This is a genomic window from gamma proteobacterium SS-5 (assembly GCA_009497875.2).
Classification (GTDB): Bacteria; Pseudomonadota; Gammaproteobacteria; order Chromatiales; family Chromatiaceae; genus Magnetovirga; species Magnetovirga frankeli.
Window position 1 is genome coordinate 3,583,233 of record CP032508.2, and the last position, 55,995, is coordinate 3,639,227.

The following is a 55,995-nucleotide window of genomic DNA, read 5'->3' on the forward strand; positions in this document are numbered from 1 at the left end:
CCGGGTCCTGTTCCAGGGTGTTGTTGCCGAGATAGTCGTCGTTGTCGCCGTAGAGAGTCAGCTCCGGCAAAAGCTCGAACAGCACCTTGGGCGTGATGTCCTTCTGCCAGCCGCCGGAAAGTACCAGGCGCCAGCGGTTCTCGGCGTAGTTGAGCAACTGCCCGCTGTTGAAGCTTCCGGTCGGGGCAATCACCATGGCGCTCAGGCCCAGGTAGTTGGCGTTTCGGCGATCCTTGATCGGCCAGACGGTCAAACCCAAACGCAGGTCACCGAAGCCGGTGGTGTTGCGACCAATGGCATTGGCAAGCGTTACGGGCTTGGCCGACAGGTCGGCCCAGGTCAGCGCCACCACCGAGGTGGCCGTCATGCCGGCCAGCTCGAAGGTGTTGACGCCGCGCAACGCGGCGATCTGGCCGGTCAGCTTGCCGTTGGCCTGCTTGCTGCCCTTGGCATAGGGGCCAGCCGAGGTGCGATCGTAGGCATAGAAGCTGACGATGCGGTCCCCCGGTTCGCTGGGGTAGTAGTCACCGGGGTAGATGTCGTTGGTGGCGCTTGCGGCGCTTCCAGCAAACAGACTGCCGACAAGGGCAAACAATGGAATCGCCCAACGGTGCATGGCTCTCCTCGTCAATCGACCCGATTCAGCCCAGAGACTCTACCACAAAGCCCACCAGGTTGCGCTGCTCCCGGCTGAACTCGATACCGATCAGGTGGATGGGCTGGTTCAGGGCGCGGTACTTTTCGGCATAGTTCTTCGCCTTGAGCTGCTCCAGCGCCCTACCCTCCGGCACCAGTTCCACGACCTTGAACTCGAACAGGTAGATTTGCTGATTGAACAGCACCGCCATGTCCAGCCGGCCTTGGTTGGTGGTGTCTTCCAGGCGGATGTCCAGGCCTAGGGCGGCGAAGTGGCTGTAGAAGACGCTGGCCCAGTAGCCTTCATACTGGGTGATGGGGTTGTTACGGTACCAGTCGTGGGGGATGCTGGCGTAGAGGCTGACAAAGTGCTGGCGCAGCTGCTCGAAATCGCCGCTCATCAAGGTATCGAAGAGGCGGCTCATGCCCCGGCTGGCCTGGCTGGGATCACCCATCAGGGCCTTGGTCAGGCTGTTGTTCAGGGCGCTGCGCACCTCCAGATTGGGATAGCCGAGCTGGTAGTCGATACGGGCACCCGTGTGGCGCTGACCCTGGATGGTCAGGTAGCCGGTCTGCCAGAGCAGGGCCTCGGTGCTGATGTGATCGATATCGAACGAGCCCAGCAGATCCTCGTCACCGCTCAGGGATTCCAGGTTTGGGCTGAAGACACCCCGGCCAGTCAGGACATCGATCAAAAAGGTCGGCGTGCCCGTCTCGAACCAATAAGAGCGGAATTGCCGGTTACGCAGCAGCAGCAAGAGGTCATAGGGGTTATACACCGCCTCGCCGGTCCAGTTGTAGCCATTGTACCAGTCGCGAATTTGCTGCCGGTCCAGGCCTTCCAGCTCCGGGGCGAATACCTCATCCAGATCATCCTCGGTATAGCCACAGATGGCCGAGTAACGCCGGTCGATGGTGATGTCTTCCAGGTTGTTCAGGCCAGAGAAGATGCTCACCTTGCTGAACTTGGACACGCCGGTGATGAAGGCGAATTTGATCTGGGCGTCGTTGTCCTTGATCACGGAATAGAGGTTACGCAGGCCATCGCGCATCTCGCGGGCCAGGTCAGGCTGGGTCAGGTTATCCACTATGGGCTTGTCGTATTCATCCACCAAGATGACCACACGCTGGCCGTATTTTGCTTCTGCCGCCTGGATTAACTCGGCAAAGCAGGCGGGGATGTCCATATCCGGCGTACAGGGAATACCCAGCGAACGCTGGTTGATGCGCAGCAGGTCCTGCATCTTGTTCTCCAGCTGCGCCCGATCGCGCATCAGGCCACCACCAAAGCTCAGCCGAATGACAGGGTATTGGATCGACCAATCCCAGTGCTCATGGGCATAGAGCCCGCGAAACAGCGGCTCATTGGCCTGGAAAAGCTCTGCCAGAGTGTCCAAGAACAACGACTTGCCAAAGCGGCGCGGGCGGGAGAGGAAGTAGTATTTACCCTCATCGACCAGCCTCATGGCATAGGCGGTCTTATCGACATAGTAATGACCCTCCTCGCGCATCTCGCGGAGGTTGGAAATACCGGCAGGGAGTTTTTTGCGTTCCATGGAACCATAATAGCACTGGCATGGCCCTGTGGGGGCAGGCCAGGAGCCTGTCGGGTTTAGGAGCCCGTAACGAGCAAGGTGGGAGAGCGAGAACAAATTTTCACGATTTTGAGGCGCATAGTTGGCCTAGGCAACGAAAAATCGGGGCCAATGTTTAAAACAATTTTGGGCCGTTCTTCCCACCGGCGCAGTAGGAGCATCCTAAATCCGACAGGCTCCCAGGCCTCGATGATTCCATTTCGCCCATCCCAGCCAGCGGCCATGGGGCTGATGTCCGACCGGCAAGGGCCACCCCTCAGGTCTTGTCGGCCGCTGCGCCGTATTCGAAGGAGTCGGAGTAAAGCCTTGCCAGGTCCAGGCCGGCGGCCTCAAAGCCTTGCTTGGCGGCCTGGATCATCGGTGGTGGGCCGGCCATATAGACGTCGAAGCCGCTCAGATCGGGGTTATCCGCCAGCACCGCCTGGTGCACCCAGCCGCTGCGGCCGGCCCAGTCCGGGTCCGGTTCAGACAGCACCGGGATGAATCGCATCTGGCTGTGCTCCTGTTGCCATTGCTCCGCCAGTGGACGCAGATAGAGGTCCCGCTCGGCGTGCGCCCCCCAATACAGCTGCAGCGGCCTGGGGTCGCCGATGTGTATGATGTGCTCGATGATGCCCTTGATCGGGGCAAAGCCGGTGCCGCCGGCGACGAAGATCATCGGTCGCTCAGAAGACTCGCGCAGGGTAAAGCCGCCCAGCGGGGCCTCGATGCGCAGCAGGGCCTTGGGCTGCATCTGGGCGAAGACGTAGTCGGTGAACTGACCGCCTTCGACATGACGCACATGCAGTTCGATGAAGGCATCGTCGTGCGGGGCGTTGGCCAGGGAGAAGGCGCGCTTGCGGCCATCGGCCAGGATAACGTTGAGATACTGACCGGCCTGGAACTGCAAGCGATCACCCTCGGGCAGCTTCAGCTGCAGGCGCACCACATCATGGGCGATACGTTCCAGGCTGTGCACCTTGCAGGGCAGGGTCTTGACCTCGAAGTCCTGCGCCTGCAACAGCTCAGGCACCTGGATCAGCAGATCGGAGCGGGGCACGGCCTGACAGCTGAGCAGGGCATTGGTCGGCTTGTCCCTGAGGGTCTCGCTGGGACCATCGGGGTAGTCCACCTGACCCGATTCCAGGCTGCACAGGCAACTGCCACAGAGGCCGCTGCGGCAGCCATAGGGCAGGCCTATGCTCTGGCGCAAGGCGGCATCCAGCAGGGTTTCTCCCTCATTGACCTGCATGACTTGACCCGTGGGCTGGATGGTTACGCTGAAATTCATGGGAATCTGCCTTGTTTTTCGCCAAAATGGCTGCCGATTGTACGGATTTACCGGGATATTGAAACCTTATGAATGACCTGATCATTGCCGGCTGTGGCTACCTGGGCCAGCGCCTGGCGCAAAGCCATCACGCCGATGGCGATGGGGTACTGGCCCTGGTGCGCAGCCCTGAATCACTACAGGCCCTGCAGCGGCAGGGGGTCAACGGCCAGTGCCTGGACCTGGATTGGGATAGGGAGCGGCTGGCCCAGGCCGCCGCCCCGGATGTCGAGCGGGCCCGTCTCTATTGGCTGATCCCGCCCCAGCCCAGCGGCGAGGAGGACAGCCGCAGCGCCGCCTTTTTGCGCCTGATCCAGGGCCAGCGACCGGGCCGGGTGGTGCTGATCAGCACCACCGGGGTCTATGGCGATTGCCAGGGTGCCTGGGTGGATGAAACCCGGCCGGTCAAGCCCAAGGCACCCCGCGCCCTGCGCCGCTGGTCGGCGGAGCAACAATGGCGGGACTGGGCCGATGGGCAGGGGGTTGAGCTGGTGATCTTGCGCCTGCCCGGCATCTACGGTCCCGGTCGCCTGCCCCTGGCGCGGCTGCAAAAGGGCCTGCCCATGCTCTGCGAGGCCGAGGCCCCCTGGTCCAACCGCATCCACATCGACGACCTGACCCAGGTCTGCCGCGCCGCCATGGACCGTGCACCAAATGGCAGCCTGTACCATGTCAGCGACGGCCAGCCCTCCACCATGCTGGATTATTTCAACCGGGTGGCCGATCTGGCCGGCCTGCCCCGGCCCGAGCAGATCAGCCGCCAGCAGGCCGAGGCCAGCCTGTCAACAGAGATGCTGAGTTACCTGAACGAATCGCGCCGTATCGATAACCGCAAGATGCTGAAAGAGCTGGCCATAGAGCTGCGCTATCCGGGCCTGGATCAGGGCCTGGCCGCCTGTTGGCCGACGCAACCCGGTTGACCTTTTGGGCCTGAATTGCTATAAGTCCCCGCATTTTCACCTGTTCAGCCTTGCTGCTTCGGGTTTTACTTTTCACGTCTATATTAGAATTACAGCAGGTATCGATATGAAGAAACAGCTCACCCCCCTCGTAGCCGCGCTGCTGGTCAGCGCCCCGCTGCTGTCCGGCACGGCCCAGGCCGCTGGCGATATCGAGGCCGGCCAGACCAAGTCCGCCACCTGCGCCGCCTGCCATGGCCCCGACGGCAACAGCCCCAACCCCATCTGGCCCAAGCTGGCCGGTCAGTCGGTCGGCTACATCCTGGATCAGCTGGGCAAGTTCAAGGCCGGTGAACGCAATGACCCCCTGATGACCCCCATGGCCGCCCCCCTGAGCGAGGAAGACATGGCCGACCTGGCCGCCTACTTCTCCAGCCAGAAGCGTCAGCTGGGCAGTGCCGAGGCCGACAAGGTCGCCCTGGGCGAACAGCTCTACCGCGCCGGTGATGCAAAAAAGGGGCTGGCCGCCTGCTCCTCCTGCCACGGCCCCAGTGGCGCGGGCATCCCGGCGGCCAACTTCCCCGGCCTCAGCGGTCAGCACGCCGCCTATGTGGAAAAGGCGCTGAAGGACTTCCGTGACGGCAACCGAAGCACCGACCTGAACAAGATGATGCGCGACCTGGCCGGCAAGATGAGCGATACAGAGATTGCCGCCGTATCCCAATACGTGCAAGGGCTGCGCTGAGCAGAGGACAGAGGACGGAAGACAGGGGACAGGTTTTCGTATCGCTTCGCGATACTTGATTGCATAGGGGTGCGCAGCACACCTCAATCCCCTGCCCTCAATCCTCTGTCTTCTGTCTTCTGAACCCTGTCCTCTGTCTTCTGATTGAAGTCGCTATGCGACATTTGGTGTTAATGTCGCGAAGCGACACAACATCCCGTCTTCCGTCTTCTGTCTTCTGAACCCGAGGAAACCCAGATGCTGAAAAAACTCCTGCTTGCCCTGCTGCTAACGGGGCTACCCCTGCTGGCCCTGGCCGCTGGCCCCTTCAAGGAGAACCAGAACTACTTCGAGATCTTCCCCAGCTATCCGGGGACCGAGCCCGGCAAGATCGAAGTGGTCGAATTCTTCATGTACACCTGCCCGCACTGCTACGACTTCGAGCCGCATCTGCTGGACTGGCTGAAGACCAAGCCAGAGGATGTCGATTTCATCAAGGTGCCGGCCATCTTCAACCCCCAGGCCCGCTTCTTCGCCGAGACCTACTACAGCCTGGAAATCCTTGGCGTGGACCACTCCGTGCATGAAAAGATCTTTGCCGCCATCCATGACCAGCGCCGGGACCTAGGCAATGTCGATGCCATGGCCCGCTTTCTGGGCGAGACCGGCATTGATGCCGACAGCTACCGCAAGCAGCTTAAGTCCTTTGCCGTGCAGGCACGGGTCAATCGTGCCGACGAACTGGTCAAGCGCTTTTCCATCCGCGCCGTGCCCAGCATGGTGATCAATGGTGCCTGGCGCACCGGCCAGGTCGCAAGCTTCGAGCAGATGCTGCAACTGGTCGATCACCTGATCGACAAAAGCCGCAGCGAGGCACAGGCCGAGCAGCCCTGAACCCGGCCAGATGGATGCCCCGCAGCCGCCACGCTCCCTGCGCCTGCTCAGCTACAATATCCAGACCGGGGCAGACAGCCACCGCTACCGCCACTATCTGACCCGTGGCTGGCGCAACTGGCTGCCGCACCCGGCGCAGATGCCCAACCTGGATCGGGTTGCCGAGCTGGTGCGCGATTACGATCTGGTCGGCCTGCAAGAGGTGGACTCAGGCAGTCTGCGGAGCAACTTTGTCGATCAAACCCAATACCTCGGCCAACGCGCCGGCTTTGGCTGCTGGTACAGCCAGGTCAACCGCAACCTGGGTGCCCTGGGCCAGCACAGCAACGGCCTGCTCAGCCGCTACCTGCCCAACCGGATAGAAGAACACAAGCTGCCGGGCAACCTGCCCGGCCGGGGTGCCTTGCTGGCGGTGCTCGGGCCGCCGGAACAGGAGCTTGCGGTGTGCGTGGTTCACCTGGCCCTCGGCCAGGGCGGACGCAGCCGCCAGCTGGGCTACATCGGCGAACTGGTCCGCCCCTTCCCCCACGCCATCGTCATGGGCGACATGAACTGCGCCTACGAGGCCCCCGAACTGCAACGCCTGCTGCAACGCAGCGGGCTGCGGCCGCCGCCCTGCAGCGCACCCAGTTTCCCCAGCTGGCGGCCTTGGCGTAGAATCGACCACATCCTGGTCTCGGACAGCCTGGAGGTGCGCCATGCCCAGGTGGTGGACTTCCCCCTCTCCGATCACCTGCCGGTGTGCGTCGAGGTATGCCTGCCGGAGAATTTTCCCCTGCGCCGGGCCGGTCCCGAGGTGGCTCTACACAAAACCCAAACCGAGGTAGTGAACGGATGAGCGGTGACTGGAAGGACAAATACTTCAAGCTCAGCGAACAGCACGAGAGCGAGCTTGAACAGTGCGCCGAGAGCGAGCGCCTGCTGTGCCGGGCCATAGTACGTCTGACCATCGCCGTGCGCGGCCTGGACCCCAACCTGGACCCGCACCTGATCAGCCTGCAGAAGACCGCCAAGGGCGGCAGCGCAACCCCGGCCTTTCAGCACCGCCTGAGTGAACTCAGCGATGCCCTGGTCAAGGCCCGCGAGACCGCCCCGGAGCCCGGCGAGGACCTGCTTGGCCGCCTGATCCGCAACGCCAACCTGCAAGGCAAGGCGCGCAAACAACTGACCGAACTGTATCAGCGCCTGGCAGCGCGGCCCGATCAGGCCAGCCCGGAAGAGCTGGACCAGCTGGCGCAGCTGCTCGCCCCGCCCACCGCCGAGGCCGAGTCAGGCCGCAAGGGCGGCCTGTTCAACCGCCTGCTGGGCGGTAGCCAGACCGATGACGCGGTCAGCGGCCCGGCTGCCAACCAGCAGCTGCGTACCCTGCTGCAACGCCTGGAATGGCCAGCCCGGCTGCGTCAGGACATGGCCCAGATCCAGGGTCGGCTGGAGACCGGCAGCCAGGATCACGACCAGTGGCTGAAGACGGTGGAGGAGATGGTTGGCCTGCTCAGCGGCAACCTCAGCCAGGCGGAACAGGACCTGGCCGAAACCGAACGCTTTCTCGGTGCCCTCAACGGCCGTCTGCAGGAGCTGGACAGCGTACTGCAATACCTGGACAGCGCCCGTGATCAGAATGCCGAAAGCGGCCGCGCCCTGCGCGAGGCCATGCGTCAGGAGGTGGACGGCGTCAATCAGGATGTGGCCCAGGCCAAGGACCTGGGCAGCTTCAAACAACAACTGAGCAAACGTCTGGATACCATCAAGAGCCAGGTGGTCAGCCACCTGGTACAGGAGCAGGAGCGCTTTCAGGCCGCGGCCCAGGAAACCGCGCAGATGCGCACGCGTATGCGCGCCCTGGAGCAGGAGGGCGACCGCCTGCGCCAGACCCTGGCCGAGGCGCAAAGCCAGGCCCAAACCGACGCCCTCACCGGGCTGCCCAACCGCGCCGCGCTGGAGGCGCGTATCAGCGAGGAAGTGGCCCGCTGGCAGCGCTTTGGCGAGCCCCTGTGCCTGATCGTCTGGGACATAGACCATTTCAAGCAGATCAACGATAACTTCGGCCATCAGACCGGCGACAAGACCCTCAGGGTGGTGGGTCAGTTACTGGCCAGCAAGATCCGCAAGACCGACTTTGTCGCCCGTTACGGTGGCGAGGAATTCGTCATGCTCATGCCCGGTGCCGACCTGGAACACGCCGCCGAGGTGGCCAACCAGATCCGCGAGGCCATCGCCAAGCAGAAATTCCGCGCCGGCGACAAGCTGATCCCCATCACCATCTCCTGCGGTTATACCGAATTTCGCCCTAAAGAAACCGCCGAAGGTGTATTCAAACGGGCCGACGACGCCCTCTACCGGGCCAAACAAAACGGCCGCAACCGCTGCGAGCAGGGCTGAATTCAGTCCTCCGTCCTCTGTCCCAGCATGGCGCGGATGCCGGCCAGGTGGGCGCTGCCTTGGGCCTTGCGCTCTTCCTCTGAGGGCTTTTCCCCCAGCCGGTGCCAGCGCAGGTGCTCCTCCGGCAGTTCGGCGAGGAAGCGGCTGGGTTCGCAGCTGATGTTCTCGCCGTAGCGGCGGCGGCGCTTGGCCAGGCTGATGTTGAGCTGGCGGCGGGCGCGGGTGATGCCGACGTAGGCCAGGCGGCGCTCCTCCTCGATGTTGTCCTCCTCGATGCTGCTGCGGTGCGGCAGCAACTCCTCTTCCATGCCGATCAGATAGACTCGGTCGAACTCCAGGCCCTTGGCCGCGTGCAGGGTCATCAGGTGGACCCGGTCGTCGCCGCCTTCCTCGTCCTGGCGGTCGAGCAGGTCGAGCAGGGCCAGCTTGTTGACCAGGTCGATCAGCCCCTGCTCTGGCTGCTTGTCGTGCAGCCGCTGCAGCCACTGGGTCAGGTCGGTGACGTTCTGCAGGCGGCGCTCGGCCTGGGCGTCGCTGGAGCTGGTCTCCTTGAGCCAGGCAGGGTAGTCGATCTGCTCCAGCAGGCGGCGCACGCTGTTCACCGGCGGCTCCTGATCCAGCTGCCGGGCCAGCCCGCCCAGCCATTGGGCAAATTCCTGCAGGCGCTCGCGGGCGCGGGGCTTGAGCTGCTCGGCCAGGCCCAGTTCATCACAGGCGGCGAGCAGGGGGATCTCCCGCTGGCGGGCGTAGCCGGCCAGCTTTTCCAGGCTGGAGGGGCCGATCTGGCGGCGCGGGCAGTTGATCACGCGCAAAAAGGCGGCGTCGTCCTCGGGGTTGGCCAGCAGGCGCAGATAGGCCATGCAGTCCTTGATCTCGCTGCGGGCGAAGAAGGATTGGCCACCGCTGAGAAAATAGGGGATCTGCTGCTCGCGCAGGGCCTTTTCCACCGGTCGCGCTTGATGGTTGCCGCGAAACAGCACGGCGAAGCTACCGTAGCCTAGCCCCTGCAGCAGGTGCGCCTGGAGGATCTCGGCGACCACCCGCTGGGCCTCGGCCTCATCGTCGCGGCATTCGATGACGCGGATCGGGTCACCGGGGCCGTGCTCGCTCCACAGGCGCTTTTCAAACACATGGGGATTGAAGGAAATCAGCCGGTTGGCGCTGCTGAGGATGCGATTGGAGGAGCGGTAGTTCTGCTCCAGCTTGATCAGCCGCAGGTTGGGGTAATCCTGTTGCAGTTGGGCCAGGTTTTCCGGTCGGGCGCCGCGCCAGGCGTAGATGGACTGGTCATCATCGCCCACCACGGTGAGGCTGCCGCGCTCGCCCACCAACAGCCTGACCAGCTCATATTGGCTTTGGTTGGTGTCCTGGTATTCGTCCACCAGCAGGTAGCGAATGCGCTGGCGCCAGTGGTTGAGGGCCCGCTCGCTGGTTTGCAGCAGGCGCGTGGGCAGGCCGATGAGGTCATCAAAATCCACCGCGTTGTAGGCATGCAGATGGCGCTGATACTCGGCATAGAGGCGGGCGTGCAGGGCCTCCAGCTCGTTGTCCGCCAGGCTCAGTACCTGCTCGGGGGTGCGCAGGGCGGACTTCCAGGCGGAGATACGCCACAGCGCGGTGCTGGCCGCCTCGCTCTGTTCGCGCTGGTGCTGGCGCAGCAGCTCGCGGATCAGGGCCTCGCTGTCCTGGGCGTCAAACAGCGAGAAGCCGGGCTTGTAGCCCAGCTCGCGGCAGTCGCGGCGCAGCATGTTCAGGCCCAGGTTGTGAAAGGTGGAGATGCGCAGGCCCCGGCTGGGGCGGTCCTTGAGCAGCAGGCCGACGCGCTCCTTCATCTCCCGCGCCGCCTTGTTGGTGAAGGTGACCGCCGCGATCTGATGCGGGGCATAGCCGCAGTGCTCGATCAGGTAGGCGATCTTGTGCGTGATCACCCCGGTCTTGCCCGAGCCGGCCCCGGCCAGCACCAGAAGTGGCGTGCCGATGTGGCGCACGGCGGCCTGTTGTTGTGGGTTGAGTTGCTGCATGGGGGCGGATTATTCGTGGATCATTGGCCGTTGACGTACTAAGATGGCCGCCATTGTTGGCCCCATGCCCCTACAAGGCAACCTTTACCTCTGGAATAGATCCATGAAACACGCACTGCCCCTGCTTGCCCTCTTGCCCGCCCTGTTCCTGGCCGCCCCCCTGGCCGCCTATGACGGTGCCCCACCGCCACCCCAGCTGCCTGAGCCGGTACACAGCGGTGAGGAGCTGGAGCCCGAGGTGACCATTGTCGATCATCCCGAAGGCCGTGCCTATGAGTACCGCGCCAACGGCCATCTGTACATGGTCAAGATCCAGCCCAGGGTGGGCAAGCCCTATTACGAGATCGACATGGACGGTGATGGCGAGCTGGATACCCGGCTGGACGACCTGCGCAACAGCGCGGTGCCGCAGTGGGTGCTGATGCGGTTTTAGCCGTCGGCCAGACCGGGTTGCGTGGCTGCGCGGCCCGCTCAACCCTGATAGCGCGATTTACTGATCTTGCCCTGACGGCGTGTCGTGCTGATCATGGGCACGAACTCCAGGCCCAGCTGATCGGTCACCCGGACCTCGATGGCGCTCATGTCGCGGCCGATGCGCTCCACCCGGTCGAGCAGGCGGATCTCCACCCCGGCGTGCAGGGTCTGCCGCGCTACCACGCGTACCTCGCCCAGCAGGCGCTGAAACTCGGCCTCGGACTCCTTCAGCTGTTTGAATAACTCGGCAACCCGCTCGTGGTCGGCCGTGTGCGCCTCGCGCAGGCGCTGCATCTTTTCGTGGCTGTTGCTCACCCCACGTTTGAGCAGGCTGTTGATCATGGCGGCCAGCTTGACCTCCTGTTCATTCACCTGGTTCATCTCGGTACGCAGCCGGTCGATGCTCTCCTGTTCCTGCCTGAGCCGAGCGGACAGATCGATGCTCCCCAGTACGCCCGAGGGCATACCGATGATGCCCGCCTGGACCGAAGTGCCTGCGTTGATCTCGCCACCGATCAGCTTGCCGTTGAGCACCTCGCCCTTGCCCACCCAAACCAGCTCGCGGGCGTTGACCCGTGAGTGGTAGAGCAGATTATCTACGTAGATGGAGCCGCCGCTGGTCAGATCGCCGGTCTGTACGAAGGGGGTGCGTATATCCCCCTCGGCCTTGACCACCAGGGCGTATTTGAGCGCCTCGATGGGCTTGCCCTTGACCGGCTTGGGCTGCTGCAACTGGCGGCCGATCATGCCCTTGGCCACCAGGACACTGCCGCCGGCCTGCAGGTAGGAGGCCTCCACCAGACCGCCAACGCAGATATCACCGCTGGCGATGACGCGCATGTCCTCGGCCACATCCCGCTCCACCATCACGGTGCCCTCGAACTCGACATGACCGCTGGCCAGATTGACCGCCTTGAGGCTGAGGGATTGCTCCACCGCCATGCCCTGGGCGAAGCCGTGACCCAGCCGACGGGGGATGCCGGAGCGGGTGGCGATGAGTAATTCGGGGTCATCCGGCGAGATCTCCGTCCCGGTCCCAGGTGTCATCCGGCCCACCTTCACCGCCTTGCAGGGGATCGCCTTGCCCAGCACCGACAGCCCCGGCTGCCCCGGCTTGGCCGGGTGGCGACGCATCAGCTGCTGCCCCTCCTGTACCGAGAGAAACTTGCCGTAGTCCTTCATGTCAACGCTGCCGTCTTCCCGCTCCTTGGGCTGGGTGGCGCGGTCCTCCAGGGTGGGGATGAGCTGTTCAAAGCGCACATCACTGCCCTCCACCGGCTCGCGGCCCTCGGCGATCACCTCACGACTGACCGTGCCTGGGGCCGCCTCTGCGGCCTTTGCCACCAGTTGGCCAACGGCCTTGGTGTCCAGCCCCTGGACCACGCCGGCCTTGCGCGCGGCCACTACCACGTCCATGTTGCGGATCTTCTTGCCGCCATGGCCCTGGGTGATTTCGGCGCTGGCGCGGAATTTGTTGCGGGAGAGGACGATGCGTAGCTCGGCATCGGTGCGCTGGGCCACCTCGGTGGCCGGGGTGGGTTCTCCGGGCGGGGTATCCAGCAGCTTGCCCAGGGCCTGCTGAAAGCCCTTTTCCAAGGGCAGGTGGTTAGCAAAGGGGGATTCCAGAAAGTGCTGTTTCAGCTCATCGTAGCTGATCTTGTCTTCCTCACTGGCACGCTCAAGCACCACCTCTACTCGGGCTTGATCTTTGGTCAGATTGAATTGGACCTGGGGCATGGGACAGTAAACCTTCGCATAAATCCAGCCGAGTCCCTGTCATCTTCTCACACTTGAAGCCACTAAGCCCAGAGCATTTTCGTGCGCATTTTTCGCGCCGGGCAGGGGCGGGATTCTTGCCCAAGCAGGAATTGCTTTGCCTTTATCGGCGCATTGGGTTAATCTGCCCTCACTGCATGATCTGAGTCCTACCTCTATCGTTCTACATTCTCTGTCTTCAGCTGAAAACACCGAATCTAGCTTCGCTAGCGCAAGCCAATCCTGTGGTCTGCTCGCCCTTGGGCGATGTCTGTTCCGCCATGGCATGATGCCGAGGCACGGCCTTTGGCCGTATGCGACAGCACCCCGGACCCTGGGGCGCTGCCGAGGGCGAGCCCGTTCAGGATGAAGGGCCTGCCTGCTACTACTCTATTACTACTGAGGTATTTTTTACATGTCTGACAGACAAATTGGAACCGTTAAGTGGTTCGACAACGCCAAGGGCTATGGTTTTATTTCCCGTGATTCGGGCAAGGACCTGTTCGTCCACTTTCGCAGCATTGTAGGCGAAGGACACCGCTCCCTGGATGAAGGCCAGCAGGTCGAGTTCACCGAAATCGATGGCAAGAAAGGCCCCCAGGCCGATCAGGTTACACCCCTGTAACACCCCCCTCTCTCCACCGGAGCAGCCATTGGGGGTGCCTTGCGCACCCTGAGGCTCCGGTGGCCCTCTTCCTTGAGCCTGCAGCAATGCGGGCTTCTTTTCATCTACTCTCGTCAAGGCAGGTTCCATTGCTTACCCTCTCCGTTCGCGGCTTACCCCGCTCTACCACCGAATCCTCCCTCAATCAGCTATTCACCGAGTACGGCGATGTCCGCTCCCTGAAGATGGCCAAGGATCTCTTCTCCGGCGATTGTAAGGGGTTCGCCACCATTCAGATGGAGGGCCACCACGCCCGCGCCGCCATCGACGCGCTGAACAACAGCGAACTCGACGGCAGCCGTATCCGCGTGGACCTGGATCGTGGGCCCAAGGGCCGTGGCGGCAAACGCGGCCGCTGAATCGGCAAGGCCGGAACCCCAAGCACAGGATTCCGGCCGCCCAGCTCAGGCCAGGGCCACCAATTCGATGGCGAAGTTCAGGTTCTGACCGGCCAGGGGATGGTTGCCGTCCAGCACCAGGGTCTCTTCGTTCACCTCGGCCACGCGCAGGTTGATCAGCTGACCGTCTGGCGTCTGCGCCTGCAGGGGCATGCCCTCGGTGGGCTCGATATCATCCGGCAGGGCCTCCCGCGGCACCTCCTGCATCATCTCCTCGCTGCGTTCACCATAGGCCTGGGCCGGCGGGATGCTGACCTGCTTGCTCTCACCTAGGCACATACCCTCCACCGCGCTGTCGAAACCGGCAATCACCTGGCCTGAGCCCAGGGTGAATTCCAAGGGCTCGCGCCCCTCCGAGCTGTCAAAGGTGGTCCCATCATCCAGGGTGCCGGTGTAGTGGATCTTTACGGTATCGCCTTGCTTTGCTTGGTTCATGCTTATCTATCCTCTCTCGTCAAAATCTATCATCAGTCCGCTGTCTTCTGTCCTCGGTCTCTAAACCCGAATCGGCCGTGGCAGGCTGACCGGCACCCCCCGAGAGGAGGTGGACTTGGGCTCGGCATCCCCCTTTTCTTGCGCGGAATCTTCGGCGCTGGAACTGGCCCCAGGCTCGGTTGATTGGGCCTCCTGCTCCTTAGTTGCTCCCTCTGTCTGGGCCTCTGGCGGGCGCTGAGCGCCAGCCGACTGGGCATCCGCCTCCAATTCGCCGATAGCTGGCTGGGTATCCGGTGTCGGCGCTTCGACAGGAGCGGCCTGTGTCTCGGTCTGCGGACGGGTCTGCCCCTCCCCTTCCTGATCTGGCGTCTTTGCTGCCTGCCCGGCGTCCACAGCGGCCCCTGTGCCAGTCTTTTTCTTCACCCCGGTAGCGGGCTCGGCAGAGCGGGACGAGCCCAATCCCTCTAGGGCCGGGGGCCGTATCTGGCTGTCGAGCATCCACTGATGCCTCTGCTCGCGCCGCTTCTGCATGCGCTCCCGCCAGGCCTCACGGCGTGTCTCCAAGGCCTCACGCCAGGCATCGGGCCTGGTGGCCGTTTGGCCAGGGCAGTCCGGGGTCAAGCATCGCATCCGTTGGTGCATCTGTCGGCGCATGTCCTCGCGCCGCTGCTCCATCAGCTTCCGCCATTGCTCATGCCGCTGCCGCATGTGTTGGTGCATGGCCTGTCTCATCTGCCAATATCGGGGCTGTGGTGCAAATCCCCATTGGCCATGGGTCGGGGATGGTGCAGGCTGGGTTTCGGCAGCGGCCGGCGCGCTCGGCCCGAAGCCGTAGAAATAGGGTGTGCTGGCATCCTGATCCGTATTCCAACCCGGCCCTGCCCACCAGGCATTTGCCGTTGCGGAAAAACCGAGGGCGGCAGCGGTCACGAGAAGACAAGTCTTGTTCATAGGGCACCTGATGGGTAATGGGCGGGAGACAAGGATAGCGCATCCCTGCGCCGGGAAGACAGGGCCCGATCTGAGCTGATCAAACAGGGCCCGCAAAGGCCAGTCTAGGCCTGCACAGCGGTCAAGATGAAAGATAGTCAGCGGCCGTATCAGTCGGCCTGTTTCGCCGCCGGTGCTGCGGGGGCTGCCGGGGCAACCGGAGGGGCATAGCCATAGGGCGCGCCATAATAGGGATAACCATAGCCGTAGGGGCCATAGTAATAGGGACGATAGTAATTGTAGCCACGACCCCAGCCGTTGCCACGGGCACTCATGCTGAAGTTCATATCGCCCCAGCCATCACCGAACCAATCATCTCCACCCCAGCCACCAGGGCCACCCCAGGGGCCCCACCAGGCCTGGGCAGAGGCAGAAGCCGCCAGCAAGGCAGCGACGGAAGCGACTTTGATCATGTTTTTCATAGAGATACCCTCCAGATCAGCCAAGTTGTAAGGTCACGCAGGGAACACCAAACCGGTCTCAAGTGGACCAGAAGTAAGAGTCTATAAGCAAATGCTTAAACTTCAAATAGGAGCTTTTTATGCGGGCAAGGGGGAGTTTATCAGGCTTGACGGCACCCCCACCGCCCATTAGAATTCCGCCTCTTGACACGGCTATGTAGCTCAGCTGGTTAGAGCACATCACTCATAATGATGGGGTCCCAGGTTCAAATCCCGGCATAGCCACCATAAAATCAAAGGCTTGCAGCTGATCGGCTGTAGGCCTTTTTTATTGGGCCAAGGCCGTGCCGCCACAGCCACATTCAGAGCTCCCATTTTATGAAGAGTTTTCTCAAGGTAATCATCCCCGTAGGCATTATCCTGTTTCTGCTCCTGCTGCAGGTAATGCCCTCCCACAGCCCGCAGGAGCAAATCGGCGGGTTGCCCTGGCAAATCGAAACCCTGGCCGATGGCAGCAGCAGGGCGCTGGGCATTCATCTGGGCGAGGACAACCTGAAGGACGCGGTGCGCCTGCTCGGTCGCCCCGAGGGGCTGGCCCTGTTTTCGCCCCAGACAGAGGCCCGTGACCTGAGCCTGGAGGCCTATTTCGGCACGGTACGCAACGGCCCCCTGGCGGCCAAGCTGATACTGGTGCTCACTGCCAGCCAAGAACAGATGCGCGCCATGGCGGAACGGGCGATAACCCGCAAGCCAGGCCCAAGCGGGGCCTATCAATGGACACTGTCAGAGGCAGACAAACAACAGGTGCTGGCATACCGAATCCGCGCCCTGACCTACATCCCCCTCTATGCCAAGCTGGAGCCGGAGTTCTTCAGCAGCCGCTTCGGCCAACCCAGCGCAAGGCAAACCCTGGACAAGCAGAGGGAGCGCTGGCTCTACCCCGAGCAGGGACTGAGCATAGACATCAACCCAGAGGGCCAAGAAGTGCTGCACTATGTGGCACCGCGTGATTTCGTGCATCCTGGGCCGGGTTGATTTCGTCCCATGAGCCTAGGAGCCTGTCGGGTTTAGGTGCCCGTAGCGAGCAAGGTGGGAGAACGAGAACAAATTTTCACGATTTTGAGGCGCATAGTTGGCCTACGCAACGAAAAATCGGGGGAATTTGGGCCGTTCTTCCCACCGGCGCAGTAGGAGCATCCTAAAACCGACAGGCTCCTAGGGCCAAAGTCCTGCTCCACATTGACCAGGGACTCGGCTACCATGCGGTCTTTGCCGGTGTTGGCCCTGGGCCGACCACCCTTCAGTCCCCTCTCTTTAGCCCCCATGAGGTAGTTTATGCAGGACATTCTGGAAAAGGCGGCCAGGATTGAGCTGGTGATCTTCGATGTGGACGGGGTGCTGACCGACGGCAGCCTGTTCTATGGCGATGATGGCCAGGAGTACAAGGCGTTCAACTCCAAGGACGGCCACGGCATGGTCATGCTGCGCGAAAACGGCGTGCAGATCGGCATCATCACCGGGCGCAGCTCCGAGGTGGTGCGTATCCGCATGCAGAGTCTGGGGGTCAGTCAGGTGTATCAGGGCCAGCGCGACAAGCTGCCGGCCTATGAGCGGATCAAGGCCGAACTGGGGCTTGAGGACGGGCAGATCGCCTATGTCGGCGACGATGTGGTGGACCTGCCGGTGATGACCCGGGTTGGTCTGGCGATTGCCGTGGCCGATGCCCATGAGCTGGTGTGCGAACGGGCCCACTGGCGCACCCGCAACCCCGGCGGACGCGGCGCGGCGCGGGAGGTGTGCGAGCTGCTGCTGCGCGGCCGTGGGCTGTACGAGGCCGAAATGCGCCGCTACCTGGGCTAGGCCTCGGCATGACCGCCTCCCGTTGGCTGCTGGCCGGCCTATTGTTGGGACTGGGCCTGCTCAGCTGGTGGCTGAGCCGGGAGCAGGTACTGCCGAGCCAGGCCGATGCCGGGCATTTGCCGGATTATTACGCCGAGAACCTGGTGCTGATCGAGATGAATGAACAGGGCCGACCGCGCCAGCATCTGACCAGTCGGCGCATGGAGCACTTCGCCGGGGATGACAGCCTGCACCTGAGCCAACCCCAGGTGCTGCTGCTGGAGGAGCAGGGCCCGCCCTGGCAATTGCGCGCCGATCAGGGCTGGCTGGCCGGGCAGCGGGATGAACTCTGGCTGCGCGGCCAGGTGTTCATCGACCGGGAGGCGACTCAGACCGGCCCGGCCTATCACCTGGTCACCCGTGACCTGCACCTGACCCAGGACCCGGACTATGCCGAGACCGAGCAATCGGTGTATCTGCTCAGCGGTCAAGATCAGCTGCAGGGCCTGGGTATGCAGGCCTGGTTCGAGCCCGAGCCGCGCATCAAACTCCTGTCTCAGGTGAGGGGGCGATTTGAGCAACAACCCTAGCGGGCATGGGGCGAGCAGCGCCACACTGGAACATGAAACATCTCATGGCGGTTGCGGGACTCGGGACTCGGGACTCGGGACTCGTGAGTTGCCACGGCTGTTTCACCCTGATACCCCAACACTCATGGGGCGAGCAAAGCTGTGCCGGTGGGCACTGGCGCTGCTCCTGCTGCTGGGACTGGCGGCCCCGGCCTGGGCGCTGAAGTCCGACGCCGAGCAGCCGGTGCATCTGGAATCCGACAGCGCCGATATCGATGAGGCCAGCGGCACCCGCACCTTTAGCGGCAAGGTCCAGGTCAGCCAGGGCAGCATCCGCATCAGCGCCCAGCGCCTGGTGATCCAGGAGCTGGCCGATGGCAGCGGGCACCGATTCCAGGCCTTTGGCCAACCGGCGCGGTTTCAGCAGGAGGTGGACGGCAAGCCCGGCGAGCTGGTCAAGGGCCATGCCCAGCGCATCGAATACGACAGCAACAGCGAGTTTCTGCACCTGATCGGCGATGCCTTTCTGTCCCAGGAGGGCGACACGGCGCGCAGCGACCGCATCACCTACAACCGGCGCAACTCGGTGATGAAGGGTGGTGCCTCGGCCCAGGGCAAGGAGCGGGTACGCATGGTGATCCAATCGAAAAAGCCCCCGGCGGCCAAGGATGCCGCCCCATGACGACAACCCCAAGCCTCTCCGCCAGCCAACTGAGCAAGTCCTTCAAGGGCCGTCAGGTGGTCAAGGGCTTTGGCTTCGGGCTGTACGGCGGCGAGGTGGTAGGCCTGCTCGGGCCCAACGGCGCGGGCAAGACCACCAGCTTTTATATGGTGGTGGGGCTGATTCCGGTGGACCAGGGCCAGGTCTGGCTCAACGGCCAGGATGTCACCCGCCTGCCCATGCACGGCCGCGCCCGGCTCGGCCTGAGCTATCTGGCGCAGGAGCCCTCGGTGTTTCGCAAGCTCAGTGCGCGGGACAATATCCTGGCTATCCTAGAGATCCGGGATGACCTGCAGCGGGGTGATCGGGCGCGCCAGTGCGATGCCCTGCTGGATGACCTGGGCCTGGGCCATCTGGCCGACAGCCTGGCCATGAGCCTGTCCGGCGGCGAGCGGCGGCGGCTGGAGATCGCCCGCGCCCTGGCGGTGGAGCCGCGCTTTATCCTGCTGGACGAGCCCTTTGCCGGGGTCGATCCCCTGTCGGTGGTGGAGATCCAGCGCATCATCCGTGGCCTGGCCGAGCGCGGCATCGGCATCCTCATCACCGACCACAACGTGCGCGAGACCCTGGGCATCTGCAACCGCGCCTATATCGTCAGCGATGGCGCCGTGCTGGCGGAGGGCAGCCCCGAGCAGATCCTGGAAAACAGCGCCGTGCGCTCGGTCTATCTGGGCGAGCATTTTCGTATGTGAATCAATCTATGCGATTGATCTGAAAGGACTAATTCAGATAGTACTCAGGCTGCGGGTTTTTGCGCTAGAATTCCCTTAACCGGCATACAAATAACATACCAGAGCAATCATCAATCCCAGTTCATGAAGCAATCCCTACAGCTTCGCCTCGGCCAACAACTCACCATGACGCCCCAGTTACAGCAGGCGATACGCCTGTTGCAGCTGTCTGTGCTCGATCTGCGCGAAGAGATGCAGGATGCGGTGGAGTCCAACCCCATGCTGGAGCTGGAAGAGGGTGATGGCGAGGGCGGCGAGCCCCAGCTCAAACCCCTGAACAACGAGGTCGGCCCCAGGCTCGGCGACAACGAGTCCGGCGATGCCCCGGCGCAGGGCGACGAGGTCTCCCAGGACAGCGAGGTGCGCGTCGATCAGGAGCAGATGCCGGCCGAGCTACCGGTGGACGCGGACTGGGACTCGGTCTATGAAAGCCCCAGCAGTGGCCCCCGAGAGCAGGCCGGTGGTGACGCCGGCGATACCGACTTCCTCGCCCAGCGCAGCCAGGCCAACACCCTCTACGACCACCTCATGTGGCAGCTCAACCTGAGCCGCTTCAGCGATACCGACCGTATCATCGCCACCGCCCTGATCGACGCCATTGGCGAGGACGGCTATCTGGCCGCAGACCTGGAAGAGATCTGCCAGGGCCTCAGCGATCTGGACGGCGAGGTAGAGGCAGACGAGGTCGAGGCCGTGCTGCACCGTATTCAATCCTTCGACCCGCCCGGCGTGGGTGCCCGAGGCCCCCAGGAGTGCCTGCTGCTGCAACTGCGCCAACTGCCCCCTCAGACCCCCCATCTGGAGCAGGCCACACGCCTGGTGGAGGACTATTTTGATCTGCTTGCCGGGCAGGTACCGACCCAGATCCGGCGCAAGCTCAAGGTGGATGAAGAGACCCTGGGGGCCATCATGCGGCTGATCCGCTCCCTGGCCCCGCGTCCCGGTATCCTGGTGGCGGACGAGGCCCCGCAGTATGTGATCCCCGATGTCATCGTAACCAAGCGCAATGACCACTGGCAGGTGGAGCTGAACCCCGAGGCCATGCCCCGGCTGCGCATCAATGCCGATTACGCCGGTCTGGTGAAGCGGGCGGACTCCAGCGACGACAACACCTTCCTGCGCAATCACCTGCAGGAGGCGCGCTGGTTGCTGAAAAGCCTGCAAAGCCGCCATGACACCCTGCTGCGGGTGGCCACCAGCATCGTCGAGCAACAGCGCGCCTTCTTCGACTACGGCGAGGAGGCGATGAAGCCCCTGGTGCTGCGCGATATCGCCGAACCCCTGGAGATGCACGAATCCACCATCTCCCGGGTGACCACGCAAAAGTACATGTACACCCCGCGCGGCACCTTTGAATTCAAATACTTCTTCTCCAGTCATGTGGGCACTATCGGCGGCGGCGAGTGCTCGGCCACCGCCATCCGCGCCCTGATCAAGAAACTGGTGACGGCGGAGAATGGCAAGAAACCCTTGAGTGATAGTAAGCTGGCCAAGATCCTTGAAGAACAGGGCATCAATGTCGCCCGCAGGACCGTGGCCAAATACCGGGAGGCCCTCGGCATACCCCCGTCCAATGAGCGCAAGCGGCTAATGTAACTCAGCATCAATCTTCGCCGGGGGCACCGAACCGCACCCGGCAATGGCGGCCCGGCGCCTGCACCGGGACAGCGCGAGGGGCACAGCGCCCCCCAAGTTCGGGTCGGCAGGGCGGCCATACCGAACGCGACTCAACAACCAAGGAGCCAACCATGCAAATCAATGTTACCGGTCACCACGTCGATGTCACCGACTCCATGCGTGAGTATGTCGATAGCAAATTCGAGCGCCTGGAGCGCCATTTTGATCACGTCATAGACGTGCATGTCATCCTCACCGTGGAAAAACTGCGGCAGAAGGCCGAATCCACCATCAAGCTCAACGGTGCCAACATCTTCGCCGACTCGACCCATGAGGACATGTACGCCGCCATCGATCTGTTGGTGGACAAGCTCGATCGGCAGGTAATCAAGCACAAGGAGAAGATACAGGATCGTCGCGGTGCCCAGCGGCGCGATCAGTAAAGGCGGAGGCGGAAGGTGTTTCCTGAAAACTTTCTGATTGCCGAGCGCATCGCGCTGGACCTGGAGGCCGGCAGCAAGAAGCGGGTGCTTGAGGTGCTTGCCGAACTGCTGCACACCGACAGGCAGGACACTACCGCCGTATTTGACCAGCTGCTGGAGCGTGAACGCCTGGGCAGCACCGGCATGGGCCAGGGCATTGCCCTGCCCCATGCCCGGCTAGAGGGCCTGAGCCAGGCCCGCGGCTGTTTTGTCCGGCTCGCCCAGGGGGTGGATTTCGCCGCCGTGGATGCTGAGCCGGTGGACCTAGTCTTCGGCCTGCTGGTACCCGGCGCGGCCACCCAGGAGCACCTGCAACTGCTGGCCGGTCTGGCCGGCCGGTTCCGCGATGCCCATCTCTGCGCCCAGCTGCGGCAAGGCCAGAGCCCGCAACAGGTACTGCAACTCCTTGCCACCTCAGGCCCTCAGGCCACTGCATAACCCTAAAAAGAGCATTTGGCCACAGAGCCACAGACGACGCCATGGACGGAGGAGGTAGGTCATGCCAAACCGATGACTGGATCATCGGTGGCCCTGGAGTCGTCTGTGTCTCTGTGGCTTAACTGAGGAATATAGGATAACGCGGCTTGACGGCTGGGTTGAGAGGCCTGGCCCTTCCAGGACACGCCCAAACCCCGAAACGCAAACCCTTGCAGCTGCTCCCCGATGATCAGATCCACGCCACCCTGGTTGCCCTCTGGGGCGCTGGTCTGCTGCTCACCGGCCCCTCCGGCAGCGGCAAAAGCAGCCTGGCCTGGGGCCTGCTGCAGCGCGGCCATGCCCTGGTGGTGGACGACAGCCCCTGTTTGTTTCCCCGAAATGGTCGGCTCTACGGCCAGTATAGAGCCGGTTTTGAGGGTCTGATCCACCTGCCCGATCGGGGTCTGTGCGATGTGCGTCGGTATTTTGGCCCGGCCGCCAGCCTGAGGCGGGTTCGGGTACTGGGGCTGGCGGCCCTGCAGGATGCCCCTCCCCTGGCACCGGATCAACGCCTCTGCCTGCATGGCGTGGCGCTGGAGCGCCGTCACCTGGCGCGGGATCAGGGGCTGGCGCAACTCATCGAGCAGGTCGAATCCTGGGCCAGGACGCTGATCGAGATTGAACCTCAGGCCTTAGGGTCTATAATTGCGCCCTCTTCCACCCGTGGGGCAGGGGATTCATGAAACTGGTGATCGTTACTGGGCTCTCCGGGGCCGGCAAGAGCATCGCGCTGGATACCCTTGAGGATCTGGGCCTTTTCTGCGTGGACAATCTACCCATCCCGCTGTTGCCGGCGCTGGGTGAGGAGTTGCTCAAGGCCTCCGATAGAAACCGCTATTCCGCCGTGGGCATAGACGCCCGCAGTGAGCCGCAGAACCTGCAACGCATGCCGCAGATCCTGGGCCAGTTGCAGCAGCAGGGCTTTGATTGCGAGATATTCTTTCTCACCGCCGATGACGACACCCTGCTCAAACGCTTCTCCGAGACCCGCCGCAAGCACCCCCTGACCGACACTACCGGCAGCCTGGCCGAGGCCATCGCCCTGGAGCGCCGCCTGCTCGGGCCCTTGATGGAACGGGCCGACCTGCGCATAGACACCTGCAGCACCCATGTCCATCAATTACGCCATCTGCTGCGGGACCGCTTCAAACAGCGCGTCAGCGGTCGCCTGTCGCTGCAATTTCTCTCCTTCGGCTTCAAGCACGGCAGCCCCAGCGATGCCGATTTCATCTTTGATCTGCGCTGCCTGCCCAACCCCCACTGGCAACCGGCCCTGCGCCCACTCACCGGTAAGGATGCGGCGGTGGTGGACTTCCTGGAAGACTCCCCTCTGGTGCTGGACATGCGCCAGGATCTGATCGCCTTCCTGCAGAAATGGATCAATGCCTTTGACGCCGAAGGGCGCAGTTATCTCACCCTGGCCCTGGGCTGTACCGGCGGTCAGCACCGCTCGGTGTATATGGCCGAGGCCCTGTTCAAGCACTTCAACAATGGCGAGCGCCACGTCAGTCTGCGTCATCGGGAGGGGCCATGAGCGTGGTTCTCATGCTCATGTGCCACGACGACATCGGCGAGGCCATGCTGCTCAGCGCGGAGAACATCCTGGGCCCGCCAGCGACCAGGATCTGGAACCTGCCGGTGGCCGCCGAGGATTCCCTGGAGAGCATAGAGGGCCGCGCCCGGCGGATGCTGGAGCGTATCCATCAGCCCGAGGGGGTGCTTATACTCACCGACCTGCTCGGCTCCACCCCCTGCAATGTCGCCGTCGGCCTGGAGGAACTGGGCCAGGTCCGGGTGGTGGCCGGTCTCAATCTGCCCATGCTGCTGCGGGTGATGTCCCATGGCGGCGATGACCTGCCGCACCTGGTGGACATCGCCCTGGAGGGCGGCGCTCAGGGCGTACTGCCGGGACGGCCAAGGCCCAGCGAGCCGGCCCGGGTGATTCCCTTGAACAAGGAGCGCAAAGTTGGTTTCGGTTGAACTGCTGATCATCAATAAGCTGGGCCTGCATGCCCGCGCCGCCGCCAAGCTGGCCGGACTGGCAAAGACATTCGACAGCCGGATTCAGATCGACAAGAACGGCCAGCGGGCCAATGCCAAGAGCATCATGGGGCTGATGATGCTTGCCGCAGGCCGGGGCAGTCGGCTCTGCCTGCTGGTTGAGGGCGCGGATGAAGAGGCCGCCGCCGCCAGCCTGCAAGCCCTGGTGGATCAACGCTTTGGCGAGGCAGAATAGGGCCGCGCCCGCCGCCAAGCCACGGCAACGAAGGCCGCCCCTAGTGGTTACGCGGCGGCCACGGGCCGCCCTATTCGATTGGCTGAGATTTGTGGGTAATCAGGTAACATTTTTCAATGAGTTTGCTTTCTGCCCATTGATTTTTCTCTGTGCGCTCTGTGGCTAAGCGCCCTTTTTAGGTTGATGCCTTGGTGCAGGTCTCCAGCCACTGCTGTATCCGCTGCAGGCGTGCCTGCTGGGCCTGGCTGGCCCCTTGCCCAAGCAAGGCATCGGCCTGACGCAGGATCTCACCCAGCTGGACCGGGTCAAACAACTCCAGGGCGGCAAGCAAGCCAGGCTCCGGCTCGGCCAGCAGCACGGCGGCCAGCTCATCGGCCTGAATCAGGCTGTGCGGGTGCAGCAGGTCGGCCACCAAGGGCTGTTGCAGCAGGCTGAAATGGACGCGGCGGGCGGCATCTTCCTGGGCCAGCTCCGCCGCCGCCAGGCTGTCACCCTCGGCGTGGCGGCGTACCACCCGCATGATCACCTCGATCAGCTCGGCCAGGGCGGCCTGATGGGCGCTCTGCTCATCGGCCAGAGCGGCGCTGGTCGCATAGGCCCGCTCCAGCTGCCCCTTCAGCCCCAGAACGGTCTCGCTATCGGCATTCGGCGGCAGCTCGATGGCGCGCACCACCAGCTGTTTCAGCTCCTCGATAAAGGCCACCAGCTCTTCGTGGTCCAGCCGCTGTACCTCCAGCAGATCCTTGTCGCTGTACCCGCGCAGCGGCCGGGGCATAAGCGGATTGTCCAGCCGACGGCGAAAGTGGCGCTCATGGCGACCGGGCCGCTGGCTGAAAGGGATGGCGTTGCTCGCCTTCATTGCATCACCGGAATGGGGTTGCTGCGCCGCCAGCCGCTGCTCGGATCAAAGCGCCAGACCTGCTTGTCCACCAGGGTCTGCACCACCTGACGGTCCTGCTGGATATAACGGATACGCGCCGTGACCTGGGCGCTATCGCCGTTGATCACCGGGCTGTCGGCGGCCTCATAGCGGGTAACGCGGATGTTGGCCAGGCCCTCGGGCGGTGGCTGCTCCTGGGCCAGTTCCGGGCTGAGAAAGCGGTAGGCATCGGCCAGCTCGCCCCAGCGCACGGTGCCGCTGTAAACCCTCAGGGTCTCCTCCAACTGGGCCTGACGGTCCTTCACGCCAAGGGTCTGACAACCGCTCAGCCAGAGGCCGGTGAGCAAGGCAATAAACAGCAGAGGCAGGGGCATGGATCGGCTCCACAGGCAAGGGAATGGACCTAACGGACATGGAGCGGGCAGCGCCACCCCGGAACATGAAACACCTTCTTGTGCGCTTCGGGACTCGGGACTCGGGACTCGGAAGTTGCCATGGATGTTTCACAGTAATTCTACCGCGTTAAATTGCGTTTGGCTGTCCCGGTAGGCCCAAGGGCCCAGCGGGACGCCTGTGATAAATCTAACCAAGTCGAATTAACAGTCGCCTAGATTATCAAAGTTCCCCGCCCCAGGCTGGTATTATTGGCGGTTTGAAACCGAACCGGGTGTATCGGCCCCATAGCTGCCAGGCCCGGTCAACACAAGGAATGCCGCCTTGAGTGAAACACAACAACCCCTGATCGAGCTGGACCTGGAGGGCAGCCGCATCAGCCTGCTGGGCACCGCCCATGTATCACGGGTCAGCGCCGAGAGCGTACGCCAGCTGTTGCAGTCCGGCCGCTTCGATGCGGTGGCGGTGGAGCTGTGCCCAAGCCGCTACAACGCCATGCTCAACCCGGATGTCCTGGCGCAGATGGACCTGTTCCGCGTATTCCGTGAGGGCAAGGCCATGCTGGTGATGGCCAATCTTGCCCTGGGGGCCTATCAGCAGCGCATGGCAGATCAGTTCGGGATCCAGCCGGGCGAGGAGTTCCGCGTGGCCATAGAACAGGCCCGTGCGGCTGGCTACCCGGTGATGCTCATCGACCGCGAGGTGGCCACCACCCTCAAGCGCACCATCGCCCGGGTGCGTTGGTGGCAACGACTGGAGGTGGTCGGCCTGCTGCTGGCCAGCGTGATCAGCAAGGAGCAGGTGAGTGAAGAGGAGATCGAACGCCTCAAGGAGGGCGATATGCTGGAGAGCGCCTTTGGCCAGTTTGCCGAACAGAGCGCCGAGATCTTCCAGCCGCTGGTGGCCGAGCGCGACCGTTACATGGCGGCGCGGCTGCGGCAAGAAGTGCGCAGCCAGGGGCCAGAGCAGTTGCTGGTGGTGGTCGGTGCCGGTCACCTCAAGGGCATGGCCGAGGCCCTGCAACAGCCCCTGGCCGACCCCGAGGCGGTGATCACCGAGCTGGATCAGATGCCACGAAAGGGCAGCCGCTGGCTGAGCTATCTGCCCTGGCTGATTGTTACCCTGGTGGTAGGGGGCTTTGCCATCGGCTTCAGCCGCAGCCCCAATCTCGGCTGGAGCCTGGTGGCCGATTGGGTGCTGATCAACGGCGGCCTGTCTGCCCTGGGGGCGCTGCTGGCGGCGGCCCATCCACTGACGGTGCTCACCGCCTTTCTGGCCGCGCCCCTGACCTCGCTCAACCCGACCATAGGCGCGGGCATGGTCACCGCCGCGGCCGAGGTTTATCTGCGCAAGCCCAGGGTGGGCGATTTCAGCCGCCTGCGGCAGGACACCACGGCGCTGCGCGGCTGGTGGCAAAACCGCGTATCCCGCACCCTGCTGGTATTCCTGTTCAGCACCCTGGGCTCGGCAGTCGGCACCTATGTGGCCGGCTTTCGCATCTTCGACAAGCTGGCGGGCTGATCAAGGCTAAACCCTCAGGCTCAGGCCGTCGCTCAGGGTGCTCCAGTAGGCACGCAGGGCCGGGATCAGGCCGGCGACGAGGCTGGCCAGCAGGACGCTGGCAAGCAGCGTCAGCTCACGCGGGCCGGGGCTGCCGATACCGATGTGCAGGCCGAACTGGCCGATCAGCCAGGGTTGCAGGCCAACCAGCAGCAGCTGTAGCAGCAACACCCCCAGACCTATGCCGAGCAGGCCCATGCACAGGGCCTCGCCCAGGATCAGGCTGAAGATGTGCCAGGGGCGCGCCCCCAGGGAGCGCAGTATGGCCATCTCCCGACGGCGCTCGTTGAGGCTGGCCAGCAGCGCCGTGACCAGGCCGAACAGGCCTACCAGCACCACGCAGGCGGAGACCAGCAACAGGGCGTTCTCGGCCACGCCGATCAGGCCCCAAAGTTCACTCAGCGCCACCCCAGGCAGCACCGCCATCAGCGGCTCCTGGGGGTAGTCGTTGATCTGACGCTGGAGCTGAAAGATCGCCGTCTTGCTTTTCAGGCCGAGCAGCAGGGCGGTCACCTGCTTGGGGCGCAAATCCAGCTTGCGCGCCTGCTCGGCGGAGATGCGCAGGCCCGGCAGCCTGGCCCCGCCGGCCCAGTCCAGATGGATCGCCTCGATCGACTCCAGGCTGACGTGCAGGCTGCGGTCCACCGGGGTGCCGCTGGGCGTGAGAATGCCCACCACGCGGAAGGGCTTGTCCTCGTGCTTGCTGAAGCTGTGCCTGCCCATGCCGTGGCTGATCACCAGCTCATCCCCCAGCCGATAGCCCAGCTTGGCGGCCACCTCCGCGCCCAACACTACCTCATAGAGATCCTGGAACGGCCGCCCCTGGGCCAGCTCCAGCCGCTTTTTCTGGCCATAGGCATAGTGCCGGAAATAGGCCGGGGTCGTGCCCAGCACCCGGTAGCCACGGTGGGAGTCGCCCAGGGAGATGGGCACCAGCCAATCCACCTGGGGCAGGGCGGCCAGATCCTCGACGCTGCGCCAGTCGATATTGTTGCTCGGGCTGCCCAGGCGAAACACGGCGTAGAGCAGCAGCTGCACCTGGCCGCCACGGGCACCGACGATCAGGTCGGTACCCGATAGGCTGTTGGTGAAGCTGGCCTTGGTCTGGCTGCGCACCCGCTCCACCCCCAGCAGCAGGGCCACGCTAAGCGCGATGGAGAGCAGGGTGATGGCCAGGCTGAAGCGGCGGTTGAGCAGGCTGCGCCAGGCCAGATGCAGGACTAGCATCAATTGGCCCTCCGGTCCTGGCCGGCCTGATTGATCTGGTTCAGGCGCAGGGTGCGGTCGAACAGGGGCTCCAGGGCGGCATCGTGGCTGACGAATACCAGGGTCACCCCCATCGCCCGGCACTCGTTGAACAGCAGCTGGATGAAGGCGCTGCGCCGATCCGCATCCAGCGCCGAGGTGGGCTCATCGGCAATCAGCAGCTCGGGCGCGCCCATCAGCGCCCGCGCCGCAGCTACCCGCTGTTGCTGGCCGACGCTCAGCTGGGTCACCGGGCGGCCAAGCAGGTCGGCATCGGTCAAATCCAGGTGCCTGAGCAGGCGCTCGGCCTCCGCGTCCAGGCTGGCGGAGCGCTGCAGGGCGCGCGCTCGGCGTTGGCCGGAGAAGTGGCAGGGCAGAATGAGATTCTCGCGGATGGACAGATAGGGGATCAGGTTGAACAGCTGGAAGATGTAGCCGATGTGATGGGCGCGAAAGCGGTCCCGCCCGGCACCGCTCAGCTGGGCCAGATCCTGACCCAGGATGCGCACCTGACCCCGCTGCGGCAGGGCCATGCCGGCCAGCAGGCTGAGCAGAGTGCTCTTGCCGCTGCCGCTGGGGCCTTCGATGAATACCCGCTCACCGGGCTGCACCAGCAGCCGATCCAACGCCAGAACCTCGGCACCATTCGACCGCCAGCGGAAGGACAGATCGCGCAGATCGATCAAGGGCGGATCAGAGAAACCAAGCACTGTCTTCTGTCCTCTGTCATCTGCCCTCTGTCTTCTGTCAAAAATCCATCCCCGCCTGCTCGGCGGTCAACGCCTTCTGCTGCTGGGTATCGCTGGATACCATCTGGGCGTGCAGCACCTGGATGGCGGGAAACTCGGCGAACAGGCGCACCTCGATCCGCTCAGGGGCCTGGCATTGATAGTGATAATGGGCGCTGATGTCGGCGTGGTCGTGATCCTCGCCCGCCTCGGCCTCCAGCAGGGGCGAGTCCAGGGCCACCTGCTGCAGCTGGCAGGCGTCCTGCGGGGTGAAAACGAATAGCCGCTGCGCCTGACGCAGTCCCTCGGCGGTGTGCTGCAGGTACTCGCGCTGCTCGGCGGTGCGCGGGGCGTGCTCAAAGCCCAGCAGGTTGGCGGCGGGGCTTTGCAGCTCGATCAGCAGGGTATCCCCGTCCAGCACCAGGTTGAGCTGGGCCTGACCATGGACATGGGCCGAGTGCTGCCGCTGCGGCGCTTCCTCGGCCAGGGCCGGGGGCAAGAGCAGGGGCAGACAGCAGAAGAGGAAAAGCGACAGAATCTTGGCGGAGGGCACGTTAAAGACCTTGGTAGAGGTATGGGGTCAGTTTGTCTGATACGGCAGGGGCAAGGATGACAGGGTACCGGTTGCGCCAGATCCAGGTCGGCGGATGCCGACCTGGCGCGGGCCGACCGGGCCGATCAGCCCTGGCGGGCGATGAATGCGATGGGGGATAGCTCCATCAGGTCCGGGGGCATGGGGGTAAAGGGCTCTGCCACCAGCGCGGCCTCACTGACCTGCTGAACCCCCAGGCCCAGTTGCGGGCCGCTGTCAGGCAGCCAGGCCTGGGTGACGGATGCATCGGCCGCTGCCTGGCCCTCTGGCCCGTCAACAAAGATGCCGTCAATCATGTTGTAAACGATAGTGCTCATTTCAGCCCCCTCGTGTTGGTTTGGCCCTTTAGGGCCGGGTCTGGCCTCCTGGCCTGTGGATGCCGACAGGGCCGAAAATTCCGCCCCGCCTACAGTACTGATATCGGCCGCGCCCCAGGCAACTTGATCCTGCCTTGCTGAACCGGCATCGGCCCTCCCTGCGCCAATGCCCTGATCATCGCGCCGAGTCGCGCCGATTTCAAGGGCCAGCCTGCTATTTCTCGGTTACGAGCAGGGCCATCTCGCCCATACCTGAGCCTGCCGAGCGGCCGCAATGCGATTCACTCAGCAGGATCTGTACCGGCTTTGGCCAGCAGGAAGGGGCGGATGGCTTCTCTGACCTGGCCAATGGGTGTAATCTGGCCGCTATGAACGAGATACTTATCCTGGAGCAGCCGCTGGACCCCGAGGCCGAGCAGTTGGCCTTTCGCCGTGGTCGTCCGGCGGCCGGTGCCCTGGTCGGTTTTCTCGGCCTGATGCGCGACATCAATCAGGACGACGCGGTACAGGCCATGCGTCTGGAGCACTATCCGGGGATGACCGAAAAGGCCCTGGCGCGGATCATCCGCCAGGCGCAGGGGCGCTGGCCCCTGGAGGGGGTGCGGGTGATCCACCGGGTCGGCCCACTGCTACCGGAAGACCCCATTGTGCTGGTACTGGTGGCCGCTCGCCACCGTGGCGAGGCCTTCCAGGCCTGTGAGTTCATCATCGACTATCTGAAGACCCAGGCACCCTTCTGGAAACAGGAGACCCTGGCCGACGGCAGCCAGCGCTGGGTGGACGGCCGCCACTCGGATACACAGGCGATGGATAGATGGGCCGCGACCGAAAGCGCCCCAGCGGCCGCTAAGTGAGGCCAAGGCCATCTGACTTCTATGCGGGAACTTTACCCATTTGTTCCAGCCCAAGCGGGTCATTTTTCACCGCATCGATAGGCCAGGCCCAGTGGGAGGGGCCTTGCCCGCGATCCTAAAAAACACCCGAAGGGCTCATTCCTTCAAACTTCACCCTGCAAACTTCTGACTTTTCAAGCGCCCTTCGCGGCCAAGGCCGCTGCTACATCGTTGGGCCCGTCGGTGGGAAAGACTTTGGGCCGACACTGACAAACTAGCATTAGGCCCTCTGCCCCGGTTCGTGGTAACCTACGCCGCTACAATTTCAATTGTCCTGGCAAATCTTTTCCCAATCAAAAGGTTAGCTTAACGCCCCAGGCCTGGCGGCGTTTGGTTGCTGGCGGGCGGGTTTCCGCGATTTAGCAGGGCGATTGAGCGGATGCCCCTGGATCAGCGCTCAGAGGTGGTCATCCAACCGGTTTTTTTGGACTTTCACATTCAATTTAGAGAGCAAACATGACTGATCTGAAGTTTTATCGCAACATCGGCATCTTCGCCCACGTAGATGCCGGCAAGACGACCACCACCGAGCGTATCCTCAAACTGACCGGCAAGATCCACAAGCTGGGCGAAGTGCACGATGGCGAGTCCACCATGGACTTCATGGAGCAGGAGGCCGAGCGCGGCATCACCATCCAGTCCGCCGCCACCACCGCCTTCTGGAAGGATCACCAGTTCAACATCATCGACACCCCCGGACACGTGGACTTCACCATCGAGGTCTATCGCTCGCTGAAGGTGCTGGATGGCGGCGTGGGCGTGTTCTGCGGCTCCGGCGGCGTCGAACCCCAATCTGAGACCAACTGGCGCTACGCCAACGACTCCGAGGTGGCGCGCATCATCTTCGTCAACAAGCTCGACCGCATCGGCGCGGACTTCTACCGCGTGGTCAAGCAGGTCGAGACCGTGCTGGCCGCCAACCCGCTGGTGATGGTGCTGCCGATCGGCATTGAGGAGAACTTTATCGGCGTGGTCGATCTGCTCACCCGCAAGGCCTGGGTGTGGGACGAGACCGGCGACCCGATGAACTACGAGATCAAGGACGTGCCGGAAGACATGACCGACGCAGTGGAAGAATGGCGCGAGAAGCTGATCGAAACCGCCGTGGAGCAGGACGATGACCTGATGGAAAAGTACCTGGAAGGCGAGGAGCCCGCCATCGACGACATCAAGCGCTGCATCCGCAAGGGCACCATCGCCCTGGACTTCTTCCCCACCTACTGCGGTTCGGCGTTCAAGAACAAGGGCATGCAGCTGGTGCTGGATGCCGTGGTGGATTACCTGCCCAGCCCCACCGAGGTGGAGCCGCAGCCGGAGGTGGACATGGAGGGCAACGAGACCGGCAAGCATGCCATCGTCGATCCCAACGGCCCCCTGCGCGCCCTGGCCTTCAAGATCATGGACGACCGCTACGGTGCCCTCACCTTCACCCGCATCTACTCGGGCAAGATCAAGAAGGGCGATAGCGTACTCAACACCTTCACCGGCAAGACCGAGCGCATCGGCCGCATCATCGAGATGCATGCCGACAACCGCAAGGAGCTGGACTCGGCCCAAGCCGGCGATATCATCGCCCTGCTCGGCATGAAGAACACCCAGACCGGCCACACCCTGTGCGACCCGGACCACCCGGCCACCCTGGAGCCCATGGTATTCCCCGACCCGGTCATCTCCATCGCCATCGCGCCCAAGGACAAGGGGGCTGCCGAGAAGCTGGGGGTTGCCCTGAACAAGATGATGCAGGAAGACCCCTCGTTCCGCGTCGAGACCGATGAGGAATCCGGCGAGACCATCATCAAGGGCATGGGCGAGCTGCACCTGGACATCAAGGTGGATATCCTCAAGCGCACCCACGGCGTCGAGTGCAACATCGGCAAGCCCCAGGTGGCCTACCGCGAGGGCATCACCAGCCGGATCGAAGACAGCTACACGCACAAGAAGCAGACCGGCGGTTCCGGCCAGTTCGCCAAGATCGACTACATCATCGAACCGGGCGAGCCCGGCAGCGGCTTTGTGTTTGAATCGGCGGTCACCGGCGGCAACGTGCCACGTGAGTTCTGGCCGGCGGTGGAGAAGGGCTTCAAGCTGAGCAAGGAAGAGGGCGTACTGGCCGGCTTCCCCTGCCTGGACTTCAAGGTGATCCTGACCGACGGTGGCTTCCACGCCGTGGACTCCTCGGCCATCGCCTACGAGATCGCCGCCAAGGCCGCCTATCGGCAGAGCATCCCCAAGGCCAACCCGATCCTGCTGGAGCCGATCATGAAGGTGGACGTATTTACCCCGGAAGACCATGTGGGTGATGTCATCGGCGACCTCAACCGCCGTCGCGGCATGATCAAGTCCCAGGAGTCCGGTCCCACCGGGGTACGGGTCAAGGCGGATGCCCCGCTGAGTGAGATGTTCGGCTACATCGGCGACCTGCGCACCATGACCTCAGGCCGCGGCCAGTTCTCCATGGAGTTCAGCCACTACAGTCAGTGCCCGACGAATGTCGCCGAGCAGGTGATCAAGGAAGTCAAGGAGCGTAAGGCCAAGAAATAGGGCAAAGGCCCCAGCGAACCGGCCGGCCGAGGCGACTCGCGCCGGCCTTTTTTTCGGCCGTCAGCGGTCAGCGGCCGAAGGGCTGATTCCTTCACCCTATAAACCGCAGATTACGCCGATTATCGCAGATTAAATTATGTATTTTCATTAGGTTAGAATAACTTAGCCAGTCACCCGCTGGGTGAGTGGGTGGACTTGGCAAACACACTGAAAAATCTGTGTAAATCGGTGAAATCTGCGGTTCAACTGCTCTTTTTTAGGTTCACCCTAAAAAGAGCATTTGGCCACAGAGCCACAGACGACTCCATGGACGGAAACGATCCGCAGCGCGTGGGAACGAGACGTTGCCAGGGATTTCACGGGATTATTTCAGGGTCAGCCCCTGAAAGCGCAGGCGGCGGGCCAGGGTGACGGCGGCGGTGTGGTAGAAGCGGGCGGCCAGGCCCTGGTGCAGTTCCAGCACCTCGTCGAGCACCTCGCCGTCGATGACGATGCATTCGATCTCCTTGTTGGCGATGACCGTGGCGCTGGCCTCTTCCTCACCGAGAAAGGACATTTCACCGAACATCTCACCGGCACGGATATTGGCCAGGACGATGTTGCCGAAGCGCCGGTTCAGCTCGATGCGCACGCTGCCCCTGAGCAGCCAGAACAGGCGGCGGTTGGTCTCTTTCTCCTTGAGGATTACCTGCTCCTCGGCATAGGTCACCACCCGGCCACGCCGACGCAACAGGGCCAGGTCTTTTTCCAGAAGAAAATTGCTGTCTTTTTTCATCTTGTTACTGCCTATAGGGGTGCTGTTGAAAGCCATAATAACCGATCCCCGCCGGGATTGCCGCTGACCCTAGTCCGCCTCCTGGGCGTCCAGTTGCAGGGCCTGGGTCAGGCCTTGGAGCACCGGCTGCAACTGCTCGCAGGTACGGGCAAAGTGGGCCTCTATATCCTCGCTCTGCTCACGGCAGGCCTGCTCCAGGGCCTCCGCCGTGGCGGACAGTTGCAGGGCACCTATGTTGGCCGCCACCCCCTTGAGGGAGTGGGCGGCGCGGGTGGCGGCGGCCTGATCCTGGGCGGCGCGGGCGCTGTTGAACTCCTCGGCAAAGTCCTTTTTTGTCTCCACGAACAGGCGCAGCAGCTTGCGATACAGGCTGGGCTTGTTGCGCGCCACCTTGAGCCCAGCCGCCTTGTCTATACCCGGCAGGGGTGGCAGATCATCCTCTGGCGCTTGTTCTGGCGGGGCCGGGTCTGCGGGGGCATCGGTTGGAGCCGTATCTTCTGCTGCTGGCACCTGCCCTGGTTCCGGCTCTGATTCCGCGCTTGGCCCGAACTCTGAGGCGTCGTGGGTCCGGGTCGGCCGGACCCAGCGCGCCAGGGTGATGAGTAGCTGGTCGGGGTTGATCGGTTTGCCGATGTGGTCGTTCATGCCCACCGCCAGCACCTTGTCCTTGTCCCCCTTGAGGGTGTTGGCGGTGAGGGCGATCACCGGCAGCTGGCGCAGGGCCTCCTGCTCACGGATGCGGCGGGTGGCCTCGAAGCCGTCCATCACCGGCATCTGGCAGTCCATCAGCACGCCGTCGAAGGTCTCCCGGGCCAGGGCCTGCAGGGCCTGCTGGCCGTCGTCGGCCACCTGTACCTCTATCTCCTGCTGGGCGAGGAGTTCGCTGACCAGTTCCTGGTTGACTGGGTTGTCTTCCACCAGCAGGATGCGCGCCCCGCGCAGCCGTATCTGGGCCTGTCGCACGCCGGGGGTGGCCTGCGGGTCGGCATCGGCCTGGCCATCGGCCGCCTGCTTATCCAGCCGGGCGAGGAAGGTGAAGGTACTGCCCTGCCCCGGCGTGCTCTGCGCCCAGATCTGGCCGTGCATCAATTCCACAATCTTTTTCGAGATGGCCAGGCCCAGCCCGGTGCCGCCAAAGCGCCGGGTGGTGGATGCGTCGGCCTGGGTGAAGGCGCGAAACAGCTTCTGCTGCTCTTCCTCGGTCATGCCTATGCCCTGATCCTCCACCACAAAGCGCAGCACGGCCCTGCCCTCGTCCTGCTCTTGCAGGTCTATGTCCAGCTTGACCTGACTGTCGGCCTCGCTGAACTTGATGGCGTTGCCGACCAGGTTGATCAGCACCTGACCCAGGCGCATGGGGTCGCCGATCAGGGCCTTGGGCAGGTCATCGGCCAGCCGGATGTGTAACTGCACGCCCTTCTCCTCGGCGCTGACCTCGACCATGTTGAGCAGGTTTTCTATCACGTCGTCCAGGTTGAAGGGGATCTCCTCGAACTCCAGCTTGCCCGCCTCCACCTTGGAGAAGTCAAGGATGTCGTTGATGATGCCCAGCAGCCCTTCGGCGGCCCGGTGCGCCTTGCGGATGTAGCCCCGCTGACGCGGATTCAGCTTGGTCTGCAGGGCCAGGTGGGTCATGCCGATGATGCCGGTCATGGGGGTGCGGATCTCGTGGCTCATGTTGGCCAGAAATTCCGATTTGGCCTGATTGGCTCGGTCCGCCTCGGTCAGTGCCTGCTCGGCCACGAACTGCTCATGCAGCAGACGCCAGAGCAGCCCGTAGAGCACCAGCAGACCCAGCGCGGTGAGCACCAGATAGCGCAGCTTGAGGCTCTCCACGGCGGGCTCATAGGCCTCTACCGGGACGTGGTAGATCAGCTTCCAGGGGAACTCGCCCTGCTCCAGACTGGCCGGGGAGACACGGATATTGGCCGCGGCCAGCTGCTCCGGGTCGAGCAGGGTGCGGAAGAACCAGATGCCCTGCTCGTTCTCGAAACTGCCCGACGCATTAGCCTGGATACGCTGCCAGGAGCCGGGATAGCTTTTGGCCAGGGAGCTGCCGCTGCGGCCAGCCCGATGGCCCCACTCGGCGGCCTGGTCCGGGCCGAGCATCCAGTAGCCACGGCCATTGGTCAGCCAGGTGCGCTGCTTGCTCATCTGACTGAAACGATTGAGCAGGTCGCGGCCCAGGTATTCCACGCTCACCACCCCACGTCTGAGGCCACTGGGCTGCACCATGGCGGTGCTGAGGCGGATCACCGGCACATCCTCGCCCTGCTGCCCGGCATCTTCCAGTAGGTCGAAGGCGCTCAGGTAGAACTCCCCCATGGCCTGCCCGGAGGCCTGCTGAAAATAGTCCTGCCGGCTGTTGTCGCGTGCCCCCGGCCCACTGCCAGGGGCGTCCGGGGAGTAGGTCCTGCTGTCACCGGCCTGGCCCACCCAGACCCGCTCCCGGCCCTGCTCGTCGGTCCACTGGATGGCGTGATAGATGCCACGGGTACGCATGAATACCCGCCAGCTGAGGTCCACATAACGCTCGTTTGGCTCACCGCTCTCCATCATGCCGTGCAGCAGCAGGTTATGGGTGAGGTAGATGAGGTCGTTGGTGCGCCACTCCAGGCTGCGCTCGAAGATCTGCACCGAGGTATCCACCAGGGTCTCGGCGCTTTGCAGGAATTCGCCGCGAATCCGCCCCACGTCCTTGCCGTAGAACAGAAAGCTGATCAGGCAGAGCACGGTTGCAATGGGCAGAAAGAAACTCAGCAGGCGCTGGGTATTGGCTGTCATCTGGTTATTTGTCTGTGGCTGATACGGCTCGGTTAGTCACACTTGGCCTTTGTTGCACAAGGCCAACGAAAATGATCCATCCAGAAAATCTGTCCGGGGTGCCTCAGTCCGATCCCTGTTGTTTATCGGCAAAGCGTGCCTGCACCTGTTGCACCCGCTCCATCTGCTGCACAAACAGGGGCACCAGCTCGGGATCGAAGTGACTACCGGCGCTCCGTTGCAGGTAGTCGGTTGCCTCCTCCAGGCTCCAGGCCCTTTTGTAGGGCCGCTTGGAGGTCAGGGCGTCGAACACATCGGCCACCGCCACCATGCGCCCGACGCGGGGGATGTCCTCACCGGCCAGACCCTTGGGGTAGCCGCTGCCGTCCCATTTTTCGTGGTGGGTGAGGGCCACCACCCGCGCCAGCTGCAACAGCTCGGAGCTGTCCTCGCCGATGATCTCGGCCCCGATCTGGCAGTGCTGCTGCATGATACGAAATTCCTCGGCTTCGAGCTTGCCGGGTTTTTTCAGGATCTCATCGGGAATGCCGATCTTGCCGATGTCGTGCATGGGCGCGGCGTTGAGCAGCATCTCCGCCTCATGCTCGCCCAGCCCCGCCGCCTGCGCCAGGATGTGGCTGTAGTGGCTCATGCGGATGACGTGCAGGCCGGTCTCGTTGTCCTTGTATTCCGCCGCCCGGCCCAGGCGCTGGATGATCTTCAGCCGGGTCTCCTGCAGCTCGGCGGTGCGCTGGCGTACCCTGTGCTCCAGCTCTCGGTTCTGGTCGTGCAAGGCCAGGTGGGTGCGTACCCGCGCCTGCACCAGCGGCGCGCTGACCGGCTTGGTGATGTAATCGACGGCACCGACGGCAAAGCCCTGCAACTCCTCTTCCAGGGTGATCTTGGCGGTAACGAAGATGACCGGGATGTGGCGCGTGGTCAGGTCCTCCTTGAGGCGGCGGCAGACCTCATAGCCGTCGATACCGGGCATCATGACGTCCAACAGGATGATGTCCGGCGGCGTATGACGCACGATATTGAGCGCCATCTGGCCGTTGATGGCGGCGATGACCTCGTAATCGTCCTTGAGTATGCCCACCAGCACGTCGATATTGACCGGCGTGTCATCGACTATGAGTACAGTTGCTTTTGCGGTCATTGATTTGCCTCATTGGGACTCGGGGATCGCCTGCAAACGCTTCATCACCCTCGCGGCGGCGTCGAAGTCATAGGCCTCCAGGGCGCGTTGCAGTTCGGCCTGCGGCCCGCTCAGCCCGGCCTGGCGCAGCAGGTCTTGGTGCTGCTCCACCAGCTCCAGGGCCGAGGTATGGTAGCGGGCCACGCGCTCGGCCAGGTCCTGCAACAGTTGATCTAGCTGTTGCTGCTGCTCCGGGCTCAGGCTGCCAGGGGCCGTGGCCTTGGCCGGTTGCAGGTTATGCGGCAGGCCTTGCTCCAGCGCCGCCACCGCCCTGGCCAGGCGTTGCAGCTGCTGCTTGACCTGATTATAGCTGTCCGCCCGAATGCTGCGACCCCGCGCCTCCAGCTCCAGCCCTTGGCTGGCCTGCTCCAGGTCCTGCGCCCCCAGGCTGCCGGCCTCGCCCTTGAGGCTGTGGGCCAGGCGTTCCACTAGGGGCCAGTCCTGCTGCTCCAAGGCGCTGTCAAATTCGGCGATGAAGCGGGCCTGGTGGCTGACGGCCTTGTGCAGCAGGCGCAGGTACAGGGCCTGATTATGCTGCACCCGCATTAAGCCTTCATGTATGTCGAGACAGGCCAGCTCAGGCATCTTGCCGTCCTCCGGCAGACCAGGCGCCGCTTGTGGCAAGGCCAGGACAGCTGAGCCAGCCGAGGTTCCAGCGGGCGCCCCGGCCGCGGCATCTGTCTGCCGAGGTTTGACCCATTGCGCCAGGGCGCGGAACATCTCACTGAGATTGATGGGCTTGGCGATGTGGTCGTTCATGCCCGCCGCCAGGGCCTTTTCCCGGTCGCCTTCCATAGCGTTGGCAGTCATCGCCAGGATCGGCAGCTGGGCAAAACGCTCCTGCTGGCGCAGCTTGCGAGTGGCGGTGTAGCCGTCCATCACCGGCATCTGGCAATCCATCAACACGCCGTCGAAGGATTCCCGCTGCAGAATATCCAGGGCGGCCTGACCATCGCTCACCACATCCACCTGCAGGCCATTGCTGGTGAGCAGTTCCAGGGCCAGCTCCTGATTGATTTCGTTGTCCTCCACCAGCAACAGCCTGGCCCCGCGCACCCGCTCTATGTCTTCGCGCATCCTATCCTGCTGGCGCATGCCACGGCTTTCCTGGATCACCTCGCGGCCCACCGCCAGCATAATGGCATCCAGCAGACTGGAGGGGGTGACCGGCTTGGTGATGAAGCCGCTGATATCCAGCCCGCTGGCCGCCTGGCGTACCTCTTCCCGGCCAAAGGCGGTAATCATGACCACCGTGGGCGTTGCCTGCAGGCCCTGATCGGACTGGATGGCACGCACCGTGGTTATGCCATCCTGGCCGGGCATCTTCCAGTCCATGATGATGATCCGGTAGGGGTCTTCCGCTTGGGCCTGTCGCAGCAAGGCCAGGGCGGTAGCGCCGGTGGCGGCCTGATCCACGCGCAGGCCCATGCTGGCGAGCATACTGCCGATGATCTCCCGCGATGAGGGGTTGTCATCCACCACCAGGACGCGCTGCGGGCCCAGTTCGGTGACCCGCTGCAGGGGCAGGCAGGGGTTCTCTTGCTTGCCGAAGCGGGCGGTGAAGTGGAAGCGGCTGCCCTGACCGGGCTGGCTTTCCAGCCAGATGCGGCCGCCCATGAGCTGCGCCAGGTTTTTGCAGATGGCCAAGCCCAGACCCGTGCCGCCGAACCTGCGCGTAGTGGAGCCGTCGGCCTGACTGAAGGACTGAAACAGCTTGGCCTGCTGCTCCGGGCCCATGCCAATGCCGGTATCACGCACGGAGAAATGCAGCAGGCAGCCGTGCTGGTCCTCTTCGGCCACCTCGATGCCGACAACGATCTCACCCGTCTCGGTAAACTTGACCGCGTTGTTGCCCAGGTTGATCAGTATCTGTCCCAGCCGCAGGGGGTCGCCCACCAGGGCCAGAGGCAGCCGTGGCGAGAGATCGTAGAGCAGCTCCAGGCCCTTCTCCTCGGCCTGCTGGGTGATCATCAGGGCCAGGTTGTCGAGCACGTCCTCCAGGCGGAACTCCACCTGCTCGATACTCAGCTTGCCCGCCTCGATCTTGGAGAAATCGAGGATATCGTTGAGTATGCCCAGCAGGGCCTCGGCGGAGCGGCTGACCTTCTCGATGTAGTTGCGCTGCTTGCGATCCAGCTGGGTCTTCAGGGCCAGGTGGCTCATGCCGATGATGGCGTTCATCGGCGTGCGTATCTCGTGGCTCATGTTGGCCAGAAAATGGGATTTGGCCTGGGTCGCCTGCTCGGCCTGCTCCTTGGCCTCCAGCAATTGGCTGTGCAGGCTTTTTTGCATGTCGATGTCGATCAGGGTGCCAAACAGGCTATCAATGCCGCCATTCTGACCCAGCAGCGCCTTGCCGCGCTCATACACCCAGTGCACGCCGCCATCGCGGTGAATGATGCGGTATTCCAGGGCATAGGCCTGGCCCTGGCGGCTTTTTCCGCCGATCACCTCATCCACCCGCTGGCGGTCCTCTGGGTGGATGATGCTGGCAAAGCTGCGGCGCGTATTCTGGATGAAATCGCTGGCCGGATAGCCACTTAGACGTTCGATCTCGTCACTCATGTAGAGCATGGTCCAGTGTTCATCCAGCCGACACTGATAGACGGTGCCGGGGATGGTCTCCACCAGGGTGCGAAAGCGCTCCTCGCGCTCCTGCAGGGCCTGTACCGCCTGCTTGCGCTCGGTGATGTCCAGCAACCAGCCGAGCAGACCCTGCTGGCCCTGGAAGTTGATCGGCGTGAAATTGACCAGGATGTCGCGCACCTGACCCTGGGGGTCGTACATCTGCACCTCGTAGTTACTCACCTGGCCGTCACGTTCCACCTGGGCGAGGATCTGCTGGCGCTCCTCCGGACGGACGAAGATATTCACCGCCGGCTCGCCGATGGCGGCCCTGACCATGCGCAGGAAGCGGGGATTGGCGAAGCGGAAGATGCCGTCGATGGAGAAGGCCACGCCGATGGGGCTGATGTCGAGGATCGTCTGTAGTTGCTGGGAGCGCTCATCCACCAGTCCGCGCAGGCGCTGATTGGCACGCTGCCCGAGCAGGTGGATCAGACCGGTCAGCAGCAGGGCAAACAGGCCCAGGGCCAGGGCGGCCAGCAGCAGGGTGTTGCGTACCCCGCGATAGGGCCGCAGCGCCTCGCTCAGGTCGATCTCCGTGGCCACCCCCAGGCCAAGGGGCCGGACCAGCTCCAGGCACCGATCACCATCACGCCGCGATAATCCCGGTAGCCCTGGGCGTCCATCCCGCTTTGACCAAGGCTCAGGGCCTTGGCCATCTGCGTCAGCGGCCACTGTCGCGGTGGCCCTTGCGGGCTGTGCCCGCGCAGCAGGTTGCCACCGGGATCGGCGGCGCGCAGGCCCTGTAGTTGACGGCCGTGCCGGGCAAAATGCGACAGCCCGGCCAGCTCCTGCATGAAGCGGGATTGGGTAAGCAGATGGCCCTGGCCGCCCACCAGGTAGGTCTCGCCGCTCTGGCCCAGACGTACATTCTCTACCAAGGGGTGCAGGCTGTCCTCCACGTCAAACAGGGCCAGCAGCATGGCCAGGGGCCGACCGCTGGCGTCCAGCACCGGGTTGGCAAGAAGCAGCAGCGGCCGGGTGTCGGCATGGGTCAGCAGGGTCTCCCCCGCCAGCGCCCGCTGCACCTGCGGCTGAGTCAGCTGGGGGGGTGCGGGCACCCCCTCGCTGCACGCCTGGGCCATGGGCATTTGGCTATCGCTGGGGTAGAGGTACAGGGCCTCGGCCCCTGCCACCTGCAGATGCGTCCGACACAGATCCTGGATCAGGCGGTGGGTCTGCTGCCCCCGCCCCTCCTCGGCCTCAAGCCGTTGCAGCGCCTGCCGCAGGGCCGGGTCTGCGGCCAGGTGCCGCAGCTCACGCTGCATGGTCTGATGCCAGCGCTCCAACGAGGCCCTTACCGAGCCATTCAGGGTGACCAGGCTAGCGGCCACCTCCTGTCTGAGCTGCCGGTCCATGCGCCCCAGGCCATAGAGGACCACGCCAAGCACCGCCAGCAGATAGATGAACATCAGCAGATAGCCGCTGCGGCCCAGACGGTTTTTCTCCAGCAGCAGGCCGAGCAGGCCGAATTTTTCCACAACCCCCCCTTACACGGGTACAGATCCAGCCCTTGGCGCAAAACTTTGACAGGTCTTTGAGGACATTATATGGTTCAGTGTAACTAGTGAAGACCTTTTCGCAAAGGCAGAAAAGATGGCCTGAGGAGGAGCAAGTAAGGATGAAGCAGGGAAACAGAGGGCCAGGTCGATGGCCGCGCAGCGACACAAAAATCTACCCTCTGTCTTCCGTCCTCTGTCTTCTGTCCTCTGTCTTCTGTCTTCTGTATCCTGGAGCCCCTGTGATGCCGATTCGCCTTGGCCTGCTGTTGTTGCCCTTGGCCTTGCTGGGTTGCAGCAAACCCCCGCCGTCCAACGCCAGCGGCCAGCGCCTGTTCGACCATTATTGCGCCGAGTGTCACGGCGATACCGCCGCTGGCCGGACCTTTTTTGGCTACCCCAGCCTGGTGGACGAGAAACTACAGCGTGAGATGGTGCGAGATATCATCAAGAAGGGCTCCGCCGAGCGCGGCAATGCACACAGGCACCGGGAAGAGATGCCGGCCTTCGGCATGCTCTCCGACGCCCAGATCAAACGTATCAATGATCACCTGGTGCAACTGAGGAAGCAGCGCAGCCGTGCCGCTTCCCCCAAACCTTGACGGATACCGCCCTAGTAGAACGGGGTCAGGTCTAGAATCATAGCCAGTTCCATCCTTGGAGTAAAAAAGGCCCTATAATCTAAAATCTAGACCTGACCCCTTTCGCTCGTTTGGAGAAGCCCATGTCCCTGGCCTTGCAGCAAAGCAGCTATCTCAGTCACGAAGACTATTTCCTGCTGGAGCAACAGCAGGATCAGCGCTATGAGTACCTGGATGGCGAGGTCTATGCCATGGCCGGTGGCAGCGAGAGCCATGCGCTGATCGGTGCCAACTGTTTGGCGGCGCTGAGCCTGGGGATACGCGGCCAGCCCTGCCGCGTCTATGGGGCCGACATGAAGCTGCATATCGATGCCCTGGACAAGTTCTGCTACCCGGACATCAGCCTGCTGTGTCAGGCGGGTCGGCGCAATCCGCGCTTCATCCAGGGGCCCAGCCTGTTGGTGGAGGTGCTCTCTGACAGCACCGAGTCCTATGACCGTGGCCTGAAGTTCGAGCACTACCGGCTGATCCCTGAGTTGCAGCTGTACCTGCTGCTGGATCAGCACCGACCCCATGCCGAGCTGTTTGCCCGCCAGGACAGCGGCCTTTGGCTGCTGAGCGAGTACAGCGGCCTGGAGGCCCAGGTGCCCTTGGCACCCTGGGGCCTGCAACTGGCACTGGCGGAGGTCTATCGCGAGGTGGAGTTCACACCGATGAGGCCGGTGCCCCTGGTTGGGGAGGATGACCATGCAAGAACGGGGTCAGGTCTAGAATCATAGCCATTTCCATCCTTGGAGTAAAAAAGGCTCTATAATCTAAAATCTAGACCTGACCCCTTTCGTGACCCCTTTCGCTCGTTTGGAGAAGCCCATGTCCCTGGCCTTGCAGCAAAGCAGCTATCTCAGTCACGAAGACTATTTCCTGCTGGAGCAACAGCAGGATCAGCGCTATGAGTACCTGGATGGCGAGGTCTATGCCATGGCCGGTGGCAGCGAGAGCCATGCGCTGATTGGCATGAACACTGGCGCGGCCCTAGTCGGCCTATTTCGTCAACGGCCCTGCCGCGTCTATGGGGCCGACATGAAGCTGCATATCGATACCCTGGACAAGTTCTGCTACCCGGACATCAGCCTGCTGTGTCAGGCGGGTCGGCGCAATCCGCGCTTCATCCAGGGGCCCAGCCTGTTGGTGGAGGTGCTCTCTGACAGCACCGAGTCCTATGACCGTGGCCTGAAGTTCGAGCACTACCGGCTGATCCCTGAGTTGCAGCTGTACCTGCTGCTGGATCAGCACCGACCCCATGCCGAGCTGTTTGCCCGCCAGGACAGCGGCCTTTGGCTGCTGAGCGAGTACAGCGGCCTGGAGGCCCAGGTGCCCTTGGCACCCTGGGGCCTGCAACTGGCACTGGCGGAGGTCTATCGCGAGGTGGAGTTCACACCGATGAGGCCGGTGCCCCTGGTTGGGGAGGATGACTGAAGCAACGCCCAAGGGGAATCAACCTAGGGCAAACTCGGCCCAGACCGGGCAGTGGTCAGAGGGCTTTTCCATGGCGCGGATGGCGTAGTCTATGCCTACCGCCTGGCAATGTTGCATCAGCGGGGCGCTGGCCAGCAGCAGGTCGATGCGCAGGCCGCGGCGCGGGTTGTCGTCGAAGCCCTTGCTGCGGTAATCAAACCAGCTGAAGCGGTCGTCCACCTCCGGCTGCAGGACGCGGTAGCTGTCAATCAGGCCCCAGTGCAGCAGCTGCGCCAGCCATTCCCGCTCCTCCGGCAGAAAGCTGCATTTGCCGGTGCGCAGCCAGCGCTTGGCGTTTTGCTCGCCTATGCCTATGTCCTTGTCCAGGGGCGCGATGTTCATGTCGCCCATAACCACCAGGTTTTGATCGGGCTGATGGTTGTGCTGCAGATGATTGAGCAGATCGGCATAAAACTGGCGCTTGTTGGGAAACTTGGTGGGATGATCGCGGCTTTCTCCCTGGGGGAAGTAGCCGTTCATTACCCACAGCTCGGAGCCATTGGCCAGGCCGAAACGGGCGGAGATGAAGCGCCGCTGCGCCTCGGCATCATCCCCGGCATAGCCCTTGGTCACCTCCAGGGGGGGCTGTTTGGAGAGGATGGCGACGCCGTAATGGCCCTTCTGACCATGGTAGCTGACCGCGTAGCCCAGGCCCTGCGCCCATTCCAGGGGGAAGGCCTCGTCATGCACCTTGGTTTCCTGCAGGCCGATGATGTCGGGGTCGTGCAGTTGCAGCAGACGCTCCAGCTGATGCGGCCGGGCACGGATGCCATTGACGTTGAAGGAGACCAGTTTCACGGGGTTTGCCTTTTATGAAAAATCCGCGCCTTTTCGGACGCAGAGGACGCAAAGAAGCGCGGAGATCGCAGAGTTGAACAATGCAAAAGTCTGGCAAACTTTGCGTTCTCTGCGCTTCTCCGCGCACTCTGCGTCCTTTCTTGCAGCCCTATCAAGCAAACGGATGCCGCAGCACCAGGGTTTCGGCGCGGTCCGGGCCGGTGGAGAGGATGTCGATGGGGGTCTCGGTCAGGGCCTCGATCCTGGCCAGGTAGTTGCGTGCCGCCTGCGGCAGTGCGTCCTGACTTTTGATGCCGACGGTGGATTCTTTCCAGCCGGGCATTTCCTCGTACACCGGCTCGCAGCGGGCAAAGCGATCCGCGCCTACCGGGGGGGTGGTGACTTGCTTGCCGTCGAGCTTGTAGGCGATGCAGATCTTCAGCCGCTCCAGGCCGTCGAGCACGTCGAGCTTGGTGATGCACAGGCCGGAGACGCTGTTGATGTCCAGGGAGCGCTTCAGCGCCACCGTGTCCAGCCAGCCGCAGCGGCGCTGGCGGCCGGTGGTGGCACCGAACTCATGCCCCTTGGTGCCCAGGTACTCGCCGTCGGCGTCAAACAGTTCGGTGGGGAAAGGACCGGCACCGACGCGGGTGGTATAGGCCTTGACTATGCCCAGTACGTAGTCGATGTGGCGCGGCCCCATGCCGCTGCCGCTGGCGGCGCCACCAGCGGTGGTATTGGATGAGGTGACATAGGGATAGGTGCCGTGGTCTATGTCCAGCAGGGCACCCTGGGCACCTTCGAACATGATGTTCTCGCCGGCCTTGCGCATGCGGTGCAGGCTGCCGGTGACATCCTCCACCATGGGCCTGATCTGCTCGGCCTGGGCTAGCAGTTGCTCCAGTACCTGGCTGTAATCTACCTCGGGGAATGCGAAATAGTGCCTGAGGGCGTGGTTGTGGTAGTCCATGACCTCGCGCAGGCGCTCCTGGATGTGGGCCTGATCGAAGATCTCGCCCAGGCGAATGCCCCGGCGCGAGACCTTGTCTTCATAGGCCGGGCCTATGCCCCGGCCTGTGGTGCCTATGGCCTTGTTGCCACGGGCCTTCTCGCGGGCCTGATCGAGGCTGATGTGGTAGGGCAGGATGAGCGGGCAGGACTCGGAGATGCCCAAACGATTGCGTGCCGGTACGCCGTTCTTTTCCAGCATGTCCAGCTCTGTAAGCAGGGCCTCGGGGGAGAGCACCACGCCGTTGCCGATCAGGCAGCGCACGCCGTCACGCAGGATGCCGGAGGGGATCAGATGCAGCACCGTCTGCTGGCCGTCGATCACCAGGGTGTGGCCGGCGTTGTGGCCGCCCTGAAAACGTACCACGGCCTGCGCCTTGTCGGTGAGCAGATCGACGATCTTGCCCTTGCCCTCGTCACCCCACTGGGTGCCTATGACGACTACATTCTTACCCATAGTTTTTCTCGGTTAGTGATTCCAGTTCATATGCATTCATCCAAGCTTAGCGGCCTAAACAGTGGATTACAGATGTCAAAAATTTCAGGATGCAGAGGGCGCAGCGTTTGAGGCATTAGCCATTTGTTCCAGCTCAAGCGGGTCATTCTTTACCACATCAACAAGGCAGGCCCAGTGGGTGCGGGCTTGCCCACCATGCTAAAAAACGCCCGAAGGGCTCATTCCTTCAAACTTCACCCTTCAAACTTCTAACTTTTTCAGCACCCTTCGCGGCCAAGGCCGCTCCTACGCCCTTGGGCTGTCTGGCAGAAGCGGGCCATGTGGCGCATGGCGATTTTTACTATGACTCTGCGATCTCTGCGCTCCTTTGCGTCCTGATCGATGTCAGCTCAGGGCACCACCTGCCAGACGCCGTTCTGTTGGACCAGCTGGTGGCTGCAGCCCATATCTGCCGCCGTTCCGCTCTGCCCGGGCAGGGTGCTGATCACCACCTGACCGGCCTGGCGCAGGCGGGCGATCTGATCCAGCAGGGCCGGATCTTCGGCCAGCGGGGCGAGTATGCGTTGCGGCCCGGCCGGTTCGGGCAGGCGCGACAGGCGCATCAGCTTGAGCAGGTCGGCGCTGAAGCCGGTGGCCGGGCGGGAGCGGCCAAAGCGCTCGCCGATGTGGTCGTAGCGGCCGCCACGGGCGATCTCGTGGCCGGAGCCGGGGACGAAGGCGGCGAACACCACCCCGGTCTGATAGTGGTAGGCGCGCAGCTCGGCCAGGTCGTAATGGACCGGGGTCTGCGGCAGACGCCTGTGTACCTGCTCGGCCAGCTGGCGCAGATAGGCCAGGGACTGGCGTACCTCGGCGCTGGCCTGGGCAAACAGCTGCTCGGCCCGGTCCAGGGCATCCGGTCCATTCAGCTCGGCCAGACCGGCCAGCAGGCCGCGACTGGGTTCGGCCACGGCATAAGCGTCCAGCAGGTCGTTGATCTCGGGGATGGCCTTGCGTTGCAGGGCCTCGAACAGGGCCTGCTCCTGCGCCCCATCCAGCCCGGCCTGGGCGGAGAGGCCGCGAAAGATGCCGACATGGCCCAGGTCCAGGTGCACATCGGCCACCCCGGCGCGGGTCAGCATCTCCATCATCAGACAGAGGATTTCACAATCACTGGGCACCCCGCTGTGACCGAACAGCTCGGCACCAATCTGCAAGGGGGCGCGGGAGCGGCCAAAGCCATCGGAGCGGGTCTTCAGCACCGTGCCCAGATAGCACAGCCGGGTGGGTACCTCCTGGCGCAACTGGTGGGCATCGATACGGGCCGCCTGGGGGGTGATGTCGGCGCGCACCCCCATCAGCCGACCGGTGGCCTGGTCGGTGAGCTTGAAGGTCTTCAGGTCCAGGTCCTGGCCGGTGCCGGTGAGCAGGGACTCCAGGTACTCCACGAAGGGCGGCTGAATCAGCTGATAGCCCCAGCTGCGGAACAGGTCGAGCAGGTCACGCCGCAAGCCCTCCAGCCGATCGGCCTGGGGCGGCAGTATCTCTTCTATGCCCTCGGGCAGCAGCCAGGGGGTATTCTTCACCGTGATTACCTCACCAGATAGAGCAGGAGTACGCCAGAGACCATGCTCCCCAGCCCCAACAGGCGCAGGTTGCGGTCGTCCATTTGCGTTACCAATTGCAGGGTCTCGCGCATGCGCCTGGGGCTAAGGAAGGGCATCAACCCCTCGATCACCAGGACCAGGGCCAGGGCTGCCAGCAGATCATTCCACACCGTGCCGTCAGTTTCCCTTCTCGCCCTTGCCCGTCTGATCCTTGAAATAGCGGAAGAACTCGGAATCCGGCTCCAGCACCATCAGGTTGTTGCTGCTGCCGAAGGCGGTGCGGTAGGCGTCCAGGCTACGGTAGAAGGCATAGAACTCGGCGTTTTTGGTGTAGGCGCCGGCGTAGATCTCGGTGGCCCTGGAGTCGCCCTCACCGCGCAACTGCTCGGCTTCGCGATAGGCCTCGGCCAGGATCACCACGCGCTGGCGGTCGGCATCGGAGCGGATGCGCTCGGCCGCCTCGGCACCCTGGGCGCGCAGGTCGCGGGCCACCCGGTCACGCTCGGCGCGCATACGGTTGTACACCGACTCACTCACCTCGGGCGGCAGGTCGATCTGCTTGACGCGCACATCGACCACCTCGACGCCGATGTTGGCGGACTTCTCATCGGCATCCTTGCGCAGCAGGTCCATGATCTCGCCGCGCTCGCCGGACACCACCTCCTGGATGGTGCGCTTGCCGAACTCGTCGCGCAGGCTGGTGTTGATGCGTTCGGACAAGAGGCTGGCGGCCTTCATGGTGCTGCCGCCGGTGGAGCGGTAGTACTGGGCGACATCGTTGATGCGCCATTTGACGAAGGAATCGACGATCACGTCCTTCTTCTCGATGGTCAGAAAGCGCTGCGGACGGGAGTCCAGGGTCTGGATGCGCTTGTCCACCTTGACGATGTTGTTCACCCCAGGGATCCTGAAGTGCAGCCCGGCCTTGTACTCGGTCGTGACGATCTCACCCAGGCGCAGCTTGATGGCCGACTCCCACTCATAGACGACAAAGGTGAAGGCGTAGCCAAACACCGCCAGACCGCCCAGCAACAGCGGTATCTTCAACTTGTTATCCATTATCTCTGCCTCCGGTCACGGACATTCTCACGCACGGGACCATCCAGCCGCGCCCGGTTGTTGGGTTGCTGGGGCATGCCCGCGTCGATCTCGCTTCGGCTGGATGGATTGCGTCGGCCAGCGCCCTCGATGATGCGATCTATCGGCAGATAGGTCAGGTTGTTGCCGTTTTTCACGTCCAGGATCACCTTGCCGGTGCCCGCCATCACCGCCTCCACCGTCTCCAGATAGAGGCGTTCACGGGTCACGCCGGGGGCCTTTTCGTAGGCGCTGAGCACGGCGTTGAAGCGGTTCGCCTCACCCTCGGCCTCGGCGATGCGACGATCGCGGTAGGCATTGGCGTCGGCCAGGCGCCGGGCGGCGGCACCACGGGCCTTGGGTACCACCTCGTTGGCGTAGGCATGGGCCTCGTTCTCCAGGCGCTCCTTGTCCTCACGCGCCTTGATGGCGTCATCAAAGGCCGCCTTGACCGCCTCCGGCGGCTTGGCCGGCTGCATGTTGACGCTGGTCACCACCAGGCCGGTCTTGTATTGATTGAGCAACTCCTGGATGGTGTCCTTGATCTGCACGGCGATGGCGCTGCGGCCCTCGGTTAGGATGAAGTCCAGCTTGTTCTTGCCCACCACCTCGCGCACGGCGGTCTCGGTGGCGTCCTGGATGGTCTTGTCCGGGTCGCGGTCCTGGAATAAGTAATCGGCGGCATCCTGGATGCGCGATTGCACGGTCAGCTCCACATCGACGATGTTCTCGTCGCGGGTCAGCATCATCGCCTTGTGGCGCAGGGAGCGCAGCTCATCGACATTGATCTTGACCACCGTCTCCAGGGGAAAGGGCAGGTGCCAGTTGGGACCGGGGTCGGTGACCTTCTGGAAGGCCCCGAAGCGCAGCACTATGCCGCGCTCGGCCGGTTCGATGATATAGATGCCGCTGGCCAGCCAGATCAGACCGATGATGCCCAGGACTATGCCCAGCACCCGGCCCGACATCTGCGGACCAGAGGGGCCGGAGGGGGTATCTCCGCCCCCACCGCCCTTGCCGCCGAACAGGCCGCCCATCTTGCGCTGCAGATCCTTCACCACTTCATCCAGGTCGGGAGGACCTTCTCCGTTGGGACGGCCGCCCCAAGGGTCTTTGCTATTACCCGGTTCATTCCAGGCCATGGTCAACTCCGTAGCTTTCAAGGGGAACGGCGTGGGCCGCTCCAGGACAATAAGGTTCGGCATTTTATCTGCTCCGGCCAACAAAGGCGAACCCCATTTGGCCGCAAATCCCTTAGGGCGACCAGGGTTCTTCCACCATCCGCGTCTCGGCCTTCAGCCCTTCGGCCCCATCTGTTCCCGGCCGCAGGGCCTGGGCCAGCTCGGGCTCCCGCTTGAGCAGTCGGCGCAGGGCCTTGTTTGACAGCCGCACTTCCAGCTCCAGGCCCTCCGCCCCCTGGCGCTCGGCCTGCACCTGGCCGCTGGCATGGAGCAGGGCGCGCAACCGCCCGGCGGCGCTATCCAGACAGAAGCAATGGCTGCTGCCGAACTCCGCCAGGCGCTCTTCCAGCGCCTGCATCAACAGCTCCAGCCCCTGCCCCTGCTGGGCGGAGAGCCAGACCCGGCTGACCTGGCCGTCATCGGCCCGATCCACTCGGGGCGGCATGGCGTCGATCTGGTCGATCTTGTTGAACAGGCGGATCTGCGGCACCGACCCGGCACCGATCTGGCGCAGCACCGACTCCACCTCGGCGATCTGATGCTCCCGCGCCGGGTTGGCGGCATCCACCACATGCAGCAGCAGGTCCGCCTCCACCGTCTCCTGCAGGGTGGAGCGGAACGCCGCTACCAGCTCGTGGGGCAGATGGGAAATGAAGCCGACGGTATCCGCCAGCACCGCATGGCCATTGCCCTGGCTTTGGCCCAGGGGTATGCGCCTGAGGGTGGGGTCCAGGGTGGCGAACAGCTGATCGGCGGCATACACATCGGCCTGGGTAAGGCGATTGAACAGGGTGGATTTACCGGCGTTGGTGTAGCCCACCAGGGACAGGGTCGGGATCTCCGCCTTTTTGCGCGAACGGCGGCCCTGCTCGCGCTGACGGCCGACCTTGGCCAGCCGCTCATGCAGCAGGCTGATGCGCTTGCCGAGCAGGCGGCGGTCGGTCTCCAGCTGGGTCTCACCGGGGCCACGCAGGCCGATGCCACCCTTCTGCCGCTCCAGGTGGGTCCAGCCGCGCACCAGCCGGGTGGACAGATGGCGCAGCTGGGCCAGTTCCACCTGCAGCATGCCCTCGAAGGTGCGCGCCCGCTGGGCGAACACATCCAGGATCAGGCCGGTACGGTCCAGCACCCGGCACTGCAGGCGCTTCTCCAGATTGCGCTCCTGGCTGGGGGAGAGGGCGTTGTCGAAGATCACCAGGTCGGCCTCGTCCTCGGCCACCCGCTCGGCGATCTCATCCACCTTGCCGACCCCGGCAAAATAGCGCGGGTCCGGGCTTTGCCGCTGGGCGGTGATGAAGGCGTCGATCTGCGCCCCGGCCGATTGCACCAGATGGCGAAATTCGCTGATCTGATCCTGATCCGCCGCCAGCCCGATGCCGATATGCACCAGCAGGGCGCGCTCGCCACTGGCCGGACGCTCAAACAAGCCGATACCCCCGGAAACCAGGGGCCTGCCCCGTGGCGATCACTGATTGCCTAGCTCGGCGTCTTCCTCGTCACCCGCCTGTTGCAGACGCACCGGGCGGGCGGGCACCACGGTGGAGATGGCGTGTTTATAGACCATCTGGCTGATGTTGTTCTTCAGCAGCACGACGAATTGGTCGAAGGAATCGATCTGGCCTTGCAGCTTGATGCCGTTGACCAGATAGATGGACACGGGAATACGCTCTTTTCTCAGGGTATTGAGGAAGGGATCTTGCAGATTCTGCCCTTTGCTGGACATCTTTGGCTCCTTTTTTCTGTTGTTGTGAGTGCTCTGGTTTTTACCAGCGCCGGATTGGACCAGGGAAATCGCAGAAATACTGCATCACCCCTGCATGTCCACCTCGGAGTCTTCTTTCAGCGGCTTTGTATACAGGATTTGACGCAGATTTCAAGCGCCTGTTCCAGCGGCCTGGCCGGGTCCAGCCAGACCAGCTCCGGGTAGCCGCGCAGCCAGGTCATCTGCCGCTTGGCCAGCTGCCGGGTGGCGGTCACCGCCCGCTCGATCATGCGCGGCCGGTCGATCTCGCCGCGCAGATAGCTGAGCATCTGCCGATAGCCCAGCGCCCGCATCGATGGCAAATCCGGCCGCAGATCACCCCGCGCCCAGAGCCTGCGCACCTCCTCCTCCAGGCCCTGCTCCAGCATGAGCAGAAAACGCTGCTCGATACGCTGGCGCAACTCCTCGCGGGGATAGGGGGCATGCGCTAGTCGAATCGGCCGAAACGGCAGCGCCGCCTGGGTCTCGGCCTGGATCGCGCTCAGGGGTCTGCCGGTCAGCTCGAACACCTCCAGGGCGCGCAGCAGCCGCTGGGGGTCGTTGGGGTGAATCCGCCCCGCCGCCAGGGGATCGACCTGGGCCAGCCGTCGGTGCAGGGCCTGGCCGCCCTCGCGCTCCAGCTCGGCGGCCAGACGCTGGCGCAGGGCGGCATCGGCCGTCGGCAGGGGTGCCAGGCCGAATTCCAGGGCGCGGAAATAGAGCAGGGTGCCGCCCACCAGCAGGGGGATGCGGCCACGACCCTGGATCTGCTCGATCAGGCCCAGGGCATGGGCGCGAAACTCCGCCGCCGAGTAGGCCTCGGCCGGGTCAAGGATGTCAATCAGATGATGGGGTATCCGTGCCAGGGTAGCGGCATCGGGCTTGGCCGTGCCTATGTCCATGCCGCGGTAGATCAGGGTCGAGTCCACGCTGATGATCTCCACCGGGCAGCGCTCGGCCAGGGCCAGCGCCAGCTCGGTCTTGCCCGAGGCGGTCGGCCCCATGAGAAACAGCGGCGCTGGGCCGCTCATCGGCCCGCCTCGGGGGGCGCGATCAAGCGCAGATAGCGCGGCCAGTCAAAGGCCGGGCCGGGGTCGGTCTTGCGCCCAGGGGCTATGTCGCTGTGGCCGGTGATGCGCCCCTGATTGATGGCGGGGTAGCGCTGTTGTAACTGCCGGGTGAGCCGCGCCAGGGTCTGATACTGGGCATCCGTGTAGGGGGTGTGGTCGGCCCCCTCCAGCTCGATGCCGATGGAGAAGTCGTTGCAGTTGGGCCGTCCCTGAAACTGGGACTGGCCGGCGTGCCAGGCCCTTTTGCCGAAGGGCACATATTGGATCCCCAGGCCATCCCGGCGAATCAACAGGTGCGCCGAGACCCGCAGCCCGGCCAGATCGGCAAAACAGGCATGGGCCTCGACCGGTAATTGATTGCGAAACAGCAGGTCGATCCAAGGCCCGCCAAACTCCCCCGGCGGCAGGCTGATGTTGTGGATCACCAGCAGGGAAATCGCGCCGCCCGCCGGGCGCTCGTCCCAGTTCGGGCTGGGCCGCTGGAGCAGGCCAGGGACAAATGCAACCGCATCAGATGACATCAGGGGCAGCCCGAGCCTGGGCCTGCAGGGACGGCCAACCTGATTACCCGGTTCAGAGCATGGGCCATCCTCAAACCGCCCCCATCATCCCCTTGAACACCATGTCGGTGAGGCTGACGATGCCGATGACGTTGCGGCTGGCATCCACCACCGGCGCCCGCGACAGGCCAAAGTGGGTAAACAGCCGCGAGGCATAGCGGATATCCATCTCCGGGTTGATGGTGATCACCGGCTTGCTCATCACCTCGTAGATGTTCACCCGCTCCGGTGCCCGGTCCCGGGCCAGTACCTGATGGGCGATGTCGGAGATCATCACAATGCCGTACTCGTCGTCCTCATGCCGCTTCTTCACGATCAAACACTTGGTGTCCTTGTGGCGCATGGTGCTCAGGGCCTCGGCGATGGTGCTCAGCCCATCGACAATGTCGAAATGGGTCTTCATCACCTGCCGCACGCGGACAATGGCCTTCTCGTTCATAACTCTTCCTCGACTACGCAATAAAGCTCACTGATTTGATGACTGACGCCGACCGCATCCTCGACGTCGATTTGAAACGCAATGCCCTTGCCCGGCTGTTCATCAAAGGCGCAGACGCGGGAGATGGTCTCCAGTATCGGCCGGGCCAGGTGTTCCTCTACCAACAGCAACACCATGTCGCGCTGGGTCTCCAGGTTCAGACCGAAGAAGGACTTGGTCTTGTTCACGCCCTCACCGCGGGCCGAATTGAGCACCGTGGAGCCCTTGGCCCCGGCCTCGCGGGCGGCATCGAGCACCGCGTCGGTGACCGTGTCCTCGACCAGGGCGATGATGAGTTTGAAGTGCATGGTTTGGACCTCAGTTTAACGGGATTTTTTTGCCAGGCGGCGGGAATACCAGTCACCGATCTGGGCATAGGCCATTACCGCCATGATGGGAAACAGGCTGGCAAAGGCGATCAGGCCAAAGCCATCGAGCATGGGATTACGCCCTGGGATATTGGTCGCCAGCCCCAGACCCAGGGCCGCCACCAGGGGCACGGTCACGGTAGAGGTGGTGACCCCGCCGGAATCATAGGCCAGGGCGATGATGGGCTTGGGGCAGTACAGGGTCTGTATCATCACCAGGATATAGCCGACGATGATGTAATAATGCAGCGGCGTACCGGTGACGATGCGATAAGAACCCAGGGCTATGCCCACCGCCACCCCCAGGGCCACCGCCACGCGCAGGCCGGTGGCACCCACGCTGCCACCGGAGACCTGCTGCGCCTTGAGCGCCACCGCCAACAGCGAGGGCTCGGCGATGGTGGTGGAGAAACCAATCGCGGCGGCAAACAGATAGACCCAAACATAGCGCGTCCAGTCGATTGCGGCCAGGCCATCGGCGGCCGGGTCAATGCCGAGAAAGGCCGGATCGGTCAACTGCTGGGCGAGCAGCTTGCCCAGTGGGAACAGGGCCCGTTCCAGCCCCATGAGAAAGAAGCTAAGCCCCAGAATGACCAGCGCAAAGCCCGCCAGCACCCGGCGCAGATGGGGCACGGGACGGCGCAGCACCAGGTACTGAAAGCCAAACAGGATGGCGGCAATGGGCAGCACGTCCAGCAGGGTGCTCAGCAGAATATCGAAGAACTGGTCCAAAAAACTCATTGAATCAGCATCCCATAGCCCATGACGAAGATCATCGGGGTGAGCGAGGCAAAGGCGATCAGGCCGAAGCCATCGGTCAGCGGGTTGCGCCCGGCGATACTGGTCGATAGACCCACCCCCAGGGCGGTAACCAGGGGCACGGTGATGGTGGAGGTGGTGACCCCGCCGGAGTCATAGGCGATGCCGATGATCTCCTCGGGGGCGAAGGCGGTCATGATGACCACGCCGATATAGCCGCCAAGGATCAGATACTGCACCGGCCAGCCGAAAATAATGCGGATCACCCCGAGCAGTATGGCCACCCCCACGGACAGGGCCACGGCCAGGCGCAGGCCATCGGCATAGGTGCCCATGGACTCCTCATCACGCTCGATCATGCCGCCCTCCGCCGCCACCCGGGCGGCCTCATCGGCCACGGCGATCAGGGCCGGTTCCGCCACCGTGGTACCAAAGCCCAGGGCGAAGGCAAACAGCCCCAACCAGAGGATGCTGCCCTTGCTGGCAAAGCTGTGGGCCATGCCCTCGCCAATGGGAAACAGACCCAGCTGCAGGCCCTGCACAAACAGGCTCAGGCCGACCATCACCAGCAGCACGCCAAAC

General features: G+C 63.5%; 59 protein-coding genes and 1 tRNA gene (2 of these 60 running past the window's edge). 27 read left to right on the forward strand and 33 right to left on the reverse strand.

What is annotated here, in order from left to right; genetic code table 11:
- From D5125_04655 to D5125_04665, 3 genes are all read right to left on the reverse strand, one after another.
- A protein-coding gene (locus D5125_04655) for a transporter (protein ID QFY88819.1) crosses the window boundary here: on the reverse strand, positions 1-616 show its 5' portion. 266 nt of this gene lie to the left of the window's left edge; only the first 616 of its 882 coding nucleotides appear in the window; its start codon is at positions 614-616; its stop codon lies beyond the left edge, outside the window.
- 25 nt (positions 617-641) lie between these two features.
- Entirely contained in the window at positions 642-2,192 is a 1,551-nt protein-coding gene (locus D5125_04660) for an ATP-binding protein (GenBank protein ID QFY88820.1), read from the reverse strand.
- 295 nt (positions 2,193-2,487) lie between these two features.
- Positions 2,488-3,501 (reverse strand): CDP-6-deoxy-delta-3,4-glucoseen reductase, encoded by a 1,014-nt coding sequence (locus D5125_04665; GenBank protein ID QFY88821.1) that lies wholly within the window; start codon positions 3,499-3,501, stop codon positions 2,488-2,490.
- Positions 3,502-3,569: 68 nt separating this feature from the next.
- On the opposite strand from D5125_04665, the gene D5125_04670 reads away from it, so the two are divergent.
- The 5 genes from D5125_04670 (at position 3,570) to D5125_04690 (ending at position 8,436) form a co-directional block, all read left to right on the forward strand.
- A complete protein-coding gene (locus D5125_04670; protein QFY88822.1) occupies positions 3,570-4,460 on the forward strand; it encodes an SDR family oxidoreductase in 891 nt (296 codons plus the stop codon).
- Positions 4,461-4,566: 106 nt separating this feature from the next.
- Positions 4,567-5,184, forward strand: a complete 618-nt coding sequence (locus tag D5125_04675; GenBank protein QFY88823.1) for a cytochrome c4 — start codon at positions 4,567-4,569, stop codon at positions 5,182-5,184.
- A 237-nt stretch (positions 5,185-5,421) separates the two neighbouring features.
- Positions 5,422-6,057: a thiol:disulfide interchange protein DsbA/DsbL gene (locus D5125_04680; GenBank protein QFY88824.1), complete on the forward strand. Its 636-nt coding sequence runs from the start codon at positions 5,422-5,424 to the stop codon at positions 6,055-6,057.
- A 10-nt stretch (positions 6,058-6,067) separates the two neighbouring features.
- Positions 6,068-6,895: an endonuclease/exonuclease/phosphatase family protein gene (locus D5125_04685; protein ID QFY91057.1), complete on the forward strand. Its 828-nt coding sequence runs from the start codon at positions 6,068-6,070 to the stop codon at positions 6,893-6,895.
- Complete coding sequence (locus D5125_04690; GenBank protein ID QFY88825.2) at positions 6,892-8,436, forward strand: diguanylate cyclase; 1,545 nt, start codon at positions 6,892-6,894, stop codon at positions 8,434-8,436. Before D5125_04685 ends, D5125_04690 begins: the two co-directional genes overlap by 4 nt.
- Before the next feature lie 2 nt (positions 8,437-8,438).
- Here D5125_04690 and rep read toward each other — a convergent pair whose 3' ends face one another.
- A complete protein-coding gene (rep, locus tag D5125_04695; GenBank protein QFY88826.1) occupies positions 8,439-10,457 on the reverse strand; it encodes a DNA helicase Rep in 2,019 nt (672 codons plus the stop codon).
- 103 nt (positions 10,458-10,560) lie between these two features.
- On the opposite strand from rep, the gene D5125_04700 reads away from it, so the two are divergent.
- Positions 10,561-10,890, forward strand: coding sequence for a DUF2782 domain-containing protein (locus D5125_04700; GenBank protein QFY88827.1), 330 nt, complete (start codon positions 10,561-10,563; stop codon positions 10,888-10,890).
- A 38-nt stretch (positions 10,891-10,928) separates the two neighbouring features.
- On the opposite strand, the gene D5125_04705 is transcribed toward D5125_04700, so the two are convergent.
- Positions 10,929-12,668: a DUF342 domain-containing protein gene (locus tag D5125_04705; protein ID QFY88828.1), complete on the reverse strand. Its 1,740-nt coding sequence runs from the start codon at positions 12,666-12,668 to the stop codon at positions 10,929-10,931.
- 433 nt (positions 12,669-13,101) lie between these two features.
- Between D5125_04705 and D5125_04710 the strand changes: the two genes are divergently transcribed.
- Positions 13,102-13,311 carry a cold shock domain-containing protein gene (locus D5125_04710; protein ID QFY88829.1) on the forward strand — a complete coding sequence of 70 codons (210 nt, stop codon included), beginning with the start codon at positions 13,102-13,104 and terminating at the stop codon, positions 13,309-13,311.
- Between the two features lie 128 nt (positions 13,312-13,439).
- Positions 13,440-13,709: an RNA-binding protein gene (locus D5125_04715; protein QFY88830.1), complete on the forward strand. Its 270-nt coding sequence runs from the start codon at positions 13,440-13,442 to the stop codon at positions 13,707-13,709.
- Between the two features lie 45 nt (positions 13,710-13,754).
- Here the strand turns inward: D5125_04715 and D5125_04720 are convergent, their stop codons facing one another.
- The 3 genes from D5125_04720 to D5125_04730 all read right to left on the reverse strand — a co-directional run bounded on the left by D5125_04720 (position 13,755) and on the right by D5125_04730 (position 15,595).
- A complete protein-coding gene (locus tag D5125_04720; protein QFY88831.1) occupies positions 13,755-14,183 on the reverse strand; it encodes a peptidylprolyl isomerase in 429 nt (142 codons plus the stop codon).
- Between the two features lie 60 nt (positions 14,184-14,243).
- A complete protein-coding gene (locus D5125_04725; protein ID QFY88832.2) occupies positions 14,244-14,903 on the reverse strand; it encodes a hypothetical protein in 660 nt (219 codons plus the stop codon).
- A gap of 380 nt (positions 14,904-15,283) precedes the next feature.
- On the reverse strand, positions 15,284-15,595 hold the full coding sequence (locus D5125_04730; GenBank protein ID QFY88833.1) for a sulfur globule protein CV1: 312 nt from the start codon (positions 15,593-15,595) through the stop codon (positions 15,284-15,286).
- Between the two features lie 190 nt (positions 15,596-15,785).
- On the opposite strand from D5125_04730, the gene D5125_04735 reads away from it, so the two are divergent.
- The 13 genes from D5125_04735 to D5125_04795 all read left to right on the forward strand — a co-directional run bounded on the left by D5125_04735 (position 15,786) and on the right by D5125_04795 (position 24,246).
- Positions 15,786-15,862 (forward strand) — tRNA-Met (locus D5125_04735).
- 90 nt (positions 15,863-15,952) lie between these two features.
- On the forward strand, positions 15,953-16,609 hold the full coding sequence (locus D5125_04740) for a hypothetical protein (protein ID QFY88834.1): 657 nt from the start codon (positions 15,953-15,955) through the stop codon (positions 16,607-16,609).
- Between the two features lie 300 nt (positions 16,610-16,909).
- Positions 16,910-17,434 carry an HAD family hydrolase gene (locus D5125_04745; protein ID QFY88835.1) on the forward strand — a complete coding sequence of 175 codons (525 nt, stop codon included), beginning with the start codon at positions 16,910-16,912 and terminating at the stop codon, positions 17,432-17,434.
- 8 nt (positions 17,435-17,442) lie between these two features.
- Complete coding sequence (lptC, locus tag D5125_04750) at positions 17,443-18,003, forward strand: LPS export ABC transporter periplasmic protein LptC (protein ID QFY88836.1); 561 nt, start codon at positions 17,443-17,445, stop codon at positions 18,001-18,003.
- Positions 17,987-18,664, forward strand: a complete 678-nt coding sequence (gene lptA, locus D5125_04755; protein ID QFY88837.2) for a lipopolysaccharide transport periplasmic protein LptA — start codon at positions 17,987-17,989, stop codon at positions 18,662-18,664. The genes lptC and lptA overlap by 17 nt, the downstream gene beginning before the upstream one ends.
- A complete protein-coding gene (lptB, locus tag D5125_04760; GenBank protein QFY88838.1) occupies positions 18,661-19,395 on the forward strand; it encodes an LPS export ABC transporter ATP-binding protein in 735 nt (244 codons plus the stop codon). Before lptA ends, lptB begins: the two co-directional genes overlap by 4 nt.
- A gap of 123 nt (positions 19,396-19,518) precedes the next feature.
- A complete protein-coding gene (locus D5125_04765) occupies positions 19,519-21,030 on the forward strand; it encodes an RNA polymerase factor sigma-54 (protein QFY88839.1) in 1,512 nt (503 codons plus the stop codon).
- A gap of 152 nt (positions 21,031-21,182) precedes the next feature.
- On the forward strand, positions 21,183-21,494 hold the full coding sequence (gene raiA / locus D5125_04770; GenBank protein QFY88840.1) for a ribosome-associated translation inhibitor RaiA: 312 nt from the start codon (positions 21,183-21,185) through the stop codon (positions 21,492-21,494).
- Between the two features lie 15 nt (positions 21,495-21,509).
- Positions 21,510-21,971 carry a PTS sugar transporter subunit IIA gene (locus D5125_04775; protein QFY88841.1) on the forward strand — a complete coding sequence of 154 codons (462 nt, stop codon included), beginning with the start codon at positions 21,510-21,512 and terminating at the stop codon, positions 21,969-21,971.
- Positions 21,972-22,180: 209 nt separating this feature from the next.
- Complete coding sequence (locus D5125_04780) at positions 22,181-22,693, forward strand: hypothetical protein (protein ID QFY88842.2); 513 nt, start codon at positions 22,181-22,183, stop codon at positions 22,691-22,693.
- Positions 22,690-23,544 (forward strand): RNase adapter RapZ, encoded by an 855-nt coding sequence (gene rapZ, locus D5125_04785; protein ID QFY88843.1) that lies wholly within the window; start codon positions 22,690-22,692, stop codon positions 23,542-23,544. The genes D5125_04780 and rapZ overlap by 4 nt, the downstream gene beginning before the upstream one ends.
- A complete protein-coding gene (locus D5125_04790; GenBank protein ID QFY88844.1) occupies positions 23,541-23,990 on the forward strand; it encodes a PTS fructose transporter subunit IIA in 450 nt (149 codons plus the stop codon). The genes rapZ and D5125_04790 overlap by 4 nt, the downstream gene beginning before the upstream one ends.
- Positions 23,977-24,246 carry an HPr family phosphocarrier protein gene (locus D5125_04795; GenBank protein ID QFY88845.1) on the forward strand — a complete coding sequence of 90 codons (270 nt, stop codon included), beginning with the start codon at positions 23,977-23,979 and terminating at the stop codon, positions 24,244-24,246. Before D5125_04790 ends, D5125_04795 begins: the two co-directional genes overlap by 14 nt.
- Before the next feature lie 175 nt (positions 24,247-24,421).
- Here the strand turns inward: D5125_04795 and D5125_04800 are convergent, their stop codons facing one another.
- Both D5125_04800 and D5125_04805 read right to left on the reverse strand, forming a co-directional pair.
- Entirely contained in the window at positions 24,422-25,105 is a 684-nt protein-coding gene (locus D5125_04800) for a hypothetical protein (protein ID QFY88846.1), read from the reverse strand.
- A complete protein-coding gene (locus D5125_04805; protein QFY88847.1) occupies positions 25,102-25,500 on the reverse strand; it encodes a hypothetical protein in 399 nt (132 codons plus the stop codon). The genes D5125_04800 and D5125_04805 overlap by 4 nt, the downstream gene beginning before the upstream one ends.
- Positions 25,501-25,843: 343 nt before the next feature.
- Here D5125_04805 and D5125_04810 point away from each other — a divergent pair, with 343 nt between their 5' ends.
- Positions 25,844-27,040 carry a TraB/GumN family protein gene (locus D5125_04810; protein ID QFY88848.1) on the forward strand — a complete coding sequence of 399 codons (1,197 nt, stop codon included), beginning with the start codon at positions 25,844-25,846 and terminating at the stop codon, positions 27,038-27,040.
- Positions 27,041-27,046: 6 nt separating this feature from the next.
- On the opposite strand, the gene D5125_04815 is transcribed toward D5125_04810, so the two are convergent.
- From D5125_04815 to D5125_04830, 4 genes are all read right to left on the reverse strand, one after another.
- Positions 27,047-28,306 (reverse strand): ABC transporter permease, encoded by a 1,260-nt coding sequence (locus tag D5125_04815; GenBank protein QFY88849.1) that lies wholly within the window; start codon positions 28,304-28,306, stop codon positions 27,047-27,049.
- Entirely contained in the window at positions 28,306-29,034 is a 729-nt protein-coding gene (locus tag D5125_04820) for an ABC transporter ATP-binding protein (protein QFY88850.1), read from the reverse strand. Before D5125_04820 ends, D5125_04815 begins: the two co-directional genes overlap by 1 nt.
- A 37-nt stretch (positions 29,035-29,071) precedes the next feature.
- On the reverse strand, positions 29,072-29,605 hold the full coding sequence (locus tag D5125_04825; GenBank protein ID QFY88851.1) for a DUF2796 domain-containing protein: 534 nt from the start codon (positions 29,603-29,605) through the stop codon (positions 29,072-29,074).
- A gap of 125 nt (positions 29,606-29,730) precedes the next feature.
- A complete protein-coding gene (locus tag D5125_04830) occupies positions 29,731-29,961 on the reverse strand; it encodes a hypothetical protein (GenBank protein ID QFY88852.1) in 231 nt (76 codons plus the stop codon).
- Positions 29,962-30,329: 368 nt separating this feature from the next.
- Here D5125_04830 and D5125_04835 point away from each other — a divergent pair, with 368 nt between their 5' ends.
- Both D5125_04835 and D5125_04840 read left to right on the forward strand, forming a co-directional pair.
- Positions 30,330-30,815, forward strand: a complete 486-nt coding sequence (locus D5125_04835; GenBank protein QFY88853.1) for a molybdenum cofactor biosynthesis protein MoaE — start codon at positions 30,330-30,332, stop codon at positions 30,813-30,815.
- A gap of 495 nt (positions 30,816-31,310) precedes the next feature.
- Positions 31,311-33,395, forward strand: coding sequence for an elongation factor G (locus D5125_04840; GenBank protein ID QFY88854.1), 2,085 nt, complete (start codon positions 31,311-31,313; stop codon positions 33,393-33,395).
- Positions 33,396-33,759: 364 nt separating this feature from the next.
- Here D5125_04840 and D5125_04845 read toward each other — a convergent pair whose 3' ends face one another.
- The 5 genes from D5125_04845 to D5125_17365 form a co-directional block, all read right to left on the reverse strand.
- Complete coding sequence (locus D5125_04845) at positions 33,760-34,170, reverse strand: cyclic nucleotide-binding domain-containing protein (GenBank protein ID QFY88855.2); 411 nt, start codon at positions 34,168-34,170, stop codon at positions 33,760-33,762.
- A gap of 69 nt (positions 34,171-34,239) precedes the next feature.
- Positions 34,240-36,954 carry a response regulator gene (locus D5125_04850; protein ID QFY88856.1) on the reverse strand — a complete coding sequence of 905 codons (2,715 nt, stop codon included), beginning with the start codon at positions 36,952-36,954 and terminating at the stop codon, positions 34,240-34,242.
- A gap of 103 nt (positions 36,955-37,057) precedes the next feature.
- Positions 37,058-38,092 carry a two-component system response regulator gene (locus D5125_04855; protein ID QFY88857.1) on the reverse strand — a complete coding sequence of 345 codons (1,035 nt, stop codon included), beginning with the start codon at positions 38,090-38,092 and terminating at the stop codon, positions 37,058-37,060.
- A gap of 9 nt (positions 38,093-38,101) precedes the next feature.
- On the reverse strand, positions 38,102-41,302 hold the full coding sequence (locus tag D5125_04860) for a response regulator (protein ID QFY88858.2): 3,201 nt from the start codon (positions 41,300-41,302) through the stop codon (positions 38,102-38,104).
- Positions 41,281-42,237 carry a cache domain-containing protein gene (locus tag D5125_17365; protein ID QPB72212.1) on the reverse strand — a complete coding sequence of 319 codons (957 nt, stop codon included), beginning with the start codon at positions 42,235-42,237 and terminating at the stop codon, positions 41,281-41,283. The genes D5125_04860 and D5125_17365 overlap by 22 nt, the downstream gene beginning before the upstream one ends.
- 263 nt (positions 42,238-42,500) lie before the next feature.
- Between D5125_17365 and D5125_04865 the strand changes: the two genes are divergently transcribed.
- The 3 genes from D5125_04865 (at position 42,501) to D5125_04875 (ending at position 44,312) form a co-directional block, all read left to right on the forward strand.
- Positions 42,501-42,857, forward strand: coding sequence for a cytochrome c (locus D5125_04865; GenBank protein QFY88859.2), 357 nt, complete (start codon positions 42,501-42,503; stop codon positions 42,855-42,857).
- A gap of 122 nt (positions 42,858-42,979) precedes the next feature.
- Positions 42,980-43,615, forward strand: coding sequence for a Uma2 family endonuclease (locus D5125_04870; GenBank protein ID QFY88860.1), 636 nt, complete (start codon positions 42,980-42,982; stop codon positions 43,613-43,615).
- A gap of 91 nt (positions 43,616-43,706) precedes the next feature.
- On the forward strand, positions 43,707-44,312 hold the full coding sequence (locus tag D5125_04875; protein QFY88861.1) for a Uma2 family endonuclease: 606 nt from the start codon (positions 43,707-43,709) through the stop codon (positions 44,310-44,312).
- Between the two features lie 18 nt (positions 44,313-44,330).
- Here D5125_04875 and xthA read toward each other — a convergent pair whose 3' ends face one another.
- The 14 genes from xthA to D5125_04945 form a co-directional block, all read right to left on the reverse strand.
- Complete coding sequence (xthA, locus tag D5125_04880) at positions 44,331-45,149, reverse strand: exodeoxyribonuclease III (GenBank protein QFY88862.1); 819 nt, start codon at positions 45,147-45,149, stop codon at positions 44,331-44,333.
- A gap of 151 nt (positions 45,150-45,300) precedes the next feature.
- On the reverse strand, positions 45,301-46,593 hold the full coding sequence (locus D5125_04885) for an adenylosuccinate synthase (GenBank protein QFY88863.1): 1,293 nt from the start codon (positions 46,591-46,593) through the stop codon (positions 45,301-45,303).
- Between the two features lie 389 nt (positions 46,594-46,982).
- Positions 46,983-48,158 carry an ATP phosphoribosyltransferase regulatory subunit gene (locus D5125_04890; protein QFY88864.1) on the reverse strand — a complete coding sequence of 392 codons (1,176 nt, stop codon included), beginning with the start codon at positions 48,156-48,158 and terminating at the stop codon, positions 46,983-46,985.
- Positions 48,159-48,163: 5 nt separating this feature from the next.
- Positions 48,164-48,349, reverse strand: coding sequence for a DUF2065 domain-containing protein (locus D5125_04895; protein ID QFY88865.1), 186 nt, complete (start codon positions 48,347-48,349; stop codon positions 48,164-48,166).
- A gap of 7 nt (positions 48,350-48,356) precedes the next feature.
- Entirely contained in the window at positions 48,357-49,238 is an 882-nt protein-coding gene (hflC, locus tag D5125_04900) for a protease modulator HflC (GenBank protein QFY88866.1), read from the reverse strand.
- A complete protein-coding gene (gene hflK, locus D5125_04905; GenBank protein QFY91058.1) occupies positions 49,238-50,398 on the reverse strand; it encodes an FtsH protease activity modulator HflK in 1,161 nt (386 codons plus the stop codon). Before hflK ends, hflC begins: the two co-directional genes overlap by 1 nt.
- A 112-nt stretch (positions 50,399-50,510) precedes the next feature.
- A complete protein-coding gene (gene hflX / locus D5125_04910) occupies positions 50,511-51,863 on the reverse strand; it encodes a GTPase HflX (protein ID QFY88867.1) in 1,353 nt (450 codons plus the stop codon).
- Positions 51,864-51,902: 39 nt separating this feature from the next.
- Positions 51,903-52,160 (reverse strand): RNA chaperone Hfq, encoded by a 258-nt coding sequence (gene hfq / locus D5125_04915; GenBank protein ID QFY88868.1) that lies wholly within the window; start codon positions 52,158-52,160, stop codon positions 51,903-51,905.
- Between the two features lie 116 nt (positions 52,161-52,276).
- Entirely contained in the window at positions 52,277-53,209 is a 933-nt protein-coding gene (miaA, locus tag D5125_04920) for a tRNA (adenosine(37)-N6)-dimethylallyltransferase MiaA (GenBank protein ID QFY88869.1), read from the reverse strand.
- A complete protein-coding gene (gene ampD / locus D5125_04925) occupies positions 53,206-53,769 on the reverse strand; it encodes a 1,6-anhydro-N-acetylmuramyl-L-alanine amidase AmpD (GenBank protein ID QFY88870.1) in 564 nt (187 codons plus the stop codon). The genes miaA and ampD overlap by 4 nt, the downstream gene beginning before the upstream one ends.
- Before the next feature lie 70 nt (positions 53,770-53,839).
- Positions 53,840-54,247, reverse strand: a complete 408-nt coding sequence (locus D5125_04930) for a CBS domain-containing protein (protein ID QFY88871.1) — start codon at positions 54,245-54,247, stop codon at positions 53,840-53,842.
- A complete protein-coding gene (locus D5125_04935; GenBank protein QFY88872.1) occupies positions 54,244-54,594 on the reverse strand; it encodes a P-II family nitrogen regulator in 351 nt (116 codons plus the stop codon). The genes D5125_04930 and D5125_04935 overlap by 4 nt, the downstream gene beginning before the upstream one ends.
- A 15-nt stretch (positions 54,595-54,609) precedes the next feature.
- Positions 54,610-55,395, reverse strand: coding sequence for a DUF1538 domain-containing protein (locus D5125_04940; protein QFY88873.1), 786 nt, complete (start codon positions 55,393-55,395; stop codon positions 54,610-54,612).
- Positions 55,392-55,995 carry the 3' portion of a DUF1538 domain-containing protein gene (locus tag D5125_04945; protein QFY88874.1) on the reverse strand. Its footprint extends 134 nt past the window's final position, so only the last 604 of its 738 coding nucleotides appear in the window; the start codon falls outside the window, past its right edge — the gene reads right to left on this strand; it ends in the stop codon at positions 55,392-55,394. The genes D5125_04940 and D5125_04945 overlap by 4 nt, the downstream gene beginning before the upstream one ends.

Excerpts from the sequence above, each read along its gene's own strand:
- D5125_04660 (QFY88820.1), bottom strand. The coding sequence starts at position 2,192 with ATGGAACGCAAAAAACTCCCTGCCGGTATTTCCAACCTCCGCGAGATG.
- raiA (QFY88840.1), top strand. The coding sequence starts at position 21,183 with ATGCAAATCAATGTTACCGGTCACCACGTCGATGTCACCGACTCCATG.
- D5125_04720 (QFY88831.1), bottom strand. The coding sequence starts at position 14,183 with ATGAACCAAGCAAAGCAAGGCGATACCGTAAAGATCCACTACACCGGC.
- D5125_04740 (QFY88834.1), top strand. The coding sequence starts at position 15,953 with ATGAAGAGTTTTCTCAAGGTAATCATCCCCGTAGGCATTATCCTGTTT.
- D5125_04705 (QFY88828.1), bottom strand. The coding sequence starts at position 12,668 with ATGCCCCAGGTCCAATTCAATCTGACCAAAGATCAAGCCCGAGTAGAG.
- D5125_04765 (QFY88839.1), top strand. The coding sequence starts at position 19,519 with ATGAAGCAATCCCTACAGCTTCGCCTCGGCCAACAACTCACCATGACG.
- lptC (QFY88836.1), top strand. The coding sequence starts at position 17,443 with ATGACCGCCTCCCGTTGGCTGCTGGCCGGCCTATTGTTGGGACTGGGC.
- lptB (QFY88838.1), top strand. The coding sequence starts at position 18,661 with ATGACGACAACCCCAAGCCTCTCCGCCAGCCAACTGAGCAAGTCCTTC.
- D5125_04865 (QFY88859.2), top strand. The coding sequence starts at position 42,501 with ATGCCGATTCGCCTTGGCCTGCTGTTGTTGCCCTTGGCCTTGCTGGGT.
- D5125_04690 (QFY88825.2), top strand. The coding sequence starts at position 6,892 with ATGAGCGGTGACTGGAAGGACAAATACTTCAAGCTCAGCGAACAGCAC.
- miaA (QFY88869.1), bottom strand. The coding sequence starts at position 53,209 with ATGAGCGGCCCAGCGCCGCTGTTTCTCATGGGGCCGACCGCCTCGGGC.
- D5125_04845 (QFY88855.2), bottom strand. The coding sequence starts at position 34,170 with ATGAAAAAAGACAGCAATTTTCTTCTGGAAAAAGACCTGGCCCTGTTG.
- hfq (QFY88868.1), bottom strand. The coding sequence starts at position 52,160 with ATGTCCAGCAAAGGGCAGAATCTGCAAGATCCCTTCCTCAATACCCTG.
- D5125_04725 (QFY88832.2), bottom strand. The coding sequence starts at position 14,903 with ATGCACCAACACATGCGGCAGCGGCATGAGCAATGGCGGAAGCTGATG.
- D5125_04855 (QFY88857.1), bottom strand. The coding sequence starts at position 38,092 with ATGACCGCAAAAGCAACTGTACTCATAGTCGATGACACGCCGGTCAAT.
- D5125_04815 (QFY88849.1), bottom strand. The coding sequence starts at position 28,306 with ATGCTAGTCCTGCATCTGGCCTGGCGCAGCCTGCTCAACCGCCGCTTC.
- D5125_04730 (QFY88833.1), bottom strand. The coding sequence starts at position 15,595 with ATGAAAAACATGATCAAAGTCGCTTCCGTCGCTGCCTTGCTGGCGGCT.
- D5125_04930 (QFY88871.1), bottom strand. The coding sequence starts at position 54,247 with ATGAACGAGAAGGCCATTGTCCGCGTGCGGCAGGTGATGAAGACCCAT.
- D5125_04940 (QFY88873.1), bottom strand. The coding sequence starts at position 55,395 with ATGAGTTTTTTGGACCAGTTCTTCGATATTCTGCTGAGCACCCTGCTG.
- D5125_04700 (QFY88827.1), top strand. The coding sequence starts at position 10,561 with ATGAAACACGCACTGCCCCTGCTTGCCCTCTTGCCCGCCCTGTTCCTG.
- ampD (QFY88870.1), bottom strand. The coding sequence starts at position 53,769 with ATGTCATCTGATGCGGTTGCATTTGTCCCTGGCCTGCTCCAGCGGCCC.
- rapZ (QFY88843.1), top strand. The coding sequence starts at position 22,690 with ATGAAACTGGTGATCGTTACTGGGCTCTCCGGGGCCGGCAAGAGCATC.
- D5125_04685 (QFY91057.1), top strand. The coding sequence starts at position 6,068 with ATGGATGCCCCGCAGCCGCCACGCTCCCTGCGCCTGCTCAGCTACAAT.
- D5125_04870 (QFY88860.1), top strand. The coding sequence starts at position 42,980 with ATGTCCCTGGCCTTGCAGCAAAGCAGCTATCTCAGTCACGAAGACTAT.
- D5125_04800 (QFY88846.1), bottom strand. The coding sequence starts at position 25,105 with ATGAAGGCGAGCAACGCCATCCCTTTCAGCCAGCGGCCCGGTCGCCAT.
- D5125_04835 (QFY88853.1), top strand. The coding sequence starts at position 30,330 with ATGAACGAGATACTTATCCTGGAGCAGCCGCTGGACCCCGAGGCCGAG.
- D5125_04680 (QFY88824.1), top strand. The coding sequence starts at position 5,422 with ATGCTGAAAAAACTCCTGCTTGCCCTGCTGCTAACGGGGCTACCCCTG.
- D5125_04935 (QFY88872.1), bottom strand. The coding sequence starts at position 54,594 with ATGCACTTCAAACTCATCATCGCCCTGGTCGAGGACACGGTCACCGAC.
- D5125_04710 (QFY88829.1), top strand. The coding sequence starts at position 13,102 with ATGTCTGACAGACAAATTGGAACCGTTAAGTGGTTCGACAACGCCAAG.
- D5125_04875 (QFY88861.1), top strand. The coding sequence starts at position 43,707 with ATGTCCCTGGCCTTGCAGCAAAGCAGCTATCTCAGTCACGAAGACTAT.
- D5125_04675 (QFY88823.1), top strand. The coding sequence starts at position 4,567 with ATGAAGAAACAGCTCACCCCCCTCGTAGCCGCGCTGCTGGTCAGCGCC.
- D5125_04885 (QFY88863.1), bottom strand. The coding sequence starts at position 46,593 with ATGGGTAAGAATGTAGTCGTCATAGGCACCCAGTGGGGTGACGAGGGC.
- rep (QFY88826.1), bottom strand. The coding sequence starts at position 10,457 with ATGCAGCAACTCAACCCACAACAACAGGCCGCCGTGCGCCACATCGGC.
- D5125_04805 (QFY88847.1), bottom strand. The coding sequence starts at position 25,500 with ATGCCCCTGCCTCTGCTGTTTATTGCCTTGCTCACCGGCCTCTGGCTG.
- D5125_04670 (QFY88822.1), top strand. The coding sequence starts at position 3,570 with ATGAATGACCTGATCATTGCCGGCTGTGGCTACCTGGGCCAGCGCCTG.
- D5125_04850 (QFY88856.1), bottom strand. The coding sequence starts at position 36,954 with ATGACAGCCAATACCCAGCGCCTGCTGAGTTTCTTTCTGCCCATTGCA.
- D5125_04790 (QFY88844.1), top strand. The coding sequence starts at position 23,541 with ATGAGCGTGGTTCTCATGCTCATGTGCCACGACGACATCGGCGAGGCC.
- hflK (QFY91058.1), bottom strand. The coding sequence starts at position 50,398 with ATGGCCTGGAATGAACCGGGTAATAGCAAAGACCCTTGGGGCGGCCGT.
- hflC (QFY88866.1), bottom strand. The coding sequence starts at position 49,238 with ATGGATAACAAGTTGAAGATACCGCTGTTGCTGGGCGGTCTGGCGGTG.
- D5125_04830 (QFY88852.1), bottom strand. The coding sequence starts at position 29,961 with ATGAGCACTATCGTTTACAACATGATTGACGGCATCTTTGTTGACGGG.
- D5125_04840 (QFY88854.1), top strand. The coding sequence starts at position 31,311 with ATGACTGATCTGAAGTTTTATCGCAACATCGGCATCTTCGCCCACGTA.
- D5125_04745 (QFY88835.1), top strand. The coding sequence starts at position 16,910 with ATGCAGGACATTCTGGAAAAGGCGGCCAGGATTGAGCTGGTGATCTTC.
- D5125_04665 (QFY88821.1), bottom strand. The coding sequence starts at position 3,501 with ATGAATTTCAGCGTAACCATCCAGCCCACGGGTCAAGTCATGCAGGTC.